Below are 57,671 nucleotides of genomic sequence, written 5' to 3' on the forward strand. Positions count from 1 at the left end.
AAATTAATATATTTTAAATTATATTACATATTTGTATAAAATTAAAGACTACTGACACTTTGTCAGCAGTCTGAAAATACACATAATAATATTATGTGTATTTTTTATGCTATTAAAATTAAAGTAAATAATTATAACGGTATAATGTTTCAAGCAAAGCTTAATTTTTAGTATATAAAAAGGCATATAGACAATAAAAACTATTTAGATGAAAATATAAAGACAGATTTAATTATAATAGATATAGGGATAGCTATAGGAAGAATTAAATATTATTAATTTAAAAAATTCGAAAGATATGGTATAATATTTCCATAAAATGGGATAAATCTTAACGTTTATAAAAATTTTAGAGAGTTAGTATAAGATGGTTATAGGTGAATTATGAATAATAAAAAGGAAGATGTGCATTTAGCTTTAATTGAAAGCTTTAAAAAGTTAATACTTAAACAAAGTTTTGATAAGATAACAATAAAGATGATTACTGATGGTGCAGGTCTTATTAGACCAACTTTTTATAATCACTTTGCAGATAAATATGAGGTTTTAGAGGAAATATGCTATGAAGACTTATTTAAGGGGAGCGAGATGTTAATTGAAAATAGGATGCCTTATGAAGCTATTCAATATATGTTTTCTCGAATAGAAAATAACAAAGAGTTTTACGAGCAAGCTATTAAAGTTACTGGTCAAAATTCATTTGAAGAAATTATAAATAATAATTTAATACATATGTTTAAGGTATTATTAAAGCAATATGATAAGAATAGTAATTCACAAGAAAAATTTTCTGTAGATGATATAGCAGAATATTATTCAAGAGGTTTAACTTTTATAATAAAAAGATGGATAGAAGATGGAATAAATATATCAGCTAAGGATTTAACAAAAAAGTATGAAATTTTGGTAACTAACTCTTTAGATGATATTATCCATAATTTAATAAAATAATTAACCTTTTAATTATTTTATTAAATTCAGTAAGTAAGACAATTTTAATAAAAAGACTTTTTTATTGAAATATATAAAATTAATATACAATTTATATTATTTATATTTGGACGACTACAAAGTCGTCCTTTTGTTTATTTATAAATAACAGTTAAAAAGAATTATATATGTATTATTTTAGTCTATATTCTTATAATTAACTTATAAGGAGGGAAGAGGATGAATGAAATTGTGGGAAATAATTATAGTAGCAATTGGGTTAGCATTAGATGCATTTACTGTAGCAGTATGTAGAGGAGCTACACAAGGAAATTTAAAAAAAAGTAGCAGTATATTTGTTGGTATGATATTTGGTGCAATACAGACATTAATGTTAACGTTAGGAATGTTTATAGCCATATTCCCTATGCTAAAATCAGAAAACTTAAGAATAATATCTTTGAATCAATGGTTTTCAGCACTTATATTAATTTATTTAGGACTTAAATTTTTTAAGAATGCCTTTAAACAAGAGGAGGTATATGAAAGAAGAGAGGAGTTCTTTGGATATAAAACTAGTTTAGCATTAGCATTTGCAACGAGCATAGATGCATTAATTTTAGGAATAAGCCTCGGATTACTCCAAACCAATATAATAAGTACTATATTAATATTATTTATTGTAACTAGCATATTAGTTGCCTTGGGTTTATGGATGGGATACAGAATGGGAGATAAATATAAAAAACAAATAGATATTTGTGGTGGAATTATTTTATTAATTATAGGCATAAAAATAGTATTAAACTATTTTAATATTATATGAAAGGGAGAGTTAGTTATAGTATGTTAAGTGCAAAATATAAAATTCAACAATTTGCTTTAAAACAAGTTTTAGGATATTTAAAGAAGGATCCAGAAAAGAATCTAAAGAAAATAATCTCTTGGCTTAGAAAGTTTGATAGTGATAATTTATATGCAAATCAATATGATATGATAGATGGATTTTTAGATGATCCAGATAATAACTGGACTAAATTAATGACTAGAATAATAAATGAGGTTAATCCTAATATTGTTCAAACTGTATTTACTAACTTTTTATTAAATGCATCAATAAAAGGATGGGGAGAAATTGAAAAAAATAGAGAAAAATATGGTCATGATATTCCATTTACAATTCTAGTTGATCCAACAACCGCTTGTAATAAAAAGTGTATAGGATGTTGGGCAGCTGATTATAATAAGGCATTAAATTTAAGTTATGAGCAATTAGATAAATTATTTACTGAAGGAAAAGAATTAGGAATTTATTTTTACATTATGACTGGTGGAGAACCATTAGTTAGAAAAGCTGATATATTAAAATTAGCTAAAAAACATAATGATTGTGTATTTATGTTCTTTACAAATGGTACACTAATTGATCAAAAATTCTGTGAAGATTTAATAGATGTTGGTAACTTAGTTCCAACAATAAGCGTTGAAGGTTTTGATGATGCAACAGATGGAAGAAGAGGTGAAGGTTCATGGAAGGATATAATGAGAGCTATGGATCTTATGAAATCTAATAGAATACCATTTGGGTTCTCAACATGCTTTACAAATGCAAATTGTGATAGTGTATTATCAGAAGAATTTATTGATTTAATGATAGATAAGGGAGCATATTTCTCTTGGTACTTTACATTTATGCCAATAGGTTGTAAAACTGATACTTCATTAATGGCAAATCCAGATCAAAGAGAAAAATTATATAGAACTATAAGAGCTTGGCGTAATACAAAAGCTATATTTAATATGGATTTCTGGCATGATGCTGAATATGTTGGAGGATGTGTTGCTGGTGGTAGAAGATATTGTCATATAAATGCAAATGGAGATGTAGAGCCTTGTGTATTCTGTCATTATTCAAATGCCAATATTAAAGATGTTTCATTAATTGAAGCATTAGGTCAACCACTATTCTTAGAGTATCAAAAAAATCAACCATTTAATGAAAATCAATTTAGACCATGCCCAATATTAGATAATGCACCTAAGATTGCAGAAATGGTTAAAGCATCAGGAGCTAAATCTACTGAATATGTTGATCCGGAAAATGTAGATGATTTATGTAAGAAAACTATAAATTATGGATTAACCTGGGCTGAAAGGGCTGAACCTTTATGGAAAGAAAACTTAGAAAAGAAAAATAAAAAGAAAGAGGATAATAAAGTTAAAGAAGAAGAGAAAAAGGAATATGTTAAAAATTAATTTTACAGTATTCATTTATTAAAAGTATAAACAAAAAAGGCAAATAGTTATTACTATTTGCCTTTTAAGTCTAATAAAAATACGTTCTACTATTTTAAATACATTAAAGTAAAGTTAATTATTCACCAAGAATTTCATTGATTGCATTTTTATAACCATCAGCTTTTGCACCAAAGATTGCTTGGATTCCGTTACCAACTTCAACAACCCCAGCAGCACCAAGATTCTTTAATTCATCTTTGTTAACTTGAGCTTTATCTTTAACTTCAACTCTTAATCTTGTTATACAAGCATCAACAGATACTATATTTGATTCTCCACCTAAAGCAGCTAATACTAAAGGAGCTTTTTCTGCTATTTCACCTTTTCCAGCAGTTTTTGGAGCAGCTGCTGTAGTATCATTACCTTTACCTTTTTGGTAATCAGCTTTAGTGAATAACTTAGTTTCTTCGTTATCATCTTCTCTACCTGGAGTCTTTAAGTTAAGCTTAGTAATTAAGAAGTAGAATAAGAAGTAGTAAACTACAAAGTATACAATACCAACTAAAATAACTGTTAACCAGTTAGTCTTAACACCAGCTCCTGCAGGAAGTAATCCAAATAGAGCGTAGTCGATAACACCACCAGAGAATGTCATACCTATAAATACGTTGAATATACCCATTAACATATAAGCTAAACCAGCAAATACACAGTGAATTACATATAATAATGGAGCAACGAATAAGAATGTGAATTCTAATGGCTCAGTGATACCAGTTAAGAATGATGTTAATGCAGCTGTTGCTAATAAAGAACCAACAACTTTTCTCTTATTTGGTTTAGCAGCTTTGTACATAGCTAAAGCAGCACCAGGTAAACCGAACATCATTAGAGGGAATTTACCAGCCATAAATCTTGTAGTATTGCTAACTATTTCGCTCATTACTGCGCTAGAAGCACCAACTAAATCAGTCATGCTTGATAATTGAACAAAGTAAGCTGTATTAGCACCAGCAACAGTTTGAACAGATCCATTTACTAGAACATTTGCTTCAACAAATGATCCATACCAGAATGGAGTATAGAATACATGGTGTAATCCAAATGGGATTAACGCTCTTTCAATAAATCCATATAAGAAAGTACCAAAGGCACCAGCATTTTTAACAAATGTAGATAATAAGCTTATACCATCTTGAACAACTGGCCATGCAAATGCAAGTAATGCACCAACTAAAGCCATTGTAAGTGAAGTTATAATTGGAACAAATCTAGATCCTGAGAAGAAACCAATAACTGGTGGGAATTGGATAGTACAGAATCTATTGTGTAATAAAGCAGTAACGATACCAGTTATGATACCACCAAATACAGACATATTTAATGTGAATATACCTAAGTTAGTAGTTACATAAGTTCCATATTGTCCTACTGAATCTGGAGTAAGAACTCCTAATTGAGTAACACCTAAAGCTAAAAGTGTTGAAACAACTTGATTCATTACTATAAAACCGAATACTGAAGCTAGAGCAGCAGTTCCTTTGTCTTTTTTAGCTAAACCAACTGCAACACCAACAGCAAATAATAATGGCAAGTTACCAAATATTATATCACCTATATTTTTCATTACAGTTAAAACAGCTGTAACAAATGGGATGTTAACAAAAGTTATTAAAGGTTGATAAATAGCAGGTGGATTGTTTAATCCAGATATCCCTAGTAATGCACCACCAACACCTAGTAATATACCGGCAATTGGAAGAGCAGCAATTGGAAGCATTATTGCTTTACCGATTCTTTGTAAAAATTGCATCATTTTATAATTCCTCCTAAAATTAAAATAAATAAGAACCTGTTACTTTTCTAATTACTAAAATTAGCAACAAAAAAAGGCCCAAATATCTATAAATTATATAATTATCTCTTTGATATTATTTGAGAGTTAATAATAATTTATACATATTTAAGCCTTGCCTGCATTACCAGTAACACGCTAATTATTAAATTTATGAATTTATAATAGCATACGTTAATTTGGGTGTAAAGGTTTTTTAAAAATAATTTTTAAATTTATTTTTTTTAATTATGGTATATGATAATAAGAATGAAATTTTATAATTGTTAACATTTTAAGAACTATAGAATATAAATGTTGAGATTATTAGATAAATTTTATAGAATAGCTATAAGTTGACTAGAAGCTATTATTTTTTTGAGCAATATTAAATTATATATAAATTTTATAATTTTAATATTAAGTAAAATATATAGATTATATTAAATATTTAGGGGGAAGCCAAATGTCATTTATAGTAGTATATGCAATTTTAATATTAGCAGCATATTGTTCCTTCAAATTAGCTAAAGAAAAAGGACAGAATCATATTATATGGCCAATTTTAACTATACTTTTAGGGCCTAGTATATTTGTAGTGCAATATTTAGCAACTACACTTGGTAAAAAGTCAATAATTCAATAATTAAGGTTGAAATATACAAGTTTTATAGGAGATAATATCATTACTATTTAATGATGTTATCTATTTTTTTTATCATCTATAATAAAAGTTAAATAGTGTTTTGAGGTTAAGATATATTTATAAAGTATAGAAATAATGGGTATATTTAGTAATATAATTAACAAAAGCAAAATTAATAAGATGAAAGTTATCCACAAAATGTGGATAACTTTAAAAAAGTGTTGAAAACTTTTACTAATATATTGACACAATATATTAGGGTACTACAATTATATACAACAATATAGGGGGTATTGTAGAAAAAAAACATAAAATGTTATGTAAATATTTGACTTGAAAAACTTGTCGATAAAGTTATCAACAGAATTAACATATCTGTGGACAAAATCTGTGGATAACATGAAAATATGATGCTTATTTTAATAAAAATTATAAATAAATAAATTTAAACTGTGGATAACTATTCTTAATTAATATTAAAATATAAGAAAAAAGTAATAAAAAATAATAAAATGTAAAATTTTAGGAGGAAATGTTTTGAGGTATAATAAAAATATATTTAAAGCTGAATTTATAAATAGACCTAATAGATTTCATGCAAATGTAAAATTAGGTGAAGAGGAGATAAAAGTACACGTTCCAAATACAGGAAGATGTAAAGAGTTACTTATACCAGGATGTACTGTGTTTTTAAGAGAGGAAAATAACCCGACTAGGAAAACCCCCTATGATTTAATGGCAGTTTATAAGGGTGAAAAATTAATTAGTATAGATTCACACATACCTAATAAGGTTGTAGATGAAGCATTAAAAAACAAAAAAATAAAAGGTCTTGAAAAATATACAAACATATTGAGAGAAAAAACTTTTGGAAAGAGTAGATTTGATTTTAAGATATCTTCAGATAGCGGAGAAGAATATTTTTTAGAAGTTAAAGGAGTTACTTTAGAGGAAAATGGTTATGCACGTTTTCCTGATGCACCAACAGAAAGAGGGGCTAGACATCTATTAGAATTAGTTGAAGCAAAGAAACAGGGATATGGGGCAGGAGCAATATTCTTAATACAACTAAAGGAAGTAAGTAAGTTTTCACCTAATGATGCTGGAGATAAAGAATTTGGAGAAGCACTAAGATATGCAAAAGCAAATGGAGTAGATATATTTGCTTATAATTGTATAGTTACAGAAGAGTCAATAGAAATTAATGAGCCGGTAGAAATAATATTATAGTAAGAAGTTATGAGTTAGCATTTATTAAAAATAACTAACTCATAACTTTTTTAGTTTTCTTCTCTAACAAGGCGTATAGTTAGAATATTATCTATATAAGTAACCTTAGCTTTGTTTATCATCATACCAACAAGGGATAATTCAGAGTCAAACTCACATTCGCCACCAAGGTTCCAATAATATTGTTCAACTTCATGTTGCCTTGGAATACTTAATATAGAATTTAAGTTATCTAATTCTTTTTGAGAAATAGACTCTACTTCACCAGAAATAGTAAAGTATGAAGTGTTTCCATCACTACTTAAATCAATATGAACATTTGAGTTTCCAAGAGTGTGAAAATAAGTTATTAACTCATTAACAATTTTAAGGTTTTTTTCTGTTTTAAATTTCATAATTAAATCTCCTTTTTAAAGGTAGTTATTAATGGAAGGAGTATCATGGCAACTAAACCACCAGCTAAACCATTATTATAAAGATTTAGCCCACCGTGAAGATAGCCTGTATTTGCAACTATATTAACATGCATTAATCCAGCCACAATGCCTATTTTCCAACCAAATTTACCTGATATAGGAGCAAGTGTTGTAGAAAATAATATAGATAAAATTATAGGTGGATAATTTAATCCGTTAACATTAAATATTGCTGCTATAGTAGATCCTATAATTAATGGGATAGTATTTTTGATATTTTTACCAAATGCTCCAAAACCAATTATAGTAAATATACCACAAATAGTAGCACCATTTAAATCACTTCCTATAAATAATACAAATAATGATGACAAAATTCCAAGTATACCCATATTTATATAAGTTGTAGGTCCTGATAGTAAATAAAAATCACTTATAAGTCTACCGGTTTGATTTGTTATAAGCTTTAAATTTTTCTTTGAATTATTGCCCAGCAATAAACCAGATATAATTAAATAAATACAACAGAACAATATTATTAAGAAAAGTAATTTATTACTTCCAGTATGCCATATTAATCTACTATCAAAATTTATTCCAAAACCTCTTAAAATAGACATTAATAAAGTACCAAGCAATCCACTAGCAAATCCAATGTTATATAAGTTATAACCATTATGGGCTTTAACACTATGAGAAGCAATTGGAGGTAAGATAAAGCCTACTAATATTCCAACAGATATACCAAGTAATATAGAGAGAAAAGAATGACTATCGTTTGCAAAACTTAATTGGCTTACTATTGGAGAAAGGCAAGTACCTAATAGGGCAACAAGGGTATAATTAAGAAAAGGTTCTCTTTGGTATTTTGAGAATAAGTATATACCAAATATAATAGGCCAAATATTAAAGATATTTTTACCTAAAAATGAGAAGCCAGTCATAAGCCATAACGCCATTATAGTTGATCCATTTGGTTTTATTCCTATTAATATTAAAAGTAATATTGAAAGTATACTAGTTAATGAAGCATTAACTAAAGCTGCACCAATACCACCTACTTCCATATAATCAGTTATTAAAATATCAGAAGAAAGTACTATTGATTTTAGTCCATAAAATATTTCTTTTGGGCTATCAATAATAAAGGCAAAAATAATTAAACAACTATATAGCCCCAAAAGAATAACATATGGAGAATAAAAGTTTTTTATTTGTTTCATATATACATACACCTCAAATATATATTAACAAAAAAAACACTGAAAATAATGTGATATATATCATTTTTATGAAATATTTTTCAAATATTTTTTCTAAAAGATGATATTAATGGCAGCAATATCATTATAATAAAGTATTTTGTTAATCCATTATTACAAAGGTATAGGATATAATTTTAAATTTTCAATATAAATACCTTATAAGGAAAAAATATTTAAATGTAATTTACAATATTTTTTTTATATGAAAATAATTAGATGATAATATGTTAAAAAAGGTGTATTTAATGTAAAATTTAAATGTATTTAGGGTTAAATTCTTTTAATATTTCGACAAAATAGTATAATAGTACATATAAAAATAATAGGGGTGTTTCAAATGGAAAAAAGAAAACATAAGCAAGTGCCTGAAATCAAAGGACTTTTAAGACGCCATGTAGTTGAAGTGCCACCATGCATAAGAGATTGTTCAGGCATAAAAATATTTGGAAAAAGAATAAAATCGTTATTATTTACAACTGATGTTGCAATAATAAGGAATACAAATGCAGATGCAATTATAGCAGTTTATCCATTTACTCCACAACCGTTGATAACAGCAGCTTTAGTAATGGCTGCAGATGTGCCAGTTTTTTGTGGTGTAGGTGGAGGAATAACTCAAGGTAAAAGAGTAGTGAATTTAGCATTAGATGCAGAATTTAAAGGTGCCATGGGAGTAGTTGTTAATTCTCCAACTTCAAATGAAGTTGTTAGTAGAATTAAGGAAACAATTGATATTCCAATAATAGTTACAGTTGTTTCAATTCATGAGGATATAAAAGCTAGAATAGAAGCAGGAGCAACTATTTTAAATGTTTCTGGTGGAAAAAATACACCTGAAATAGTGGCTAAAATAAGATCTGAGTTTCCAGATTTTCCTGTTATAGCAACAGGAGGCCCAGATGAACAAACTATAAGAAAGACAATAGAAGCAGGGGCAAATGCAATAACTTATACTCCTCCATCAAACGGAGATACAATGAGTAACTTAATGGATAAATATAGACAATTTTAAAAATATTGTTTAATTAGTAAAAATAATGTGGTATTATTATTGTAAAAGACTGCATATAATATATTCTGAGTGAAACATCTTCTTTTTAGAATGAAAAAATAAGTTTTATTATCTAGATTGAAGTTTAGAATTTTATTTAATAGAATACCTATGTTAGAGGTGCTATTTATAAATAGTAATAAATTGTAGCTGGCAAGTGATGATAATTTATGAAAGGTATAATAGCCGAAGGAGTAATTTATGCAAAGGATTATTTCTGGGTATGCATAAAATATATGCATAACTGTCACGTAAGTGGAGGGCTACAAGGTGCGATAATAAGATGAAAATTATTTTTATTATAAGAAATAATAAATTGCATTATAAAGTAAAAACTACCACTATAGGACATCTATAGTGGATTTTTTGTTTGGAGGGTTATACAATGAAGTTATTTGGGGCAATGGAAATTAAAGAAAATGAATTATATATTGGAGGGGTCAGTTCTACTAATTTAGTTAGTGAATTTGGGTCGCCATTATATGTAATGGATGAGGAACTTTTAATAAACACTTGTAAAAGTTATTATAAAAATTTTAAATGTAAAGAAAATAATAATAGAGTGGCTTATGCAGGAAAGGCATTTTTAACAATGGCTATGTGTAAGCTTATAAATGAGCAAGGACTTTACTTGGATGTAGTTTCGGGGGGAGAGTTATATACGGCCTATAAATCAGGATTTCCTTTAGAAAAGGTGTATTTCCATGGAAATAATAAGACTTATGATGAAATTGAATTAGGTGTTAAGTTAGGCGTAGGTAGATTTATAGTAGACAATATTGAAGAAATGACTATATTAAATGAAATAGCAACTAAATATAATAAAAAACAGGATATTTATTTAAGATTAACTCCAGGTATTGAAGCTCATACACATGATTATATTAAAACAGGTCAAATAGATTCAAAATTCGGGTTTGCACCAGTTGGAAATACAATAATGAATGCTGTTAAATACGCATTAGATTATGAAAATTTAAATTTAAAAGGATTGCATTGTCATATAGGTTCGCAGATTTTTGATATAGCACCATTTGAAGATGCAGCAGAAATTATGTTAGGCTTTATAAATGATATTAAGAAAGAAACAGGACATATAATATCAGAGTTAGATCTAGGTGGAGGATTTGGTATACATTATACTAATGAAGATAAACCAAGAGAAACAAGAGAATATTGCGAAGCTATTTTAAATAGGGTAGATAAAGTTTGTGAAAAATTAGGATTAGAAAGACCAATCTTAACTATTGAGCCAGGTAGATCAATAGTAGGAAATGCAGGAACAACACTATATACTATTGGAGCAATAAAAGAAATAGAAGGAGTAAGAACTTATATTTCTGTTGATGGAGGAATGACTGATAATATAAGACCTGCATTATATGGGGCAAAATATGATATGACTATAGCTAATAAAGTTAATTATAAAAAGGATAATATGGTTACAGTTGCTGGTAAGTGTTGCGAATCAGGCGATATATTTGTAAAAGATATAAATCTTCAAGAAACTAAAAGAGGAGATGTGCTTGCCGTGTTTACAACAGGGGCATATGGATTCTCTATGGCAAGCAACTATAATAAAAATCCAAGGGCAGCTGTTGTTTTCGTAAAAGATGGAATAGCTCGTTTAGTATCAAAAAGACAAAGCTACGAGGATCTTTTATCCTTAGAAGTATAATAAAGTGTAATTACAAAAGGATTTATCTAAACAGCTAATCCTTTAAAATATATCGTATATTTTATGAAAAATAAATTATACAAGCAGATATTATAAAAGCACACAGTAAGAATACTTAATCTTACTGTGTGCTTTTGTTTTAAAGACCTCAAGATTAATCGGCAAATTATAGTTTTTAATACTTTTAACTTCATAACTAGAATTTATGATTTAATGATTTTTCTATAAAATACAATTAAAGAAAATAGTTAAATTTTTATTAATTGTATCTTATAGCATTACATATTTATGAATTTTTTAGTATATTTAGATATTATAATATATATCAGAAAATATTAATTTTTTAGAGATTGCAGATATAATATTTTAGATTGTAACTGTTTTGACATATTTGTGGGATATAATTTTTCTAATACTATTACGAATTCAATAAATGTGGTATACTTTAATATAAAGCAAATTGGAAAAGAGGTGAAGGCAGCTTATATCTGCAGTTAAGCATGAAAAATAATATGTTTATTATTGATAGATTAGAAAATAACTCAGTAGTTTTAGAAGATGATTGTGGAAATATTTTAACAATAGATAAAAGCTTAATTGAGGGTGAAATAAAAGAAGGAAATATCGTAATAAAAGAAAGTGGCTTATTTAATGTAGATATAAAAGCAACCATAGATAGAAAAAATAAAATTAATGCTTTAATGAAAGGTATGTGGGAATAGTGAGTAATGGTGAAGAAAACAATATACAAGATGTAGATATGTATAGTGGTTTAATAAATGAAAAAGATGAATTGAATAATGAAATAAATGGCAATAATACTAAGGGAGACAAAAAAACTAAGGTTGAAAAATCAAATTTTTTCTTTGATTGGATTGTACCAATAGTAATAGCCGTAATTTTAGCTACGTTAATAAATAAATACGTTATATTTAAGGTTAAAATACCATCAGAATCAATGGTACCAACTTTAAATGTAGGTGATAGATTATTTGTTACTAGAGTATATAATCCAGAAAAACTTAAACGTGGTGATGTGGTAGTATTCGATTCAGAAGAATTAAATGAAAGAATGATAAAAAGATTAATAGGTTTACCAGGGGATACTGTTATTATTAGAAATGGTGTTGTTCAGGTAAATGGAGAAACTTTACAAGAAGATTATATAGGAACACCAGATAATTATAATGGAGAGTTCCAAGTACCAGAAGGAAAGTATTTCTTCTTAGGAGACAATAGATTTTGGTCTTTAGACTCAAGATATTGGGAAAATCCATATATAGATGGAAGTGACATAACTGGTAAAGCTCAAATAAAGGTTTATCCATTAAAAGATTTTGGAAAAATAGAGTAGGATGAAGTAGAGTAATATAAAATACAAATGATATTAAATTTATATCTATAATATAGGAGAATTTAAAGAATGAATAATAACGAACCTAATAAAAAAAATGGAGAAAAGAAAAAGAATAATAATAATAAATTTTTAATTATTTATGCTATTATTGCTTTCTTATTCTTATACTCATTTTCTACAGCAAAAGAAATGTTAACTACAAAAGAAGTTTCTTATAATGAATTTGTTCAAATGGTAGAAAATAAAGAAATAAAACAAGTTACTGTAGATGGGACTTCTCTTGTTATAACACCTCAAGATACAAGTGAAATGAAAGGTAAAATTTTATATACTGGTATTGCAGATGACCCTGATTTAGTTAAACTTTTAATAGATAATAATGTTGATTATTATCCAGAAATTAAAAGACAACAATCAGTGTTCATGGATTTTATCGTAATAAATGTATTACCACTAGTTTTAATGTTTTTCTTAGTTAGATTTATTTTTGGTAAGATGGCTAAGAAAATGGGTGGTGGCCCAATGGGAATGGGCATGGGAAAAAGTAACGCTAAAGTATATGTGGAAAAAGATATAAAGGTAAGCTTTGAAGATGTTGCAGGTCAAGATGAAGCTAAGGAATCTTTAACTGAAATTATTGATTTCTTACATAATCCAAAGAGATATACAGAAATTGGAGCTAAATTACCAAAAGGGGCACTTTTAGTTGGGCCTCCAGGTACAGGTAAGACTCTTATTGCAAAAGCTGTTGCTGGAGAAGCAAAAGTACCATTTTTATCAGTATCAGGATCAACATTCGTAGAAATGTTTGTTGGTATGGGAGCTGCTAAGGTTAGAGATTTATTTAAAGAAGCAGAAAAAATGGCTCCATGTATCATATTTATAGATGAAATTGATTCTATAGGTAAGAGCAGAGATAACCAAATGCAAAGTAATGATGAAAGAGAACAAACTCTAAATCAGTTATTAACTGAAATGGATGGTTTTGATACATCTAAGGGAATAGTTATTTTAGGTGCTACAAATAGACCTGAAATATTAGATAAAGCACTTTTAAGACCAGGTAGATTTGATAGAAGAGTTATTGTTGATAGACCTGACTTAAGAGGAAGAATTGCTATATTAAATGTTCACGCTAAAGACGTTAAGATGGGTGAGGATGTTAATTTAGAATCAATTGCAAAGGGAACTCCAGGTGCAGTAGGAGCAGACCTTGCTAATATAATAAATGAAGCAGCACTTAGAGCTGTTAGAAGCGGAAGAGATACAGTTATTCAAGAAGATTTAGAAGAAGCTGTAGAAGTAATAATTGCTGGTAAAGAAAAGAAAGATAGAATTCTTTCTAAGAAGGAAAGAGAAATTGTTGCTTTCCACGAAGTTGGTCATGCGCTTGTTGCTGGTCTTTTAGAAGGAACTGATCCAGTTCATAAGATTACTATTGTTCCTAGAACAATGGGAGCATTAGGATATACTATGCAACTTCCAGAAGAAGAAAAATATCTTGTTTCTAAGGAAGAACTTATGAATCAAATTACAGTTATGCTTGGAGGAAGAGCAGCAGAAGAGGAAGTATTTAATATTGTAACTACAGGTGCTTCAAATGATATTGAAAGATCAACTCAAACTGCAAGAAATATGGTTACTATCTATGGTATGACTGATAATTTTGATATGATGGCACTTGAATCAGTTCAAAATAGATACTTAGATGGTAGAGCTGTTAGAAACTGTAGTGAAGAAACTTCAACACTAATAGATAAAGAGGTTTTATCTATAGTAAGAGAATGTCATGAAAGAGCAAGAACTATATTAAGAGAAAATAGAGATTTATTAGATGCTATATCAGCATATCTTTTAGAAAAGGAAACTATATTTGGTGATGATTTCTTAAGATTCATTTATGAAAAGTATCCTGAACTTAAAGAAAAAAGGGAAGCTGAAAAAAGAAGTAGAGATCTTGATTTAAATAAAGACTCTGAAATAGTTGCAGATATGGAAGAAGCTGAAGAAATTATTGAAGCTATAGAAAAAGAAGAAGAAACTATCATTAGAGAATCTTCTTCAGATGAAATATTAGATATGAATAAGAGTGAAACTGAAAGTAAAGAAGAGAAAGATAATTTTAATTTATAATTAGGTTTTAAAATTAATCATATTGGACATGATTTAATATTATGATATAAGATATAACAAGGATTTAAGTTATAGAAAAATAATTAATGGGGCTGTTGCAAAATGCACAGCCCTTATGTCAGTTAGTAGTTAGGAATGATAGTTTAATAGTAATTAAGATATCTATACGATATGTGTAAGTTATAATGTATAATTTTAAATTACTAGATAAAAGCTACTAACTACTAATTATGTAAAGCGGGAGGATATGCTTTTGGAAAAGTTTGAATTTTTACAAGAAGAACAAAATTTAGATCATACATTAAAGGTATTAAATGAAGAGATATTAAATTACATACAAAAAAGAAAAGATGTAGTAGACTACATACTTGAATATAGAAAGAAATTTATTGAAGAATATAGAGATGATGAAGATAAAGTAATGGAATATTTTGACCATGAAAGATATGTCAAAGAAGAAATGTATAGAACTATAGATAAAAAGTTAGCGGAATTTACTAAACTTAAAGAAGTGCCTTACTTTGGAAAAGTTAACTTTGAGGATGATGGATATCAAGAACAAATATATGTTGGTAGATATGGATTAACTAAAGAAGGATCTTTTGAACAAGTAATAGTAGATTGGAGAGCTCCAGTTGCATCATTATTTTATAAGGGAACTTTAGGTGAAAGTAGTTATAAATCTCCAGAAGGAGAAATGCCAGTTGATATATTAGCAAGAAGACAGCTTATAGTTAAAAAAGGTAAACTAGAGGGGTTCTTTGATTCTGATGTTGATGTTAAAGATGATATTCTTCAAATGGTTTTATCATCAAATGCAGGTGAAAAGCTTAAAGATATAGTAATGACTATACAAAAAGAGCAAGATGAAATAATAAGAGAAGAAAGAATGAAGGTTGTAGTTGTTAATGGAGTTGCAGGATCAGGAAAAACTACAATAGCCTTACATAGGGTTGCATATCTTTTATATAACTTTAGAGAACAACTTGGTGATAAGATATTAATATTAGGACCTAATGATATATTTATAGATTATATTGCTGATGTATTACCTACATTAGGTGAAAGTAATGTAAATCAACAAACATTTGCTCATTTTGCAATGAATGAAATAGGATTAAATGAACCAGTAGTAGATTTTACTGCTTATTTAGAGCAAGTTTTAAAGGGAAATCAAGAAATAATTGATGAAATAAGATATAAAGCTGGAGAAGAGTTTATTAAAGTATTAGATGAAAAGTGTGAAGAGCTTGAACAAAATTACTTTAAACTTGAATCTGTTAAATTCTTTGATGAAGAGGTAGTTTCATTAGAAGAAATAAATGAATTATTTGAAAAGCATTATAAATACATGCCTTTATTTAGAAGAAGCCAAAAGGTTAAGAGAGTTCTTATTTCTAAGCTTAAAGATAAAAGAGATGAACTTGTAAGAAACTTAAATGCAGAGGTAAAAGAAAAGTTAGCTAATCTTTCAGAAGAAGAACTATTAATTGAACAAAATAATATAGAATTCCAAAGAAGAATTAGAGTTAGAGAAATAATAAGAGAGCTTATGGAACAAAAGAAGGTTCTTGAAGCTTGGATTGATAATGAAGATATAGTAAGTATTTATAAAAACTTTACTAATACAGAAAATCTATCATACTTAGATTTACCAGCAATTCTTTACTTAATGATTAAGCTTGATGGTAAAAAGACTAAGCAAGAAATTAAACATATTGTAATTGACGAAGCACAAGATTATAGTATGCTTAAATTTATAGTTTTAAAGGAATTAACAGGCTGTAGAAGTTATACTATAGTTGGAGATGCAAATCAAAGATTAATAAAGGTTGAAGAAGAACCTGCAATGCTTAAATTGAAATCTTTATTCGGTGGTTTTGTAAAAAATTATGCTTTAAATAAGAGTTATAGATCAACATTCCAAATCATGGAGTATGCAAGTAAGTTATTAAATGAAAATGCAATAGTTCCATTTGTAAGAAAAGGAACTCATGATGTTGAAGAGATTGATATAAATAATGAAGATGATTTAATTGATACTATATTAGAATCTTTAGAAGAGTATGATGATGAAAAGTATGAAAATATAGCAATTATAACTAAGGATAAAGAAGATCTTAAAAAGATAGCACCAGAGCTTAAAAAGTTTACTAAGCTTTTAGCATTTGATAGAGAAGATATTATTTATAGAGGTGGAAAAGTTATAGTTCCATCATATTATGCTAAGGGATTAGAATTTGATGGAGTTATAATAGTTAACTTTGATGATAATACTGATGATTTAGTTAAATATATAATGGCAACAAGAGCATTACATCAACTAAAAATTATTAATTTTAAGAAATAAGCTTTAGCATAATTTTAATAATATTAAATGATTATTTAAAACTAGAGTTGCATTTAGCTAAAGTGAGAAAAATTCTAGCAATATTATAATTGCTAGAATTTTTATTATTATACAATAAAGCAATACTTAGCAGTAAAAGGATAAATTTAACTATTAAAAATTATATATAATGACTACAAATGTATAGACATTTGTGTTATATTTATAGTAAATGTATACATATCAGATGGATTAGTAGATAATAATTTTATTAAATAATGAACTATTTTATTTATATTTAAGTTTTTTAAAATTTTACTACTATATTAAAAATTTATTTAGAGTTAAATAGATATGATATAAATCAGGTAGATTATTAGGGGAATGAGGTGATTTAAAGATGAAGGAACCGATTTATATAAAAATTGAAAAATATCTAAAGGAGTTAATAGATTCAGGGAAGATAAAACCAGGAGAACTTTTACCTTCTGAAAATCAATTAACTGAAGAATTTAATGTGACTAGAATGACAGTAAGATCGGCTTTTAACAATTTAGTTAAAGAAGGATATATTACAAGAAAAAGGGGTATTGGAAGCATTGTATTAGGAAATAGAATTTCTGATAATATTGGTGCTGTTGAAAGTTATACAAATGAAATGTCTAATAAGGGATATGAAATAACAACTAAGCTTGTTAGTTTTGGAATAATTGAAGCAGATCACTATATAAAAGATAAGCTAGGATTAGAGTTAAGTGAAAACGTGTGGGAAGTTAAAAGAGTAAGATATGCAGAGAAAGAGCCTGTATCTTATATGATAACTTATATGCCAGTAAAAATGTTTCCAAATTTAAAGAGAGATAATTGTAATTCTTTATATAAATATATAAATGAATGTGGATTTAAAATATCTACAGCACAGCGTGTAGTTGAAGCTGTAATTGCTAATGAAGAGTTAATGGAATTACTAGAATTAGAATATGAAGCTCCAATTCTTCATATAGAACAAGTTGGTATTTTAACAACTGGAGAGGCATTTGAATATTCACACACATATCATTATGGATATAAGTTAACATTAAATGCAGTAGCAGAAAATTATTAAAATTTAAAATAAACCAACTACTAATATTAAAGCCAGAAAATGATAATCATCTTTCTGGCTTTTTTACTTGTAAATAATTAAATGTTTAAAGGTAATTAATTTGCATAAGACTAATAAAGATGAGAAAAATGAAAGTAAAAGATTAGTATTAAATACTGATAAAGTGTGTAATTTCTATATATTTAATTAGGTATTTAAATATACATTTTGCTCTATATAATACTGAGAGTTTTAGAGTGAAAAAAGAATTTAATGAAAATGTTTAAATTTTTTTTAAAAAACTACTTGAAATGTCTATACAATTGATATACTTATGTATACATAAGCTAGGAAAACGAATACACAAGTTAAATAAATGTTTGGAGGTATAAATTATGATAAAAATTATGTTAGCTTGCTCAGCAGGTATGTCAACAAGTTTATTAGTTACAAAAATGCAGGATGCTGCAAAAGAAAAAGGAATAGAAGCTGAAATTTGGGCTATTTCAGAAGTGAATTTAGCAAATGAAATTGACAAATGTGATGTTTTATTATTAGGACCACAAGTTAGATATGTACTTAATAAAGCTAAGACTTTAGCAGAACCACACGGAATTTCAGTAGAAGTTATAAACATGATACATTATGGAATATGTGATGGAAAGGCAGTTTTAGATAGAGCATTAGAATTAAAAGCTTAATATTTTAGAATAATTTAATGGGTAGAAATTAAGTTGAGATATTAGAATAATAACTAAGAGTTAAGAAGTGCTTTTATTTTAGAAAGTTTATTAAATGTATAGACATTCTTAACTCTTAGTAAAGCAAAAATGTATAGATTAAAAAATAAATATCAATTAAATGATTATTTAACATAATAGGGGGAAGATACAATGGAAAAGTTTATGGCTTTTATGGATAAATACATCTCTCCATATGCAGCAAAGTTAGGAGCTCAAAGACACTTAGTTGCTGTAAGGGATGCTTTCGTCGCAATGATACCGTTAACAATAATAGGTTCATTAGCAACACTTATAAACAACGCACCAATTAAGGCGCTTAACAGTTTTTTAGCAGAAAATACTTTTGGACAAAAAATTAAAGAATTAAATGGTGATATATGGTTTGGGACACTGGCTATTATGACATTACTTTTAGTAATAGGTGTTTCATACAATCTTGCTAAATCTTATGAAGAAAATGGTCTTCAAGCATCAATGATAGCAACATCAATATTTGTTCTTTTAATTCCACAAGTTGCAAGTATTGCAGTTGAAGGAGCTTCGAACGTTGAAGCTTGGGGACTAATAGGAGTTGCATATTTAGGAACAGGTGCATTGTTTACAGCTATTATAATTGGGATTTTATCAACAGAAGTATTCATAAGATTAGGTAAGGTAAAACAATTAGTAGTTAAAATGACAGAAGGTGTTCCACCAGCAGTTTCAAGATCATTTGCAAAATTACTTCCAGGTATGTTAACAGTAGTTATATTTGCAATAGCCGGTTTATTAATAAGAGTAGTAGCAGATGGACAATTCTTAACAGATTTAATAAACAAATACTTAGGAATTCCATTAAGTAATATAACAGATACATTACCATCAGCTATATTAATAGCATTCTTTATTCATGGATTATGGTTTGTTGGCTTACATGGTGCAAATATTGCATTACCTTTCACAGGGACAATGTTTACTAACTTAGGAGCACAAAATGCAGAAATGATTCAAAATGGGGCTCCATTAGATCAATTACATGTATTAGCAGGGCCATTCTTTGATGCTTTCATATTTATGGGAGGATCAGGAGTAATAATTGGATTATTAATTGCTATAGCAATTGCAGGTAAGAGAAGAAGAGATATGCTTGCATTAGGATTAGCACCATCAATATTCAATATTAGTGAACCAGTAATATTTGGATTACCAATCGTATTAAATCCTATATTCGGAATACCGTTTGTAATAGCACCAATTGTTACAACTATAATATCATATTTATCAATTTCACTTGGATTAGTTCATCCAGTAATAATGGCAAATATGCCTTGGACTACACCTCCAATACTTGGTGGATTCATGGCAACAGGACATTGGTCAGGAGCAGCTTTATGTATAGTTAATATAGCAGTTTCAATATTAATATACTTACCATTCGTAGTTATGGCAGAAAAAATGGATGCTAAAAAAATGGGAATAGATCAAGCAGCTTAATTAACATAAAAAATAAATATAGGAGTTTGGAGTTAATGGAAAAATAGGGTCTACACAAATGTTGACCTTATCCCAAACTCAAAACTCCTAACATTTTATATTTTGTTTTATATTCATTTATAAAGTGAGTAAAAATCAGCATATAAAATGCTATCTTAAATAAGATTATAAAAATAAATACTATTAAAATAAAGGTGAATATATACAGATTAATTAAAGCAATTTTATAAATATAAATGTTAGGATGGTGGAGAATATGAAAAAAGGAATTAAAATAGTTACAATAGGTGGAGGATCAAGTTATACTCCGGAATTAGTAGAAGGTTTCATAAAAAGACATAAGGAATTACCAGTTAGAGAATTATGGTTAGTTGATATAGAAGAAGGTAAACATAAGTTAGAAATCGTAGGAAATCTTGCTAAAAGAATGGTTAAAAAAGCAGGAGTAGACATGGAAATTCATCTAACTTTAGATAGAAGAGAAGCTTTAAAGGATGCAGACTTTGTAACTACTCAATTAAGAGTTGGATTATTAGATGCAAGAATTAAAGATGAAAGAATTCCATTATCACATGGTGTTATAGGACAAGAGACTAATGGAGCAGGTGGATTATTTAAAGCACTTAGAACAGTTCCAGTAGTATTAGACATAATAAAAGATATTGAAGAACTTTGTCCTAATGCTTGGCTTGTAAACTTTACAAATCCAACAGGGGTAATATCAGAAGCTGTATTTAAATACACTAACTTCAGAAGATATATTGGATTATGTAATGTTCCAATTGGAGTTAAAAATGGTATGGCAGACATATTAGGAATTGAAAAAGATAGAGTTGAAATGGACTTTGCAGGTCTTAACCATATGGTTTATGCATTAAATGTAAGAGTAGATGGAAAAGATATAACTAAAGAAGCAATTGAAAAATTTGTTACTTCATCACTAACAATGCAAAATATAAAGGATATTCCACTAAATGCTGATTTTGTTAGAGCATTAGGGGTAATACCATGCCCATATCATAAATATTACTATAAGCATAAAGAAATGTTAGAAGAAGAGTTAGAAGGTTTCAAAGATGGTAAAACTAGAGGAGAAACAGTAAAAGCTTTAGAAGACGATTTATTTGAATTATATAAAGATGAAAACTTAGCAGTTAAACCACCACAATTAGAAAAAAGAGGTGGAGCTTATTATAGTGATGCAGCTTGTAATTTAATTAATTCAATTTATAATGATAAAAAGGATGTACAAGTTGTAAATACATTAAATAATGGAGCTATAAGAGATTTCAGAGAAGATTCAGCAGCAGAAATGAGTTGTGTTATTACTAAAGAAGGACCAAAACCACTAGCAGTAGGGTACTTACCAGTTGCAGTTAGTGGATTAGTTTCTGAAATAAAAGCATTTGAAATATTAGCAGCAAAGGCAGCTGTAGATGGAGATTATAATGCAGCATTACAAGCATTATGTATTAATCCATTAATACCTTCAGATGACTTAGCAAAAACTATTTTAGATGAAATGCTAGAAGCACACAAAGATTATTTACCACAATTTAATAAATAGTTTACAGTTAGTAGTTTAGATTTAAACTACTAACTATAAGTCAAGAAGTATCAATTAATTATCCAAGGGGTGTTAACATGACTAAGTTAATAGTAAATGCAGATGATATTGGGTTAAGTGAAGCTGTTAACTATGGAATATTATCAGCTTATAAAAATGGAATAGTAAGATCAACAACAATAATGGTTGGTATGCCTGCATTTGATCATGCTGTTAGCATATTAAAGGAGAATCCAGGATTGGGTTGTGGTGTACACATGACTTTAAGCTTAAATAAGCCTGTATTAAGTACTCATAAAACAATAGTAGATGAAAATGGAAACTTCTATAGAAGAATTACAAATGAACTTGTAGAAGAAAAATTTGATTTAAATGAAATATATGAAGAATTTTGCGCTCAAATAGATAAGGTAATTGAAAGTGGAATTAAGGTAGATCACCTAGATTCACATCATCATGTTCACACATTATCAAGCTTAAAGCCAGTTATAGAAAGAGTATTAGAAAAATACAAACTACCTATAAGAGGTGGATTTGAAGATAATATTGAATATGATAAGATAATTCCAATGACAGAAAGTTTTTATAGTGGAAATGTAGCTGATGACTATTTTGAAAAGCATATAGAAGAATTAAAGAATTACGATGTAATAGATATTATGTGTCATCCTGCATTTGTAGATGAATATTTAGTAAATTCAACATCATATGCAATGGAAAGAATTAAAGAATATAGTATTTTAACATCTAAAAAGGTTCAGGAATTTTTACTAGAAAATAACTTTGAGATTACTAATTATAGCAATATTTAGGGGGAGATTAATATGAACGAAGAATTAATGGAAATATCATTTGGACTAATAGCAAATGCAGGAGAAGCAAAAGGTTTAGCTTTTGATGCTTTAAGCAAGGCAAAAGAGGGAAAATTTGAAGATGTTAGAGAATTAATAAATAAATCAAGAGAAGAAATGCATAAAGCACATGCTTTCCAAACTCAACTTATAACTAAAGAAGCTTCAGGAGAAAAAATGGAAGTAGGAGTATTATTAATACATGCTCAAGATCATTTAATGAATGCTATGAATTTCCAACAATTAGCTGAAGAATTTATCGAAATTTATGAAAGATTATCAAAATTAGAAAATAAGTAATTTGTAGAGCATAATTTATGAAAATTAAATAATAAAATAAGAGTACTAAGTAAGAGAAATTAATGATACTTAGTGCTCTTTTTTTTATAATATGAAAATAATTCATTAAAAATAGTCGTATATAGTCTATTTTGATATAAATTATAGATATTTAAGTGTTTATATATTGCTAAAAAATGTAATAAAATTGGTGAAAATATAAATAAATTGCTAAAAAATATAAGAATATTGTGTTTTTTGTTGGAATAAGTTTACTGAAATTTATGGTGATGTTAACCTTAAATGGTCGAATATAGAAATCTGATAATTAAATTTGCCTAATAATATCGGATAAAATATAAGATTTAAATGATATAGTTAGGTGAAAATTTAACTATCAAATACTTTTATAGGGGGAATTAAAAAATGAAACTAAAATCTAAAAATCTAAAGTGGTTGTCTAGAATTATGACAGTACTTATGTTATTTACATTAGTACCTAATGTTTTAGTATCTAATGCAAATGCTTTAGAAAATGAAAGAGGTACAAGCAGTGAGTATGAAATATACCCAATACCTCAAAATGTAGAATATGGTGACACTAATTTAAGTTTAGGCACAGAAGTAAACGTTGTAGTTGAAGAAAATATAGATGATGCAACAATTAATAGATTACTAGAAGTGCTATCTATTAAAGGAATTAATCATGAAGTAAGTAATGAAATAAAAGAAGGTAAAACAAACTTTTTAATTGGTATACACAATTCAAATGGAGTTGTAGATAATTATTTCACAGAAAATAATTTAAATGATACTGCTCATTTTGAAAATTTTGATGCTCATATATTATCAGTAAAAGATAATGTAGTTGCAGTTTTAGGTAAAGATACTGATGCTGCTTTCTATGGAATAACTACATTAAAGTTAATATTTAAGCAAGTAGAAGGTAATGAAATCAGAAACTTAGTAATTAAGGATTATTCTGATGGACAATGGAGAGGCTTTATTGAAGGATACTACGGTATTCCATGGAGCAATGAAAATAGAATGAGCTTAATGGAGTTTGGTGGAGACTTTAAGATGAATGCTTATATATTTGCACCAAAGGATGATGAGTATCACAGTCTTAAATGGAGAGATCCATATCCAGCTGAAAAATTAGCTGAAATAGAAGAACTAGTTGAAGTTGGATCTGCAACAAAGAACAAGTTTATATGGACAATCCACCCATTCTTAAAAGATGGAATGGACTTCTCAACAGAAGAAAATTATCAAGCTGAATTAGAAAAGATTATTGCAAAATTTGAACAATTATATAGCATAGGTGTACGTCAATTTGGTGTACTTGCAGATGATGCTGAAGGTGAAGCTGCAAATCAAGTTAAGTTAATGAATGATTTAGAAGCTTGGAGATTAGAAAAAGGTGATGTATATAACTTAATATTTGTTCCTAAGGTATATACAAAGGAATCTGCTGGCGGAGATGTTAATAATGAATACTTAAAGACAATTGGAACAATGCCAGAAACTATTGATATTATGTGGACTGGTGACGTAATCATGGGTTATGTAACTCAAGATACTTTTGAATTCTTTGAAGAAGCTGTAGGCCGTCAAGCATTTATGTGGTTAAACTGGCCAGTTAATGACATTAACAGCAAGAGATTATTAATGGGTAAAGGTGAAATGCTAGATCCAACAGTTACAAACTTTAAAGGAATTGTAACTAACCCAATGCAAGAAGCTCAAGCTTCTAAGACAGCTTTATTTGCAGTTGCTGACTATGGATGGAACAGAGCTGATTTTGATGTTGATAAGAGTTGGGAAGATTCTTTCAAATATATAGAACCAGATGCAGCTGAAGAGTTACACACATTTGCAAAGCATATGAGTGACCCATCTCCAAACTGGCATGGATTAACTTTAGAAGAATCTGAAGAATTAAGTCCAGTAATTGAAGAATTCACAAGAAAGTTATTTGCAAATGAATCAATTTTAGAATATAGCAAAGTTGTTTTAGCTGAATATCAAGAAATATTAGATGCTACTAATAACTTCGCAACAAAATCTCAAAATGAATTATTAAAGAGTGAAATTAAAGGCTGGGTTGATTCTTTAAGAGATGTAGTTGAGTCAACTATGGCATATGTAAATTCAGCAGTTGCTTTTGAATTAGGAAACTATGATGAAGCTATGAGATACTATGTTAAAGGTGAAGAAGAATATACTGCTTCAAGAGCTCATAGAGTTCCAGCAATAAATAATGGACAAACTAGACCAGAACCAGGTACAAAACGTTTAGTACCATTTGCAAAAGATTTATCTAGATTAATCAGTGATAAATTCACTCAATTAATTAATCCAGATGAAACTAAATTAACACTTTTCCCTTACACAAATATGAGACCTAACTTATATTGGGGACATATTCAAAACATAGTAGATGGTGATAATGCTAGATTATCATGTATGTGGGTACGTGGAAGTGCTAGAGAAGGTGATTATGTTGCTGTAGAATTAAGTCAAGTAACAGAAATCAATAATATAATATTTGAGCATGGTGAACCAGGTGCTGGAGATGGATTCAATTATGTTAAATTCCAATACTCTATGGATGGAGAAAATTGGACAGATTTAAATGATCAAGCATATGGTCCAAATCTTCAAAAAATAGTTATAGACAACTTAAATGTAACAGCTAAGTATGTAAGAGCTATACCAACAGGTGAAATTTTAAATAACTGGATATCAGTTAGAGAATTCTCAGTAAATAAAGATGATGCAGATCATATTGTAAGAAATGTTTATACGAATGTTGAAGCATTAGCAGACAATAAAGTAGATATTTTACCATCTAATGCAACACTTGCAGATGTAAATGGTATTACATTAGCTGAAGGTCAATATATTGGTATAAAATTAAATAAAATTAGAGAATTAACAAATATTATTGCTGAAATTACAAACAATGATAAGTTAACATTAGAAACATCAATCAATGGTGTTGAATGGACAACTGTGGAAAATACAACTAATAAAGTAGCAGCACGTTATGTTCGTATTGTTAATAATACAAAAGATGCAGTTACATTTGATGTTACAAGTTTAGCAGTAGAGTACTCAGATACTGATGTTACATTTGATATAAGACCAGCTGCAGAAGCTAAATTTGAACCAACTAACTTAATTGATGGTAAATTAAGCACAGCATTTAAACCACAAGTAAATGCACCTAAGACAGGTAGTCTTGTATACAAAATTTCTGATAACACAGAAATAACTAGCTTTACTATAATACAAGCTCCATCAACTACTTCAGATGCAGTTGTTTCAGTAAGAACTGAAAATGGTTGGGTTGAAATTGGTTCATTAGGAACTATCACAAACTCTTTCGATACATCTAACTTTAAGAATGTATTTGAAATAAAGGTTGCATGGGATGGAGTAGCTCCAACACTTTATGAAATAGGAACTTCAACAATGAAAGATGTTGTAGAAGTTAATAAGGCTGAATTAGAAGAATTAATCGCTAAGGCTGAAGTGCTTAAGGCTGAAGAATATACAACTGAAACATGGTCAGTATTAGAAAATGCATTAAAAGATGCTAAAGCTGTAATGGCTAATGAAGAAGCTACTCAAGAAGAAGTTAATAATGCAGTTGTTAAATTAAATGAAGCTATTGAAGCTTTAGTTAAAAATACAGAAACTCCAGATGAAGATAATAAACCAGGAGACGATAACAATTCAGGTGATGACAATAATTCAGGAGATGACAACAAGCCAAGTGAAGATGTTAAACCAGTACCTCCAACAACTGGTGGAAACAATTCAGGAAATGGATCAACAAATAACAAACCAGGTAAAGGGGAATTACCTAACACTGGAGGACAATCAGCAGCTATAGCACTTACTATTGGTGGAATTATATCAACATTAGGTGCAGTAGGACTGAAAAAAAGAAAGTAACATTGCGATAATATATAATAAGTAACAATGTATAAATAAGAAAATAAAAAGTGATGATACAACATTGTAGAAGTTTATATTCTAAAAATGTGTATCATCATTTTTTATTTGATATTATATTTTTTATATTAATTAAAATAAAAAAAGGAGCAGGGGAATACTCCTTTGTAAAATGGGGGACGAGATATATAATAATATATCTGTTTACAATTATGGTCCATATTGGAATTTTTATTCAAAAATAATAAAAAAATTTATTTTATTAAAATCCACTTTTATATTTGTCTAAAAGTGGAGAATGAGTAATAGTGAAATTTAAAAAATATTGTATAAAAATTTAGAAATACGAATAAAAATAAATTAATGCTTTACTTCATTTGTAGTATAATGTATACTTATAGTATAAAATGAAAAGTAAATATAAAGTGGATAGAGGTTGCGATATTTAATAGTATGTTTACAGAGTTAAGCAGCAAGGAAGTAAACAGAAAGGAAATTTCGCCGAAACATATAACTGAAGCTTTAAGGTTATTATGTTGGGGTTATATAGAATATGTATAACACTGTCACAAAAAGGATTTGTGATGAGCTATTACTATGGACAGAACTTTAATAATAAGTAATTATTAAGGAAAAGGTAAGTACAGTCTTGAGTAATAATCTCAAGGCTTTTTTTATTGAGATGTATGTAAGTAATAAAAATGTCTAACAAATCAAAGCGTGAAGAGCTATCACTAAAGATGAAGAGTTAGAAGTTTAATACTTAGATAGTATGATTAGATTTCCTTGAGTCTTGAGTGATAATGCTCAAGACTTTTATTTTTTAGGAGGAGTTTAAATTATGCAAAACGTTGCAGAAGAAAGAAAAAGAGGATTTTTTAGTAAATTTTCTAATGGTGTAAAAATACCACATACTTTAGTTATTATTTTTGCAATAATAGTACTAGTTGCCATAGCAACATACATAGTTCCAGGGGGAGCTTATGAAAGAGTAGTAACAGAAGTTAATGGTCAAAGTAGAACTGTAGTTTTAAATGGATCATTCCAATATGTTCAAAATGAGTCACAAGGATTATTCCAGGTTATGCAAGCACCAGTACAAGGTATTGAGCAAGCAGCAGAAATTATTGCTTTCTTATTTGTAGTAGGTGGAGCATTTAGTTTAATAACAAGAACAAAAGCTATTGATTCAGCTATAGCTAAGGTTGTATCTGCATTTAAAGGTGCTGAAATATTAATTATTCCTATAGTATTTGTAATGTTCTCATTAGGTGGAGCAACTTTTGGTATGACTGAAGAAGCTATACCGTTTATAACAATATTAGTTCCATTAATGCTAGCACTTGGATTTGATAGTATATTAGCAGTTGGAATTAGTTATTTAGCATGTATCGTAGGGTTTGCATCAGCTATGCTTAACCCATTTACAGTAGGAATTGCACAATCAATTGCTGAAATTCCATTATTCTCAGGGGTTGCATATAGAACTATTATATGGGTTATTACAACAGCAGTAACAATTGCATTCTTAATGATTTATGCAGTTAAGATTAAGAAAAACCCAGAATTTAGTCCAATGTACAAACTAGATAAAGAAAAACATGAAAAATTAGCACAAACTCAAAGTGAAGAAATTAAATTTACAATTCAACATAAAATTATTATAGCTTTAATAGGTGTTTGTTTAGCCGTTGTTATATGGGGAGTATTAACTCAAGGATTCTGGATTCCAGAAATAGCAGCAGTATTCTTAATAACAGGTGTTGTTTCAGGAATAATCGGTGGATTAAAAGCAGATGAAATGGCAAATGCATTTATAGATGGAGCTAAGGATATGATAGGAGCTGCAATGATAATTGGATTTGCAAGAGCTATAGTAATAATAGCTGAAAATGCTCAAATCATAGATACAATATTATATGGTTTATCATCATTTATAGGTAAGTTACCATCATTATTAGCTGCATGTGTTATGTTACCAGTTCAAATGTTTATAAACTTCTTTGTTATTTCAGGTTCAGGACAAGCAGCATTAACTATGCCAATATTAGCACCACTTGGTGATTTACTTGATATATCAAGACAAACAACAGTTTTAATATTCCAATTAGGGGATGGTTTCTCAAATGCTATATTCCCAACATCAGGAGTATTAATGGCTTGTTTAGGAATGGCAGGAATACCATATTCAAAATGGTTTAAATGGATAATGCCATTACAAATCATACTATTTGCATTAGGTATAATATTCATAACTTGCGCTATGCTAATGGGATGGGCATAAAGGAACAAGAATAACCGTTAACGAAAAAATGAAAATATAACTTACAGAAACTGATATGATTTCACTAAGAATTTATATCATTATTTCCAGAAAAACTGCTAAAGTCCTAAAGCACCCTTAACGGTTGCATCGACTTATTAACGCAGTTTTTCTTACAATAATGATTAAATTCTAGAGCTTATCATATATGTTTCTTCCAGTTATGTTTTCATTTTTTCTATGACTACTTCTTGTTTTAAATAAAGAGAACTATAAGCTAATTATTTGTCATTAAAAGATATAAGCTCAAAAGTTAACTATTTGTTGTTAAAAGATATAAGCTCAAAAGTTAACTATTTGTTGTTAAAAGGTATAAATAAAATTATAAGTTAGTTATTTGTTATTAAGGATGATAATGAATTAAAAATAGTTAGTATACCTAATTTAAAGAATTAAGTATTTATTATTTAATAATTGTAAGAAGTAAATAATTTAGGTTGAAATAAATAATAGTATTTTTATATAAGAGAAGTGTAAAGATAAAGATAGATATAGTGGGAGGTCGTTAGAATGAAAGAAAGATTATTTAGTGAAGGTCAATTAATTAAGGAAAGATTAGCTGAAATAAGTGATTATATTTATAGAAATCCTGAGCTTGGAAATGAGGAATATAAGGCAGCGGAAGCTTTAACTTCTTTCTTAAAGGAGCATAATTTTTCAGTTGAAAGTAATATAGCAGGGATGGAAACTGCATTTAAGGCAACTTTTGAAAGTGGAAAACCTGGATTAACAGTAGGATATTTATGTGAGTATGATGCTTTACCTAAAATAGGGCATGGATGTGGCCATAATATGATAGGGGTTATGTCAGCTGGTGCAGGTGTAGTTTTAAGTAAGGTGTTATCAGAAATTGGAGGAAAAGTTATAGTATATGGAACTCCAGCAGAGGAAACTAATGGAGGAAAAGTTATTTTAACTGAAGCTGGTGTATTTGATGAATTAGATGCAGCTATGATAGTTCACCCAGATGGAGAAACAAGAGCTAGTGGATCAAGTAGTGCATTATATCCACTAAGATTTATATACAAAGGAAAAACAGCTCATGCAGCATCATGTCCAGAGAAAGGAATAAATGCACTAAATAGTGTTATTCAATTATTTAATGGTATAGATGCACTTCGTCAACATGTAACTCCAGATGTAAGAATGCATGGAATAATAACAAAAGGTGGCGTTGCAGCTAATATAGTTCCAGATGAGGCAGTTGCAGATTTCTATTTTAGAGCATCTACTAAAGAAAGAGTAACTGAAGTTGTAGAGAAGGTTAAAAAAATTGCAGAAGGTGCAGCTTTGATGACTGGAGCAACACTTGAAATGGAAAGATATGAATTACCTTATGATGATTTAAAAACTAATGAGACATTATCAGAAATGTTTAATGAAAATTTAAGAGCATTAGGAATTACAGATATAAAAGAAGCTAAAACTACAGGTGGTTCAAGTGATATAGGAAATGTAAGTCATGTTGCACCAACTATACATCCATATATAGGTATAACAGATTGCCCAATGGTTGGACATAGTGTTGAAATGGCAAAAGCTACTACAACAAGTAAGGCGCATGATAGATTATTAATAGCTGCACTTGCAATGGCATATACAGGTTATGATATTATTAATAATGGTAAAAGTTTAAGATAATATAATCACATATTATAGATAGAAAGCATTTGGTAAGATTAAGTATTCTTGCTAGATGCTTTTATTATACTCAATTTTAATTAAATGAAGCTTATGCTTTTTGATAAGTAATTAAAAGTATTTAAATAAAATAGTCCTTTCATTTTTGTAAGAGTTAAAGTTAAATAAGAGTTAAAATCAATATAGATAGCATAGATTTTATTAAAGAGAAAATAGGTATTAAGCTTTAGGTTTTACATTTTTAATTTTCTATTAACGAGGTATTTTTAATAAATAGGATAGAAGGGGGATTTTTATGAGGAGAATACTAATATCAATAGCATTAGGAACTTCAATGTTTGCTTTAGTTTCATGTGGTAATAAGGTAGTTAATGAGGCAGATATAAAAAATAAATATCCAATTGATTCTTATCTTAAAAAGGGAGCAACCTTAGATGAATATCTTTTAAATGGAACAGCTGTATTAAAAGATACAAATGGTGAAAAGTTTTTTGCATGTGAGAATAGTAGTTATAAAGTTATATTAAGTGATGATGGAGTTATAGTGCCTTACATTGTTATAAATAATATTCCATATTATTATGATGGCGAAATTAATAAAAAAGAAGCACCTAAGGAATTAAATAAGTCAGGTAAAATAAATACCTTTGGTGGAACTATAGAAGGAATTGAAGAGAGTAATGATGGAGGTTTTAGTTTTATTAATAGCTTAGTTGTTTACAAAGACAAGGATAATAATGATTTAGTATATACACAATATAAAGATGAAGAAGGATATTTAGTTTGGAAAGGTTATAAATTAATGCAATGAGAATAAATATAATTATATATGGAAAAGATTATAAATATATTTAATTTATAATTGAAGAGCCAATAGATATTTAAGCTATTGGCTTTTATTAATTTAGATAATTGCTTTTTATATACACAATATTTAATTAACTTTGAATATGAAAATATCTCAAATATAAAAGTAGGGTAAGTAAAGTTTTATGAATTAAAGGGGTGTTAAAGAATGTCGCATATAGTTGGCAAATCAGCATACAAAAGCTTAGAAGAAAGGTTAAATAGATTCCCACAAGGAGCACCTTCATCAGATACACTTTATAAGATATTAGAAATATTATTTGATAAAAAAGAGGCAGAACTAGTAGCGCAATTGCCTATAAAGCCATTTAGTGCAGAAAAAGCGGCTAAAATATGGGGAATGAAAATAGGTGAAGCTACAAAGGTTTTAGATAAGTTATCAAGCAAAGCAATACTTTTAGATGTTGAGCATGATGGCAAAAGGACTTTTATAATGCCTCCACCAATGGCAGGATTTATTGAATTTAGTATGATGAGAACTAGGGGAGATATAGATCAAAAGCTATTAGCAGAATTATATTATCAATATTTAAATGTTGAAGAGGATTTTATTAAGGAGCTTTTTTATAGTACAGAAACTAAGTTAGGTAGAGTATATGTGCAGGAAGCAGTTTTAAGTAATGATAGTTCTGTAGAGATTTTAGACTATGAAAGAGCATCACATATAATAAAAACAGCAAGTCATATAGGAATTAGTACTTGTTATTGTAGACATAAAATGCATCATGTAGGAAAAGGATGTGATGCACCAATGGATATATGTATGACTTTTAATAATACAGCTGCATCATTAATAAAATATGAACATGCAAGACAAGTAGATGCATCAGAATGTTTAGAGCTTTTAGAAGTTGCTTATGAAAATAACTTAGTACAATGTGGTGAAAATGTAAGAAAGGGTGTAAATTTCATTTGTAATTGCTGTAGTTGTTGCTGTGAAGCTATGGTAGCAGCTAAAAAGTTTGGTGTTATGCATCCTGTAGAAACTACTAATTTTATTGCTGAAGTTAATAAGGATACTTGTGTTAATTGTGAAAAATGTATAAAGAAATGTCCAGTTGGCGCTATAAAAAGTGTAGTTATAAATAAAGGAACACCGATGGAGAAAACTATAGCAGAAGTTGATAAGAATTTATGCTTAGGATGTGGAGTATGTGTTAGAAATTGCTTTAATAATAGCCTTTTATTAAAATCTAGAGGAAAGAGAATAATCACACCTGCAACATCTGTCCATAGAGTTGTACTTATGGCTATTGAAAAAGGTCAGCTTCAAGATTTGATATTTGATAATAGAGCATTATCAAGTCATAGAGCTATGGCTGCAATATTATTATCAATTTTAAAATTATCGCCAGTAAAAAAAGCAATGGCAAGCAAACAAATGAAATCAATATATTTAGATAAATTATTAGATACAAAGTAAATTTAATATTATTATTAAATTAATTTTAAAGAGAATTGTCTTATAATAGATAGTTATTTTAAAAAATGATTTACTTTTGTAATTTTAAGCTATATCTTCAATAAAAAATTGAATTTTAATAAATTGGCCCCAGGGGTGAATCCAATATTTGTATTCACCCCTGGGGTCAATTTATTTGTTATTCATATTTTTCAAGTTTTTTAATAACTTTTTCATAAATATTGTCTGCTACACTAAAGTCCATTGCTTTTATATAATAAGCTTCTAATTCATCATGTAATACATGAGCATTATTTATTAATGAAACAGCCTTATTTACTAGTTCATAGAATAAATCACTATTATATTTAATTTCATCCTTCTTAGTAGAAGATAAATTAGATTTAGTATAATCAAATAAATTATATTCAATTCCTTTATAGTTACCTTGATTTATTTCATTATTAGTAATAATACAAGTTGAAACTTCAGGAATAAAAATATGCTCGATACGTTCAGGAATAAATGGATCATGCATATATTCAATGTAATAACCTTTCTTTTGACCACAAGTAGCTATAAATTTTAGAATATCAGTTTTACCAAGGCCAGGGCCACCAGTTAAAACATATTTTCTCTTAAAGTCTGTTATTAATGTATCTGTATAACTTATAATTCCATCTGGGGTAATAGCTGTAGCAAATAAGTGACGTTCATTTCCATAACCTATTTTTTCACTTTTAAATATATTATTTTTTAAATTTTCAATAAGATTTGAAACTTTATTAGAATCTAAAGATTCATAATTTAAACTACTCCAATCATCATGAATACATTTAGCAGACCCTAAAAATCTATAGGCTCTTTTAAATGATTTTCCTATTTCTTTATTTAGACTTATAATTTCTTTTTTATTTTTAGAAAGTGTTTCAACATTTAGGGCATCACCCATATTAAGAATTTCATCTACTGCCCCAGGGGTAATAGGGTCAACTATGTGTGGAGATGTACCGTCAAGTAGTGCTATGTTTAACTCCTTTATTAAAACTCCATCTAAAGAGTTTGGATCTGAAGAGCAATGATGGTATTCAATTGTATAACCTTTGTTGGCAAAATATGCACCAACTTTCTTCATTAATTGAGACTTACCTGTACCAGGACCACCTTTTATACAAAGTATACGTTTTGCATCATCTTGAGATAATACATATCTATATAGCGAATAAAAGCCTTTTGAGGTATTTCCACCAGGAAATAGGTGTCTCTCTTTTAATGTAGTCATTAAATTCACTCCTAAATTAAATAAGTATTCATAATAGTTTATTCAATAGATATGAAAAAATGGACAAAATTAAGTAAATATTTTATTGCAACTAAAATAATATTATATAAGGAGAATTTAAAATATAAAAAATATATATAATTTATACAAAAAATATGTATAAAAATATATAGAAGGAAAATAGAAAAATAAATTCAGATACATAATATATGTATATATGTGAATAAAATATGTTAATATGCATTGAAAATATAGAATTTTTGAATAAATATTATATTTTTTATAAAAGTTATAAAAAGGTATTGCATAAATATAAAACTGTGGTGTATAATTATGCCATAAGTTAAGGAAAGATTTGTTAAAATAAAGGGGGACTTAAATATGAAGAATGGATTATTAAAGAAGATAATGGCAGGTACATTATTAGGAATAATGACTATGGGGTTTGTAGGTTGTGGTTCATCAGGTAATGACTCTAAAGGTGAAAGTGTGGATTTATTAACAACAATTCAGGAAAAAGGAAAAGTAGTTGTTGGGATGAGTGCAGATTATGCACCATATGAATTCCACTACATAGATGAAAATGGTAAAGATGTTATTGGTGGCTTTGATGTTGATATAGCAAATGAAATAGCTAGTGCATTAGGAGTTGAATTAGTAATTCAAGAAATGGATTTTGATGCTTTAGTATCAGCATTACCAGCTGGAAAAGTAGACCTAGTAATTTCAGGAATGAATCCTACAGAAAAGAGAGCTAAAGTAGTAGATTTCTCAGATGTTTATTATAATTCACAACATGGAATATTAGTAAGAGCAGAAGATAAGGACAAGTTTAAAACTTTTGCTGATTTAGAGGGAGTAAAGGTTGGAGTTCAATTAGGTTCAACTCAAGAGGAAATAGCAAAAACAGAGATTCCTAATGTAGATTTACAACAATTAGCTAATGTTAATAACTTAATTTTAGAATTAAAGGCAGGGAAAGTTGATGCAATAGTTATGGAAAAGCCAGTTGCAGAAATGGCTGTTAAGAGTAATCCAGAATTAGCAGTTGGTATACCATCATATGAAGAGAAAACTGGAGGAAATGCAGTAGGAATTGCTAAGAATAATCCAGAATTATTAGCTAAAGTAAATGAAGTTATCAATGAGTTAAATGAAACAGGAAAAATGGATGAATATATATTAAAGGCTAATGAATTAGCAGCAACAGCTGATATAGTTGGAGAAGATGAAGAGGAATAATTTTAAAATATAAAGTTATTTTTATAAATGGGGCTATAAAAGTAATTATAGATATTTTAAATTATAAAAATAAAATTTAGTTATAGCAGAGTGTACAGAATTTAGGGGGCTATAGTACACTCTGCTAAATAGTAAATTTTATTTAAAAAGAGGGGGATAAGGAAATGAATCTTGATTTTAGTTTTGTGCCGGAGTATATACCTTATTATTTAGAAGGTGTTAAGTATACATTAGTAATTTCATTAATTACAGTAATTTTTGGAGCAATATTTGGTTCTGTATTATTTTTTATGAAAACTTCAAACTTTCATATATGGAGGATTAAGCCTTTAAAAATAATAGCAGTAGTTTATATTGAAATAATTAGAGGGACACCAATGCTATTACAAATCTTAATTATGTATGCTGGATCTAAAATGTTTTTTGGAATAGATTTAAGTCCATTTACATCAGCAATAATAGCTATTGCATTGAATTCAGCGGCATATGTATCAGAAATTGTAAGAGCTGGTATAGAAGCAGTGGACAAGGGGCAAATGGAAGCTGCAAGAAGTTTAGGAATGAGAAAAAGTACAGCAATGGTATTAATAGTAATACCTCAAGCTATAAAGAATATACTACCTGCTATAGGTAATGAATTTGTTGCAATAATTAAAGAATCATCAATGGCATCAATAATAGGTGTTAATGAGTTAATGTTTGCAGCAAAAGTAGTAGTAGGTTCAACATATCGTGGATTAGAACCATATATAGTAGCAGCAGGGTTCTATTTTATTATGACATTTACATTAGGTAGAATAATCTCACTTATAGAAAGGAGGATGAAGAGAAGTGATTCGCGTTAGTAATCTTCATAAAAGTTTTGGAAAAAATGATGTTTTAAAAGGAATAGATGAGCATATAGAAAAAGGAGAGGTTGTAGTTGTTATAGGGCCTTCAGGATCAGGAAAGAGTACATTTTTAAGATGCTTAAATCTTTTAGAAGAGCCAACTTCAGGTGAAATAATTTTTGAAGGAAATAGCCTAATGGAGAAAGGTGTGGATATAAATAAAATAAGAGAAAAGATGGGAATGGTATTTCAACAATTTAATCTTTTTCCACACAAAACTGTTCTTCAAAATCTGACTATAGCACCAATGAAGGTTAAAAAGCTTAGTGCAGAGGATGCTAAGAAAAAAGCAATGTCTTTACTTGATAGAGTTGGATTAGCTAACAAAGCAACAGCTTATCCTTCATCACTTTCAGGTGGTCAAAAGCAAAGAATTGCAATAGCAAGAGCTTTAGCTATGGAACCAGATGTTATGTTATTTGATGAACCAACATCAGCACTAGATCCAGAAATGGTTGGAGAAGTTTTAAGTGTTATGAAGGATCTTGCAAAGGAAGGAATGACAATGGTAGTTGTTACTCATGAAATGGGATTTGCAAGAGAAGTTGGAGATAGAATCTTATTTATGGATAATGGAAACATAGTAGAACAAGGAACTCCAGAGGAAATTTTCAATAATCCTAAAAATCCAAGAACAATAGATTTTTTATCAAAGGTACTTTAGAAATTAATAAGTTAGTAAATTAATAAATGGAAAAATAAAGTCGGCTTAGGCCGACTTTATTTAATTTTATAGAATAATATTTAGAAAAATTATATTAATTAATTAAAATATTATATCAAAATTTGATTTTTTGATTCTTTAAAGCTTTTATAGTGTATTTTAACCTAATGTGTTCTCATATAATAGATTAATAGTACAAGTAATAGCAGATGGAGGAGTTATGGCCAGAAACTTTAGATATGATTTTCTCAAGCTAGAATTTGCACCAATATATGAAGATATAAAAGCTTTAGAAGAAAAGAAGGTTTTCAAAGAGATAAATGAAGGTATAGAAATATTAATAGATGATATTATTTATTTTATTTATAAAAAAAATAGAGTTTTATATGATGAAAATCTTAATTATTTAAAGAGGTTAGAGGTATTAAAAGAAATAAATATATTACCTAATAATATTTTTAATAAGATTACACTTTTGGTTGAAGAAATGAAAGATGAATCAAAGTTTCAAGGCACTGAAGAAGAAAAAGAGAAATTCTTTGATAGCAAAAGAGCTGATTTATATGAAATAATAGCTTGGTTTGTTACAAATTGTGGTGAAGAAAATTATTATTTAATAGCTAAAAATTTAAATGAGGATGAACTAAGAATATTTATAAAATATTTACCAGAATATAAAGCAACTACAGTATTAAAAAAGAAAATTGATTCTAAATCTATTGAGGAAGACGATGAGGAAAAGGAAAAGCAAGTAGCTAAATTAGTAGAGGCCGGAGAAAATTATTATTTGGGGCGTGGTGTTAGTAAAAGTAGCAAGAAGGCTTATGAATGTTTTTTAAATGCTGCTAAGTTTAAAAATGAATATGCTGAAAGCTACTTAGGACTTTTTTATGAAAAGGGCATAGCGGTAAATAGAAATTATGAAATTGCTTTTCAATGGTACTATAAAGCAGCTATTAAAGGAAATGCTTTTGCTCAATATGCATTAGGAATGTTATATTTTGAGGGAAATGGTGTAATCAAAGATTATTATAAAGCTTTTCTATGGTTCCAAAAAAGTGCTGAAAATGATTATGTAGAAGCATTTTATCAACTAGGTAGATGTTATTATTCTGGCTTTGGGTGTGAGGAATCAAAGGATAAAGCTTTTAAATGGTATCAAAAAGCAGCAGAAGAGAATTTTTCAGCAGCTCAATATGCATTATCACTTATGTATAAAAACGGAGAAGGTTGCGATACTAATATGATTAGCGCATATTATTGGATTGAAAAATCAGCTGAAAATGGATACGAAGATGCTTATTATATTATTGGTAAATCATACTTAGAAGGAATATATGTAGATGTAGATTATAAAAAGGCATTTTATTACTTAAATAAAGGATATGAAGCTTTAGATACAAGCTGTATAGAAGCCTTAGGTGATATGTATTTAAAAGGATGCATGGGAAAGAAAGATGTATATAAGGCATTAGAATTCTATAATATAGCAATAGATTATGGAGAAAAGGGACTGTTTTTTAAAGTAGGTAAAATATATGAAGAGGAAGGATTAATTAATCAAGCTGTAAAGTACTATGAGGAAGGACATAATGAAGGAAATTTAAAATGTACTCAAAGGCTTGGAATAATGTACTACAATGGTGAAGGTTTAGAGAGAAATTTGGACAAGGCAATAGAATATATGCAAATTGCAGTTCAAAAAAAAGAACCACATGCTATGTATGTTTTAGCTGTTGCATATTTAAGAACAAATAAATTTGGGGAAAAGACAACTGAAATATCAAAAGAATTATTAAAGAGAGCTTTTGAATTAAAATCACCGTATGCAGCAGAAAGTCTAGCTTCTCTAATGATTAATGAGCTTAAAGAGGGAAAAGAAATTAATAATGATGAGCTTATTAAATATATTAGATTTGGAGTAGAAAATGGATTAGAAAATTCAATATTTCAATATGGATATATTTATGAAAAAGGAATAGGCGTACCTCAAGATTTAGAAACAGCATATTATTACTACAATATTGCAGCAGAAAAAAACTCTATAAATGCAATAGTTAAAATTGCCGATTGGTATAAAAAAGGTATTTATTTTAAATGCAATATAGATTTAGCAATAAGGTGGTATGAAAAAGCAGCTGATATGGGAGATTTAGACGCAACAGAAAGCTTAATTGAAATTTATGAAAAGGGATTTGGCAATAGGCAAAGTGATTTAAAGGCTATATTTTATGTTTTTAAATTATGTGATTTAGATGTGCTTAAAGGAAAAGAAAAGCTTGCATATTATTGCTTTAAAGGAATAGGCATTGAGGAAAATGAGGAAAAAGGAAATGAGCTTATAAATGAAATAGAGGATATAGATAAAGGAAGTGCTGATTATTTAAGAGGTAAATTGGCACAAGAAAACTTTATTAAAATGTCTCAAGATGAAATAATAAAATTATATGAAGATGGCATAGAGCATGGAAATTTAAGATGCTATGGAGAGTTAGCTGTTTATTTATATAATAATAATTTATATGATAATGAGAAGTATGCAGATAAATTTGCTCTTGCAATGCAGGGAAAAGACTTAGGATCATATAAATGCTCATATATCTTTTTAAAACAAAAATTAAAAGAAGTACAAACCTCTAGCATAGTAACTATTGAAGAATTAATGATAGTTAAGAAAATAAAGCTTTTAATAAATAAAGGGGTATATGAGGGGATAGAAGATTTAATAACATGGTACAAGACAAGGAAGGTAGAGGATAAGATAGGGTATCATGAACTTATGCAAAAAGCTTATTATTATAAAATCTATAATTAGCAGTAAGAATTTAAAAATAGTCCTATGATATCTTTGAAATTATATTTTTTAAATATGAATTGTTGAAAAGTATGTATAAAAAGCTTTATAGAGTTTAATAATAAGATATCTCTAAATATCTAATTCCAAAAATATAGCTTGTATTTTATGAAAAATAAATTATAAGCAGACATGATAAAAGCACATCATAAGATTAAATGTTCTTATGGTGTGTTTTTGTTTTGAATATCTCAATATAATTTTTAAATTATATTGAGACATCTTATTTTTCATTAATTTAGCTACTAAATTAAAAGCAGTAACTATATTAGTGATTATGATCAAGAGCTAAGTCTAATGTTATTACACAGTTACAATTAGGTAGTTTAGATTTAATATCCTTTTCTATATTATTTGATATTATTTCAGAGTATGAAGTATCCTTTAAAGACTCTGGATCAACAACTAAATCAAATATAAGATTTTTATTATCATCATTTCCAACAACTCTGAAGTCATGGAAAGATTTAATTTCAGGATATTTCTTTATTACAGATTCAAGTAATTTTCTTGCTTCAATAATTTCAGGAGTATCAACACAAATTGGATCCATATGAATTACAAGATATATGTTTAATTGCTTTGAAATTTCTCTTTCTGCAGTATCAATAATATGATGAATTTCCATTATATCAATAGTACTAGGAATTTCAGCATGAATTGAAGCCATTATTCTACCTGGACCATAGTTATGAATGATTAAGTCATGAAAAACTGTAATATTATCATAAGACATAACCATTTCAGTGATGCTATTAACTAAAGCTGGATCAGGTGGTTCTCCAAGTAATGGACTAAGTGTTTCCTTAATTAAGCTATATCCAGAGTAAACGATAGCTAATGCAACGATAATACCTATATAACCATCAAGTGGAAGTGAAGTAAATTTTGATAATAAAAATGAAATAACAACTGTTGTTGAAGTAAAAACGTCACCCATAGCATCAGTTGCAGTTGCTTTTAGAGCTGAAGAATTAATTTTAAATCCAATAGTTTTGTTAAATTTTGAAAGCCATACCTTAAAGAAAATAGAAACTAATAATAATATAAAAGGTATAATTTCAAAGGCAACTGGAGAAGGATTAATAATTCTTTCAAATGATGTTTTAACAAATTGTAATCCAACAAGCATAACCATAAAAGAAACTATCATTGCTGTTATATATTCAATACGACCATGACCAAATGGATGCTCAGCATCAGCAGGCTTATTTGCCATTTTAAAACCAACTATAGTAATTATAGAAGAGGCAGCATCAGATAAATTGTTAAATGCATCAGCCATAATTGCTACAGAACCTGAAAGTAATCCTACAGAAAGCTTAATTACAAATAATAGTGTATTAGTCAAGATTCCAATTATTCCAGCTAGATTGGCATAGGATTCTCTAACTTTAATATTTGAAACATCTTCACTATTTTTAATAAACTTTTTTACTAAAAAATTAGATAACATATAATTACTCCTAATATTAAAATTTATAGATATAAATAGTTATTACCGTTAATTGCATTTTATATCCTTTATAATATGCTAAAATACACCAAAACAAAAGTCAATATTATAACTATGGTCATTATAAAAAGTTTATGTTATTATATTTTGAAATTATTGTAATTTAATTAAGGATATATATTATTTTCTTTAGCACACAATTTAGTTGAAAAGTTGAGAATTATAGGAAAATGGGGTATATTAGTAATATACGTAATGTAAAGGAGTTAGAGAGTATGGAAAAGACGCTAGCATTAGAATTAGTAGACTTTTTATATGATAGCCCAAGTGCTTGTCATGGAGTAAAAGCTACACAAAAGATATTAGATGAAAATGGATTTGTTGAAATAAAAGAAACTGAAAAATGGAACTTAGAAGCAAAAGGTAAGTATTATGTTGTAAAAAATGATTCTGCTTTAATTGCTTTTGAAGTTGGTACTGGAGATATTGAAGAAACTGGTCTTAGACTTATAGGAGCACATACTGATGTACCTGGGTTTAGAATTAAACCAAATCCACAAATGATTTCAGAAGGTAAATATGTTAAATTAAACACTGAAGTTTATGGTGGTCCAATACTTCATACTTGGTATGATAGACCTTTATCAATAGCTGGTAAGGTATCATTAAAGGGAGCATCACCATTAAAGCCAGAAACTAGATTAGTTAATATAAATAAACCATTATTAATAATACCAAGCTTAGCTATACATATGAATAGAGAAGTAAATGAAGGATACAAAATAAACAGACAAGTAGATACACTTCCTTTATTAGGTCTTATTAATGATAAGTTAGAAAAAGAAGATTATTTAATGAAAATTCTTTGTGAAGAACTTAATGTTAATAAAGAAGATATATTAAACTTTGAACTTGGATTATATGAATATGAAAAAGGTTCATTAATAGGAATGAATGAAGAACTTATTTCTTCAGGAAGATTTGATGATTTATGGATGGTTTATGCAGGAATTAAGGCTTTAGTAGATAGCAGAGAAAATGCTGCGACTAAAGTTATGATTTGTGTTGATAATGAAGAAATTGGAAGCTTAACTGCTGAAGGTGCAAACTCTACATTATTAAATAATATATTAGAAAGAATTGCTTTAGGATTAGGCAAGGATAGAGAAGGATACTATAGAGCACTTGCTAATTCTATAATGATATCAGCAGACTTAGCTCATGCAGTTCATCCAAACTTAGGTGATAAGCATGATCCAACAAATAGACCAGTACTTGAAGGTGGTCCAGTATTAAAGATAGCTGCATCAGGAAGTTATAGCACAGATAGCTTTAATGGAGCAGTATTTGCTGGTGTTTGTGAAGCAGCAGGAGTTCCATTCCAAAAGTTTGTTAATAGATCAGACGTTAGAGGAGGGACTACAATAGGTCCTGTAACAGCAGCTAATTTAACAATACCAGTTATTGATATGGGAGCACCAGTTTTAGGAATGCACTCAATAAGAGAATTAGCATCTGTTAAAGATAACTACTATACAGTTAAAGCATTTACAGAGTTTTTTAGTCTATAATTTAATTAATTAAAACTAATATAAAATTAATTAGCAGATAAATTACTCTATATATAGATTTAATAATTTATTTAATTTTAAAAATTAAATAAATAATAAAAATGATGATATAAACTTTAAGAAGTTAATATTATTAAAGGGTGTTACTTAGTGAACTACTTAATAATATAAATTCCTATAGTTATATCATCATTTTATTTATAACATTAATTTAAGGTGATGAGAGAACAGTAAATTAATGTTTTAATATATTAAAATGCTTTTATAAAAAGCAATTAATATCATGTAGATATTACAAATAAATAGATTAGTAAAATAAAATTTCTATTTTAAGAACCTGATGTATCAGAAGAGTTTATTTCTTGGGGTTCACCGACAATACCATCTTTATATGTGAAAGTATACCTTTCCGTATCTAAAATATTTTTACAATGAGTTATAGTAAAATCATCAGGTAATTTAGAAATTGCTTTTTCTGGTATTAGGTCTGATGCTTTATCAATTACTTGAGCTACGGTAGGGTCGGTTGGAAGACCTGTATTTTTAAAACTTATAGATTCATAGGCAGTAACTATAGTTTTTGCTTCATTTAAAATTTTAGCTTTTTTAGCTTCTGTTATATATCCACCTATCTTAGGTGTAAGGGCTGTTGATAAAATACCTATTATAGCTAAGACTGCTACAAGTTCAATAAGGGTAAAACCACCTTTTTTCTTTTTGTTATTTTTAAAATTTTTCTTTGAAATAATCAATATTATTTCCTCCTATATATAATATTTTGTAATAATAGGGGAAAGTAAATAGATTTTTATTGAATTATATTTATGAATCAATTAAGTTTAAAAATATAGTGCAGTCTAAGTTTATTTATAGTAAGAAACTATTATTACATTACCAATTATTGACTTTAAATTAAAAGTTTATTCAGTTAAAAATAAGTTTTTTTATTTAGTGCATAAAATTTAGATAATAGGATAAAACATTAATAAGAGGTGGTAAATAATAATTTTAAATTTAGAAAATAGTGAAGGAAATATAATATGATCATTATATAGTAAAGACAATGTAATATAATTATTATATTTTATAAGAATTATTTTTTAGTTTAAAATATTAGCTATCTCTAGGGAGTTTTGGATTACAACATTTAAAAATGATTTGTTGATTTATGGCATTGTAGATTAACTCATTTTTAATAAGATTATATATTAAATTAGTAAAGCTTTATAAAGTGAAATGATGGTTCAAGTCTGTATTTAACTTTTTAAGCAACTTAAAAATTTAAACATAACTGCGGATATTTCAAGTTTAAACATACTGCATATTTAAATGGCATATTATTTTGCCAGAAACACTAAAGTTATGTAATGTACACTTGATAACAAGTCATTGGAGTGTAAAGGACTAATTAATTTATATATAATTGATTTAGGTTTATAGCTTTAATGAGAGAGAATCGTTAAAAGGTAAAATCTTTGGTTGATCCAAAACTCTTTTATTATTTTAATTAAAGATATTAATATAGTTTAAATAATAAGTTTTTAAAATAAGAGCTTTCATATTATGAAATATGAATATAAGTAATAAGCATAAAAGTCAATCAGTAGTAGTATTAATACTCCTACTGGTTGACTTTTTTATTAAAAAATAATTCCATATTCATAAGCATAAATAATTGCTTTTGTTCTATCATTAACATTAATTTTTATGAAAATATTACTGATATGTTTTTTCACAGTATTTTCACTGATATTAAGATTTTTAGCAATTTCCAAATTACTTAAACCTTTAGAAAGTTGAGACAGTATTTCAATCTCTCTTTTAGTTAAGTTATTTTTATTGGAATTTTGACCAGTGAGAGTAAGTGCAGTTTCAGATTCAATAAGTTTATAAAAAAATTCCCTATCATAGAATTTGAATCCAGTAGAAATTTTATGAATGGCATAGGTTATATCTTCTTGAGTAAAAGTACCAAGGATATAACCATCAATATTTAAATTTGATAGTTTAAGAAATATATCCTTACTTTCATTAAAATCAATAATTAATAATTTAAGATTGGGTTTAAAAGCTTTAACAGATAAAATTTTATCGAGAAATTCCCAATTTTCTTCTAATAAAACAGTAATCAAAATTACATTCCCATTTGATATATCATTTTTGCATGTAGATATATATTTCAAAAAATCATCAATTAAAAAAAATGAAGTTATATTTTTATACTTTTCTTTCAAGATTGATTTTATTCCGTAGTGAATCAATGGATATTTACATAATATAGAAATTTTCAAAAGAAACACCTCTAATCCAATTACATAATTTAACAATTTAATTATACACTAGTTCTATGTAAAAGTATACAAAGGTTTTAGAATAGAGAAGTATTCTATAAAAATTAAATATAAATTTATGCTGTCAAGTAGATATAGTTTGAAACTTGTAGTGTAGCGTAATGAGTTAAGAAGCTATATATAAAATTAGTAGTACTACTTAGTATTAATTATAAATAAGTAGATAGTAGTATACTTAAAAAATTATAGAAGATGTTTAGTGAGGTGAAATATAAGAAAAATATACGAATATGTAGAAAAGATTTTAATTTAGACAATATATACAAATAATTTTATATAACAAAATGCATATTTAAAACTGAAGTTATTAGAATATTTCAGAATAATAGTATAAATATAAGAATAGTATAATTATGGATAAACGTAAAATTATTGAAACATATTGGATAACAAAATTTAAAAGAATAAGTAATCATTAATGAGCAATACATAATTAGTATTATTGTAAAAGTAGTACATAGGTAATACTTTATTATGAATAAAAATATACTTTATAATATATTAATTTTTTATTAAAAGGAATTTATACATAGCAATTATCATAGGGGGGAAATAATGCTTGGTATATCTATATTGAATTTGGATAAGAAGAAAAAAAATATACTATTAATTATTATTGATATATCAATAATAGTAATGTCTTACTATATTTGCAGTTTATTTTATTATGGTATGGATGAAAATATTAAAAATGAGCTAGTAGCAATAATAATAGCAATATTAGTATATGTATTATCTTTAAAGATTTTTAAAATGTATAACTGTATTTGGATTAATGCAGGAGCATATGAATTTACAGAATCAATAATGGCATCTATAAGCGGATTTATTATAACTTCAGTTATTATAGGAATTCTACCAATAATAAAGGTGCCAATAATAGTTAATATTATATCAGCAATATTAATAATGATAGGAACAACAGGGATAAGGTTATCTTTAAGAATAATAACTAGAGCTGTAACTTATTTTTCAGCAGATAGAGTTGCAGGAAAATATAATGTTTTAATAATTGGAGCTGGCTATTGTGCAGCAGCAATAATAAGAGAAATAAGAAAAGAAGAAAGTAGTAAATTTAATATTATAGGAATTATAGATGATGATATATCTAAAAAAAATAATTATTTAAATGGTGTAAAGATATTAGGCACACGAGAAGATATAGAGGAAATAGTAGATAGAGAAAATATAGATCAAATACTATTTGCAATTGTAAAAATAGATTCAAAAGAAAAAGCAAAAATATTAGATATATGTACTAATACTAAAGCAAAGGTTAAGGTTATTCCTGGATACCATCAGATATTAGAAGATGGAACCTTAATTAATAAAATGAGAGATATAGATTTAAAGGACTTAATTGGAAGAGAAGAAGTTGAGTTAGATAAATGTGGAATAGAAAGTTATATAAAAGATAAGGTTATTTTAGTAACTGGTGGGGGAGGGTCTATAGGCTCAGAGCTATGTAGACAAATTGCAAAGTTCAATCCAAAATTACTTTTAATATTAGATATATATGAAAATAATGCGTATGATTTACAAAATGAATTAAATTACACTGATCCACAATTAAGAAAAAAAGTTATTATTGCATCAGTAAGAGATAAACAAAGAATAAACCAAATAATAAGTAAGTATAAGCCCAATATAATTTTTCATGCAGCGGCCCATAAGCATGTACCGTTAATGGAGGATAATCCAACAGAAGCAATAAAAAACAACGTACTTGGTACATTAAATATGGCTCAACTTGCAAGTGAATATAAGGTTGATAAGTTTGTATTAATATCCACAGATAAAGCAGTTAATCCAACAAATGTAATGGGTGCTAGTAAGAGACTTTGTGAAATGATAGTTCAAGCTATTAATAATGAAAAAGATAATGAAACTGAATTTGTTGCAGTTAGGTTTGGAAATGTACTTGGAAGTAATGGCTCAGTGATTCCACTATTTAAAAAGCAAATAAAAAATGGTGGACCTATAACGCTAACTCATAAAGATATAACAAGATATTTTATGCTTATACCAGAAGCGGCACAGCTAGTACTTCAAGCTGGTGCATATGCAAAAGGTGGAGAGGTTTTTGTACTTGATATGGGAAGTCCAGTAAAAATATATGATTTAGCAGAAAATCTAATAAAACTTTCAGGATATACTCCAAATAAGGATATAAAAATTGAAATAACAGGATTAAGGCCAGGAGAAAAATTATATGAAGAATTACTAATGAACAATGATAATTTAACAAAAACAGCTCATGAAAAAATATTTATAGATAGACCTGAAAGTAAATCTTTAAATAAATTACTTTTAGAAATAGAAGAACTTGTTTCTATTTCTAAGATTGGCAATAAGAATATGCTAATTGATAAATTAAAAGAAATTGTGCCAACATATAGTTCACCTGAAATATATAATAACAAAAAAATATTAGAGGAAGTATCAGTTACTGCAAAAGATAGGTAGAAATAAATGAATAACTTAGAGGAGATGAAGTTAATGGAGAAAAAATCATTATATAAAGAAAATAAGAGGATATATTTAGCATCTCCTCATATGGGGGGATTAGAAAAAAAATTTATTAATGAGGCATTTGAAAGTAATTGGATTGCACCACTTGGACCTAATGTTGATAGTTTTGAAAATGAGATACGTGATTATGTTGGAGTAAAAGCTGCCGTAGCATTATCATCAGGAACAGCAGCTATACATTTAGCATTAAAGTTAATAGGCATTAATAAAGGAGATTTAGTATTTTGCTCGTCATTAACATTTGCAGCAAGTTGCAATCCAATAATTTATGAAGGCGGACAACCAGTATTTATAGATTCTGAAATAGAGAGTTTAAATATGTCGCCTAAGGCATTAAAAAAAGCATTTGAGTTTTATGAAAAAACAGGACAAAGACCAAAAGCAGTTATTGTAGTGCATTTATATGGACAAAGTACTGATATGGATAAAATTAAAGAAATATGTGATTTCTATAATACTCCAATAATTGAGGATGCAGCAGAAAGCTTGGGAGCAACGTATAAAGGTGTTATGACAGGGACTATTGGAAAATATGGTATCTATTCATTTAATGGAAATAAGATAATAACTACTTCAGGAGGTGGAATGCTTGTTTCAAATGATGAAGAAGGTATAAGAAAGGCTAGATTTTTGGCAACTCAAGCTAGAGAAAATCAACGATATTATGAACATGTAGAGTTGGGATACAACTATAGAATGAGTAATATTTGTGCAGGAATCGGAAGAGGACAAATTAGAGTTTTAGAAGATAGAATAGCTAAAAAGAAATATATATATGAGAAATATAGAGAAGCATTTAAAGATATTAGTGATATTGAAATGGTTCCAATATGTAATTATGGAGAGCCAAACTATTGGCTAAGCGTAATTTTGTTAGGGAAAAGTTCTAAAGTTAAACCTATAGACATAATATTAAGACTAGAAGAGCGAAATATAGAATCAAGGTATATATGGAAGCCAATGAATTTACAACCATATTATAAGGAGTGTAAATTCTTTAAGGAAAGGGATAAAGAAATTAGTATTTCAGAGGATATATTTAATAGAGGGGTATGTCTTCCATCAGATACTAATATGAATGATGAGGAAATAGCAAAAGTTATTGAAAATATTAAAGAGTTATTTATAAGAAATAATTAGGTGAGGAGGTGAATTCATATTTGAAGGAACTTAAGACTCCATATTTTATTATATATAAGGAAAAGTTAAAAAAAAATATTGATGACTTTAATAATGCATTAAGTGACACTTGGGGAAATTATATTATTGGATATTCGTATAAGACCAATTCTTTGCCTTGGGTTTTAAATTTCATGAAAGAGAATGGTTGCTTTGCAGAAGTAGTATCAGATGATGAGTATAATTTAGCAGTAGCATTAGGAAACAATGAAAAGAGGATAATATTTAATGGTCCTAATAAGGGGAGAGAAATATTTCATAGAGCAATAATGAATAAAGGTATCATTAATATTGATAGCTGGAGAGAAATAAATTGGTTAAGAGAAGAAGCGAGAAGTACTGATGTAATTAATATAGGGATAAGGGTTAATTTTAATTTAGAAGAATGTTGCCCTAATGAAAGTGCGATGGGAAGTGAAGTTGGGAGATTTGGCTTTAGTTTTGAAAATGGGGAGTTAAGTAAAGCTATATCAGACATAGAAGATATCTCAAGAGTTAAGATTGTAGGAATTCATTTGCATTGTAGCACTAAAACTAGAAGTTTAAAGGTTTATGAAGAAATAGCTAAGAAGGCCTGTGTTATTGCAAAGCTAATTAACAATCCTTTGGATTATGTTGATATAGGTGGTGGATTTTTCGGGGGGATGCCTGAGAAACCATCATACTATGAATATATGAAAGTTATAACTGATGAATTATCAAAACATTTTAATAGGAATACTACTAAGTTAATAGTTGAGCCAGGAGCATCTTTGATAGCATCACCTATAAGTTTTGTATGTGAAGTTGTTGATGTAAAAAATGTTTTAGATAAAAGGATAGTAAATATTAATGGGAGTAGAAGTAATATAGATCCTCTCATGAGAAAGAAGTTTTATGAGTATGAGCTGATAACTAATATGGATAAAATTGATGATGAACAAATAATTTGTGGTTATACATGTATGGAAAATGATAGGATTATGAAATTAACTAATGAAAAGGAATTAACAATTGGAGATAAGATAATTTTTAATAAGGTTGGCTCATATACTTTATGCTTATCACCATTATTTATAGAGTATTTTCCAGCAGTATATGTAAGGGAGAATAATAAATATAAGTGTGTTCGTGAAAGATGGGGAGTAAATGAATATATAAATAAGTGTTTTATATAGTAAGGAGGTGTAGAAATTTTGAATTTATTATTTCTGAGTTCAGGAAGAAGATATAAGTTACTGGAATATTTTACTAAAGAATTTGAGGGATTTGGAAAGATAATAGCAGTTGATTATGATAGATTAGCTCCAAGTTTATATGTTGCAGATAATTATTATAATGTTCCTAAGATAGATGATGAAAGATATATAGATATCATAAAGGATATATGTAAAAGGGAGAATATTAAAGGTATTATTTCTTTAATTGATCCAGAGTTAAGTATATTAGCAAGGCATATAGATGATTTTAAAGAAATGGGAGTAACATGCTTTTTATCAAACTATGAATCAATTGAGATATGTTTTAATAAATATAAAATGTACAAATTTTTAACAGATAATAATTTTAAATGTGCAAAAACTTATATTGATTTTGAAGAGTTTAAAAATGATTATACTTTAAGGAAAATAAATTTTCCTGTAATTGTAAAGCCGATTTGTGGAAGTGCGAGTATAGGTATAAATAAAGTATATACATTAGAGGAAGTAGAGTTTTTACTTGGTAAGTTTCCTAATCTTATTATACAAGATTATTTAGATGGAATTGAAATTGGGGTAGATGCTTATGTTGATATGATTTCTAAGGAGACGGTTTCTATTTTTGCAAAAGAGAAAATTAGATTGAGGTCTGGGGAAACTGATAAATCAAAATCATATAAATCAGATAAATTATTTAATCTAGTTATAGAATTAATATCTGATTTAAAACTGGTTGGTCCTATAGATATAGATATGTTTAAAATTGGTAATGAGTATTATATTTCAGAGATTAATCCGAGATTTGGAGGTGGATATCCACATGCATATGAATGTGGGGAAGATTTTACTAAATTAATAAGAAACAACTTATCAGGGGTAGAAAACAAGAAAAATATAGGCACTTATAAAGATGAAATTTATGCAATTAAGTATGATGATATATTAATTAAATATGTATAGTGGTTAAAAACCTTTAGATAAATATAAGTAGTATAAGGAGAAGTGAATGGATAAAGAGTTTATTCAATTGAGAGAATTTTTATATTTATTAAAGAAAAAGTGGGCTCTAATTGTTTTTATTATAGCTATTTGTTTAATTTCTACTATAGCAATTACCAAGTATGTAATTAAGCCTGTATATGAGTCAAAAACCAAAGTTTTTGTTGGAAAAGAAATAAATAATGAATCTACTTATGATCAATGGGAAATACAAATGTATCAACAGCTTATGCAAACATACGTGGAATTAGCAAGTACAAATAACTTAATTGAGAGTGCATTAGAAAGTATTAATTTAGATAAAGATGTAGAAGATGTATTAGAAAATTTGAGTGTTGTACAAAAAGAAAATACACAAATTCTTGAAATAAGCTATAAATCTATAGATAGCAAAGAAAGTTTTGATGTTGTTAATGCAATAACTAATGAATTTATAAAGGTTTCTAGAGATATTATACCCAATGTAAATATAGAGATTATTGATGATGCTCAAATAGCAAAAGAACCATTAACAAATAATTTATTAAGAAATTTAGTTGTTGCTTTTATAGGAGGCTGTGTTTTAAGTGTTTCTTTAGTATTATTAATGGATTTTTTTAATAATACATTTAATAGTAAAGAAGATGTTGAGAGAAATTTAGGATTACCTATAATTGGTGTTATACCTAGGTATAATGATGATTAGAAAAGAGGTATATATATGGTGAAAAAAAACAAAGATATTTTAGTAACAGAAGCGTATAGAGTTTTAATGAGCAATATTGAATATTCATCTTATGATAAGCCTATTAAGGTAATTGTTGTAACTAGTTCACAATCTGGTGAAGGTAAAACTACTATTGCAAAAAATCTTGCATTAACAATGGCTGAATCAAGTAAAAAAGTTGTATTAGTAGACTGTGATATGAGAAGACCCAATATTCATAAAAAGTTTAAGATATCAAATAGTACAGGATTATCTGAGATATTAACAGGACAATCTAATAAAATTAAAGATAATTATAATATTAATGAAAACATAGATATTATAACTAGTGGAAAAACACCTCCTAATCCAGTGGAGATGATTAGCTCTAAGAAAATGGATGATTTTATAGAGTTACTAAGAGAAAGTTATGACTATGTAATACTGGATGCACCTCCAATAATGGCAGTTGCAGATGCGCAAATATTAGCAGTTAAAGCAGATGGGGTTGTATTTGTAGTTAGAGAATCAAAGAGTAAAAAAACATTTGCTAATGAAGCTAAAAACATATTAGAAAAAAAGAAGTGCAATATATTAGGTGTTGTTTTTAACTCTGTAACTGAAAATACCCATGCTCATTATGGAGATGATAAATATTTAGAACGAAGAAATCATTAGAGGATGCGTATAGATAAAGAATATATTTAGGAAAAGTTAAGTATAAATTAGAAAAAATTAATACATTAGATTTTTAATAAAGGAAATTAGTTACTATTATTGGTTTGTAGGAGTAAGTTATTTGCTAGAAATTAAAAAAGTAATATTAAATTTATCCGATAGTAAGGAGATATATGAAGAGAATATTATACGTTACGACAATAAGCGAAACGATAAATGCATTCTTAGTACCTCATATTGAATATCTATTAGATAATAATTATGAAGTAGAATGTGCGTGTAATATAGGATTAAATTTAGATAAACGACTATTAGATAAAAATTTAGTGATACATGATATTCCTTTTAGTAGAAGTCCGTTATCAACTAGCAATATAGGAGCTTATAAGAAGATAAAAGAGGTAATAAAAAATGGACAATATGATTATGTTCATGTCCATACCCCTATAGCAGCCTTTATTACTAGGCTTGCAACAAGAAATATGAATATAAGTATCATATATACAGCTCATGGCTTCCATTTTTATAAGGGGGCTCCAATGTTAAATTGGATTGTATATTATAATTTAGAAAAGATAGCTGCAAGATGGACAGACTGCATAATAACTATGAATGAAGAGGACTTTATATTAGCAAAAGAAAAATTTAAATACAAAAATAATAAGATTTTTAAAATAAATGGAATAGGGTTGGATTTAAATAAGTATAGCAATAATTCAAATGATCTAAGAGAATTTAAAAAATCTTTAGGATTAAAAGATGAGGATTTTGTTATTACTATAATTGCAGAACTAATAAAAAGAAAAAATCATCTACAAATAATAGATACTATGAAACTATTATATAAAGAATATCCTAATATTAAGGTTTTATTTGTTGGAAAAGGAGTACTTAAGGATAATTATAAAAAGTATATAGAAGATAATAATCTTAGTGAGAGTATTAAGTTATTAGGGTTTAGAAATGATGTAAGTGAAATAATAAATATTTCTAATATAATTGCATTATTTTCTTTGCAAGAAGGTTTACCAAGAAATCTAATGGAAGCAATGGCCATTGGAAAATCTATAATATGTACTAATATTAGGGGAAACAATGATTTAGTAAAAGATAATATTAATGGGCTACTTGTACCAATAAACGATATACAAGCAACCAAAGAAGCAATTTTAAAAATTTATAATGATGATAAATTAGCAGAAAAGTTTAGTAATAATAATATCAATGATATAAAAAAATATGACATAAAAGAAGTATTGAATGAAATGAATTTAATATATAAAGACATAGGACTAAAGGAGAATATATGAATCCATTAGTAAGTGTAGTAATGTCAGTTTATAACAGTGAGAAATATTTAAAGTCATCTATAGAAAGTATTTTATGTCAGGATTATTCTAATTTTGAATTTATTATTATTAATGATGGATCTACGGATTCAAGTCTTAAAATATTGAACGAATATAAGGAAAAAGATAAAAGAATAATTATTTTAGATAATATTAAAAATAAAGGACTTATTTATTCATTAAATAAGGGAATAGAAAATTCTAAGGGAAAGTATATTGCAAGAATGGATTCAGATGATTTTTCAAGAAAAACAAGATTAAGTGAACAAGTTAAATTCATGGAGAAAAATACTGAAATTGCGATGTGTGGAACTGCAGCTACTTTTTTTTTAGATAAAGTAGGATTTATAAGAAAAAATGTCTATTGTATAGAAAATTATGAAGAAATAAAAGCAGCAAGTATATTTGATTGTTCATTTGTACATCCATCTGTAATTATGAGGAGTAGTATATTAAAAGAAAATAACTTTAGATATAATGAAAATTTTAAATATGCAGAGGATTTTGGATTATGGGCAGAAATAATGCCAAAGTATAAGGTTAGTAACATTAACAAACCTTTAGTTAAATATAGGATAGTAAAAAATAGTATCACAAGAAAAGCCAATAAAGATATGAAACAGAGAGAAGAGGTATTTAAAGCTATTTTTAACGATTACTTAAATAATTTAAATGTAAAAGTATCTAAAGAAGAGCTGGATTTACACTTTGAAATATCAATGATTCAAAACTTAAAAACATTTAAGTTTGATTTGAAACCAAAAGAAGAATATTTAAATAAGCTTAGGACAAGCAGTGAAAGTGAAGAAATTAATAAAGTATGTATCTGGCAATATTTAAAAGCTTGTATTTACCAAGGAAAATATGGAGATTTTAGAAAAAGCTCTTTTTATGATGATTCACCTATAAGTAGATTTCAATTTTATAAAAAGAAGTTAATAGAGCGACTTAAAAGAATTATTAAAATTGCATATATGTAAAAAAAATATAAAAAGGTGAGAAAATGCAAGATAAGAAAGTAAGAATATTGGTTGATGGGATGTGTCCAGGAAAAGGTGGAGTTCAGCAATATTTAATGAATTTATATAGAAATATTGATGAATCGAAGATACAGTTAGATTTTATTGTATGTGGTAATGAATGTGAATATGAAGATGAAATTAGAGAGCTTGGAGGAGAGATATATTATATAACTCCAAGAAAAGAGAATGTTTTTAAAAATATAAAGGGATACTATGATATTTTAAGGAGAAAGAATACCTATGATATTGTATATTACAATTTAAGTTGCTTGTATTATAATATTCCGTTTTTAATGTCTTTAATAAGTGATATTAAGATAAAAATTGTTCATAGTCATAATTCAGATAGCGGAGATATGTCTAAATTATATTATATACTTCATTGTTTAAATAGAAGAGTTATAAATAAAAAGGCAACATATTTTTTTATGTGCTCTAAATTAGCCGGAGAATGGCTATTTGGCAAAAAAATAATTGAAGAAGGCAAGGTTAGATTAGTACCAAATGCTATTGATACTAGCAGATTTAAATATGATGAAGAAAAATCAATAGATCTAAAAAGAAAATATAATTTACAAAATAAATTTGTTATAGGACATATAGGAAGATTTGACTATCAAAAAAATCATAATTTTATTATAGATATTTTTAATGATGTAGTTAAAATAAAACCAAACTCTACTCTAATGTTAATTGGGGAAGGTAAATTAAAAAATACAATTATTGATAAAGTTAAAAAATTAGGATTAGAAGAAAAGGTTATTTTTTTAGGAAATAGAGATGATATTCCTGATTTATTGAATATTATGGATTTATTTATTTTTCCATCTAATTATGAAGGTTTAGGAATAGTATTAATTGAGGCACAGGCTACAGGATTAAAATGCATAGTCTCAGATGCTGTACCAAAAGAAGCTTGTGTAACAGATAATTTAAAATATTTATCCTTAGAAAAATCATCTAGGGAGTGGGCAAATGAAGTGGTTAGTTTTAAAAGGGAGTATATAAGGACGGATAGAAGTGAACAGATAAAATTAAATGGATTTGAGATTGTTGATATGGCCCATAAATTTGAGGAGTTCATTTTTAAAATTACTAAGAATGGAGAGTAAGTATGGTTTATGAAGTAATGATATTATCAATAATATTAATAGGGATATATATATATATAATATTTAAAAATAAAGCAACGGCTGATAATATTTTTTTAACAATATCATTTCTCATATTATTTATAGTTTCTGGATTTAGAAAAAATGTAGGTGTAGATTTTAGAAATTATGAAGCTATATTTAGACAACATACCAACAATAATTTTTTTGATTATTCTTACGTAGATAAAGATTATGGATATGCATTACTAAATAAAATAATTGCTCTTTTTACTAACAATACTCAGTGGGTATTTATAGTAGTTAGCTTTATAACTATTATATTATTTATAATTTTTATAAAGAGATATTCAACAAATATGCTTTTGAGTGTTTATTTATTAATAACATTTAATTTTTATTTTGATGCTATGAATATTCAAAGACAGTTTATTGCTATTGCAATATGCACATTATCCATAAAGTATATAATAAATGAAGACTTTAAAAGATTTTGTCTAGTTATTCTGTTTGCTATTCTTATCCATAAGTCGGCTCTTATATTTTTCCCAATGTATTTCATATCTAAAATTAATTTAAATGTAAAAAAAATATGTATATATATAGTATTAGGATGCGCGGGATCATTATTAATTAATAAAATAATATATTTTATGAGAAATAAATTTTATTCAGATTATGATAGTGTAGCCTGGGGAATGCAAGGATTAGGGATAGGATTAATAATTATTATTCCAGTATTTATATTTATTATTGCATTTATGATGAAAGATAAATTAATAGAAGAAAATCCAGAAAACAATGTATTTTTAAATCTTCTTTTTTGTGCATGCGTATGTTTTCTTTTATCAACAATTATATCAAATTTTACAAGAATAGCTGAATATTTTTATATTGTCGTAATTATTTTTATTCCAAGAATGATATCGGTGATAAAGGATTATAGAATACGATACAACATATACTTACTAGTTATGTTTATATCATTTGTATGGTTTTATAAAACAACTTTGCAAGGAAATATGAACGGAGTCTTGCCATATAAAATTGGTTTTTAATAAATAGGTATGGGGGAGATAGAGTGAAGGATGATTTAGTTAGTGTAATAATATTATCATATAATCAACTAGATATTTTAAATGAAACTATAGATTCTATATTGGAGCAAGATTATCATAATATAGAAATTATTATAAGTGATGATGGAACTAAGGAATTTAAAAATGACTATTATTATGAATATATAAATAAAAGAAAGAAAAACAATATTAAAAATGTAATTATAAATAGTAATAATAAAAATCTAGGGGTAGTTAAAAATTAT

The 57,671-nt window shown here is 27.5% G+C and carries 45 protein-coding genes and 2 riboswitches (1 of these 47 running past the window's edge); of the genes, 38 read left to right on the forward strand and 7 right to left on the reverse strand.

Annotated elements, in window-relative coordinates; translation table 11 throughout:
• The first annotated feature begins 384 nt into the window (after nt 1–384).
• From LPC13_RS03470 to LPC13_RS03480, 3 genes are all read left to right on the forward strand, one after another.
• The gene (locus tag LPC13_RS03470) at nt 385–951 is read left to right on the forward strand and encodes a TetR/AcrR family transcriptional regulator C-terminal domain-containing protein (RefSeq protein ID WP_005210571.1); all 567 of its coding nucleotides are present in this window, start codon (nt 385–387) and stop codon (nt 949–951) included.
• A gap of 223 nt (nt 952–1,174) precedes the next feature.
• Nucleotides 1,175–1,756 carry a manganese efflux pump MntP gene (locus LPC13_RS03475; RefSeq protein WP_005210570.1) on the forward strand — a complete coding sequence of 194 codons (582 nt, stop codon included), beginning with the start codon at nt 1,175–1,177 and terminating at the stop codon, nt 1,754–1,756.
• A gap of 20 nt (nt 1,757–1,776) precedes the next feature.
• Entirely contained in the window at nt 1,777–3,186 is a 1,410-nt protein-coding gene (locus LPC13_RS03480) for a radical SAM protein (protein WP_051040648.1), read from the forward strand.
• Between the two features lie 118 nt (nt 3,187–3,304).
• Here LPC13_RS03480 and LPC13_RS03485 read toward each other — a convergent pair whose 3' ends face one another.
• Nucleotides 3,305–4,984, reverse strand: coding sequence for a PTS transporter subunit EIIC (locus LPC13_RS03485; protein WP_234088593.1), 1,680 nt, complete (start codon nt 4,982–4,984; stop codon nt 3,305–3,307).
• Nucleotides 4,985–5,468: 484 nt separating this feature from the next.
• On the opposite strand from LPC13_RS03485, the gene LPC13_RS03490 reads away from it, so the two are divergent.
• Together LPC13_RS03490 and sfsA are read left to right on the forward strand one after the other, a co-directional pair.
• On the forward strand, nt 5,469–5,648 hold the full coding sequence (locus tag LPC13_RS03490; RefSeq protein ID WP_005210566.1) for a hypothetical protein: 180 nt from the start codon (nt 5,469–5,471) through the stop codon (nt 5,646–5,648).
• 537 nt (nt 5,649–6,185) lie between these two features.
• On the forward strand, nt 6,186–6,878 hold the full coding sequence (gene sfsA, locus LPC13_RS03495) for a DNA/RNA nuclease SfsA (RefSeq protein ID WP_005210564.1): 693 nt from the start codon (nt 6,186–6,188) through the stop codon (nt 6,876–6,878).
• A 50-nt stretch (nt 6,879–6,928) separates the two neighbouring features.
• Here sfsA and LPC13_RS03500 read toward each other — a convergent pair whose 3' ends face one another.
• Complete coding sequence (locus LPC13_RS03500; protein WP_005210563.1) at nt 6,929–7,273, reverse strand: hypothetical protein; 345 nt, start codon at nt 7,271–7,273, stop codon at nt 6,929–6,931.
• 2 nt (nt 7,274–7,275) lie between these two features.
• Nucleotides 7,276–8,517, reverse strand: coding sequence for a DUF1576 domain-containing protein (locus LPC13_RS03505; RefSeq protein ID WP_005210561.1), 1,242 nt, complete (start codon nt 8,515–8,517; stop codon nt 7,276–7,278).
• Nucleotides 8,518–8,896: 379 nt separating this feature from the next.
• Between LPC13_RS03505 and LPC13_RS03510 the strand changes: the two genes are divergently transcribed.
• The 17 genes from LPC13_RS03510 to LPC13_RS03590 all read left to right on the forward strand — a co-directional run bounded on the left by LPC13_RS03510 (nt 8,897) and on the right by LPC13_RS03590 (nt 33,324).
• Nucleotides 8,897–9,571: a beta/alpha barrel domain-containing protein gene (locus LPC13_RS03510; protein WP_005210558.1), complete on the forward strand. Its 675-nt coding sequence runs from the start codon at nt 8,897–8,899 to the stop codon at nt 9,569–9,571.
• 146 nt (nt 9,572–9,717) lie between these two features.
• A riboswitch (Lysine riboswitch) is annotated at nt 9,718–9,884 on the forward strand.
• Between the two features lie 111 nt (nt 9,885–9,995).
• Nucleotides 9,996–11,288 carry a diaminopimelate decarboxylase gene (gene lysA, locus LPC13_RS03515; RefSeq protein ID WP_005210557.1) on the forward strand — a complete coding sequence of 431 codons (1,293 nt, stop codon included), beginning with the start codon at nt 9,996–9,998 and terminating at the stop codon, nt 11,286–11,288.
• A 500-nt stretch (nt 11,289–11,788) separates the two neighbouring features.
• Nucleotides 11,789–12,010, forward strand: a complete 222-nt coding sequence (locus LPC13_RS03520; protein ID WP_005210556.1) for a DUF3006 domain-containing protein — start codon at nt 11,789–11,791, stop codon at nt 12,008–12,010.
• A complete protein-coding gene (gene lepB / locus LPC13_RS03525) occupies nt 12,010–12,642 on the forward strand; it encodes a signal peptidase I (RefSeq protein ID WP_005210555.1) in 633 nt (210 codons plus the stop codon). Before LPC13_RS03520 ends, lepB begins: the two co-directional genes overlap by 1 nt.
• Nucleotides 12,643–12,711: 69 nt before the next feature.
• A complete protein-coding gene (gene ftsH, locus LPC13_RS03530) occupies nt 12,712–14,778 on the forward strand; it encodes an ATP-dependent zinc metalloprotease FtsH (RefSeq protein ID WP_005210554.1) in 2,067 nt (688 codons plus the stop codon).
• Nucleotides 14,779–15,025: 247 nt separating this feature from the next.
• Nucleotides 15,026–17,128 carry a HelD family protein gene (locus tag LPC13_RS03535; protein ID WP_234088594.1) on the forward strand — a complete coding sequence of 701 codons (2,103 nt, stop codon included), beginning with the start codon at nt 15,026–15,028 and terminating at the stop codon, nt 17,126–17,128.
• Nucleotides 17,129–17,507: 379 nt separating this feature from the next.
• Entirely contained in the window at nt 17,508–18,212 is a 705-nt protein-coding gene (locus LPC13_RS03540; protein WP_005210552.1) for a GntR family transcriptional regulator, read from the forward strand.
• 374 nt (nt 18,213–18,586) lie between these two features.
• Nucleotides 18,587–18,892 carry a PTS sugar transporter subunit IIB gene (locus LPC13_RS03545; RefSeq protein WP_005210551.1) on the forward strand — a complete coding sequence of 102 codons (306 nt, stop codon included), beginning with the start codon at nt 18,587–18,589 and terminating at the stop codon, nt 18,890–18,892.
• Nucleotides 18,893–19,084: 192 nt separating this feature from the next.
• Nucleotides 19,085–20,407, forward strand: a complete 1,323-nt coding sequence (locus LPC13_RS03550; protein ID WP_005210550.1) for a PTS sugar transporter subunit IIC — start codon at nt 19,085–19,087, stop codon at nt 20,405–20,407.
• Between the two features lie 256 nt (nt 20,408–20,663).
• The gene (locus LPC13_RS03555) at nt 20,664–21,974 is read left to right on the forward strand and encodes a 6-phospho-beta-glucosidase (protein WP_040418528.1); all 1,311 of its coding nucleotides are present in this window, start codon (nt 20,664–20,666) and stop codon (nt 21,972–21,974) included.
• A 77-nt stretch (nt 21,975–22,051) separates the two neighbouring features.
• On the forward strand, nt 22,052–22,786 hold the full coding sequence (chbG, locus tag LPC13_RS03560; RefSeq protein ID WP_234088595.1) for a chitin disaccharide deacetylase: 735 nt from the start codon (nt 22,052–22,054) through the stop codon (nt 22,784–22,786).
• Nucleotides 22,787–22,798: 12 nt separating this feature from the next.
• Nucleotides 22,799–23,125 (forward strand): PTS lactose/cellobiose transporter subunit IIA, encoded by a 327-nt coding sequence (locus tag LPC13_RS03565; protein ID WP_005210547.1) that lies wholly within the window; start codon nt 22,799–22,801, stop codon nt 23,123–23,125.
• A gap of 405 nt (nt 23,126–23,530) precedes the next feature.
• Nucleotides 23,531–27,070 carry a beta-N-acetylglucosaminidase domain-containing protein gene (locus tag LPC13_RS03570; protein ID WP_005210546.1) on the forward strand — a complete coding sequence of 1,180 codons (3,540 nt, stop codon included), beginning with the start codon at nt 23,531–23,533 and terminating at the stop codon, nt 27,068–27,070.
• A gap of 422 nt (nt 27,071–27,492) precedes the next feature.
• A riboswitch (Lysine riboswitch) is annotated at nt 27,493–27,670 on the forward strand.
• A gap of 241 nt (nt 27,671–27,911) precedes the next feature.
• Nucleotides 27,912–29,354: a YfcC family protein gene (locus tag LPC13_RS03575; protein ID WP_195244554.1), complete on the forward strand. Its 1,443-nt coding sequence runs from the start codon at nt 27,912–27,914 to the stop codon at nt 29,352–29,354.
• Nucleotides 29,355–29,903: 549 nt separating this feature from the next.
• Nucleotides 29,904–31,034, forward strand: coding sequence for a M20 family metallopeptidase (locus tag LPC13_RS03580; protein WP_005210542.1), 1,131 nt, complete (start codon nt 29,904–29,906; stop codon nt 31,032–31,034).
• Nucleotides 31,035–31,329: 295 nt separating this feature from the next.
• The gene (locus LPC13_RS03585; protein WP_005210540.1) at nt 31,330–31,845 is read left to right on the forward strand and encodes a hypothetical protein; all 516 of its coding nucleotides are present in this window, start codon (nt 31,330–31,332) and stop codon (nt 31,843–31,845) included.
• Between the two features lie 204 nt (nt 31,846–32,049).
• The gene (locus LPC13_RS03590) at nt 32,050–33,324 is read left to right on the forward strand and encodes a 4Fe-4S dicluster domain-containing protein (protein ID WP_234088596.1); all 1,275 of its coding nucleotides are present in this window, start codon (nt 32,050–32,052) and stop codon (nt 33,322–33,324) included.
• Between the two features lie 178 nt (nt 33,325–33,502).
• Here LPC13_RS03590 and LPC13_RS03595 read toward each other — a convergent pair whose 3' ends face one another.
• Nucleotides 33,503–34,585, reverse strand: a complete 1,083-nt coding sequence (locus tag LPC13_RS03595; RefSeq protein ID WP_195244550.1) for a PRK06851 family protein — start codon at nt 34,583–34,585, stop codon at nt 33,503–33,505.
• Nucleotides 34,586–34,966: 381 nt separating this feature from the next.
• On the opposite strand from LPC13_RS03595, the gene LPC13_RS03600 reads away from it, so the two are divergent.
• From LPC13_RS03600 to LPC13_RS03615, 4 genes are all read left to right on the forward strand, one after another.
• A complete protein-coding gene (locus tag LPC13_RS03600; RefSeq protein ID WP_005210533.1) occupies nt 34,967–35,827 on the forward strand; it encodes a transporter substrate-binding domain-containing protein in 861 nt (286 codons plus the stop codon).
• A 164-nt stretch (nt 35,828–35,991) separates the two neighbouring features.
• Complete coding sequence (locus tag LPC13_RS03605) at nt 35,992–36,672, forward strand: amino acid ABC transporter permease (RefSeq protein ID WP_005210529.1); 681 nt, start codon at nt 35,992–35,994, stop codon at nt 36,670–36,672.
• Nucleotides 36,659–37,381 (forward strand): amino acid ABC transporter ATP-binding protein, encoded by a 723-nt coding sequence (locus tag LPC13_RS03610; RefSeq protein ID WP_195244548.1) that lies wholly within the window; start codon nt 36,659–36,661, stop codon nt 37,379–37,381. The genes LPC13_RS03605 and LPC13_RS03610 overlap by 14 nt, the downstream gene beginning before the upstream one ends.
• Nucleotides 37,382–37,601: 220 nt before the next feature.
• Nucleotides 37,602–40,196: a tetratricopeptide repeat protein gene (locus tag LPC13_RS03615; protein ID WP_195244547.1), complete on the forward strand. Its 2,595-nt coding sequence runs from the start codon at nt 37,602–37,604 to the stop codon at nt 40,194–40,196.
• 307 nt (nt 40,197–40,503) lie between these two features.
• Here LPC13_RS03615 and LPC13_RS03620 read toward each other — a convergent pair whose 3' ends face one another.
• On the reverse strand, nt 40,504–41,691 hold the full coding sequence (locus LPC13_RS03620) for a cation diffusion facilitator family transporter (protein ID WP_234088597.1): 1,188 nt from the start codon (nt 41,689–41,691) through the stop codon (nt 40,504–40,506).
• A gap of 275 nt (nt 41,692–41,966) precedes the next feature.
• On the opposite strand from LPC13_RS03620, the gene LPC13_RS03625 reads away from it, so the two are divergent.
• Entirely contained in the window at nt 41,967–43,262 is a 1,296-nt protein-coding gene (locus LPC13_RS03625) for a M18 family aminopeptidase (protein ID WP_195244546.1), read from the forward strand.
• 329 nt (nt 43,263–43,591) lie between these two features.
• On the opposite strand, the gene LPC13_RS03630 is transcribed toward LPC13_RS03625, so the two are convergent.
• Nucleotides 43,592–44,014: a type II secretion system protein gene (locus LPC13_RS03630; protein WP_005210512.1), complete on the reverse strand. Its 423-nt coding sequence runs from the start codon at nt 44,012–44,014 to the stop codon at nt 43,592–43,594.
• A gap of 888 nt (nt 44,015–44,902) precedes the next feature.
• Nucleotides 44,903–45,553 (reverse strand): response regulator transcription factor, encoded by a 651-nt coding sequence (locus LPC13_RS03635; RefSeq protein WP_040418526.1) that lies wholly within the window; start codon nt 45,551–45,553, stop codon nt 44,903–44,905.
• Between the two features lie 615 nt (nt 45,554–46,168).
• On the opposite strand from LPC13_RS03635, the gene LPC13_RS03640 reads away from it, so the two are divergent.
• From LPC13_RS03640 to LPC13_RS03690, 11 genes are all read left to right on the forward strand, one after another.
• A complete protein-coding gene (locus LPC13_RS03640; protein WP_005210508.1) occupies nt 46,169–48,079 on the forward strand; it encodes a polysaccharide biosynthesis protein in 1,911 nt (636 codons plus the stop codon).
• A 6-nt stretch (nt 48,080–48,085) separates the two neighbouring features.
• Complete coding sequence (locus tag LPC13_RS03645) at nt 48,086–49,285, forward strand: DegT/DnrJ/EryC1/StrS family aminotransferase (protein WP_320414741.1); 1,200 nt, start codon at nt 48,086–48,088, stop codon at nt 49,283–49,285.
• Nucleotides 49,286–49,305: 20 nt separating this feature from the next.
• A complete protein-coding gene (locus LPC13_RS03650; protein WP_207635630.1) occupies nt 49,306–50,481 on the forward strand; it encodes a type III PLP-dependent enzyme domain-containing protein in 1,176 nt (391 codons plus the stop codon).
• Nucleotides 50,482–50,499: 18 nt separating this feature from the next.
• Nucleotides 50,500–51,462 carry an ATP-grasp domain-containing protein gene (locus tag LPC13_RS03655; RefSeq protein ID WP_005210502.1) on the forward strand — a complete coding sequence of 321 codons (963 nt, stop codon included), beginning with the start codon at nt 50,500–50,502 and terminating at the stop codon, nt 51,460–51,462.
• A 46-nt stretch (nt 51,463–51,508) separates the two neighbouring features.
• On the forward strand, nt 51,509–52,186 hold the full coding sequence (locus tag LPC13_RS03660; RefSeq protein ID WP_005210501.1) for a YveK family protein: 678 nt from the start codon (nt 51,509–51,511) through the stop codon (nt 52,184–52,186).
• A gap of 15 nt (nt 52,187–52,201) precedes the next feature.
• Nucleotides 52,202–52,864: a CpsD/CapB family tyrosine-protein kinase gene (locus tag LPC13_RS03665; protein ID WP_195244544.1), complete on the forward strand. Its 663-nt coding sequence runs from the start codon at nt 52,202–52,204 to the stop codon at nt 52,862–52,864.
• Between the two features lie 173 nt (nt 52,865–53,037).
• A complete protein-coding gene (locus LPC13_RS03670) occupies nt 53,038–54,174 on the forward strand; it encodes a glycosyltransferase family 4 protein (RefSeq protein ID WP_195244543.1) in 1,137 nt (378 codons plus the stop codon).
• Entirely contained in the window at nt 54,171–55,193 is a 1,023-nt protein-coding gene (locus LPC13_RS03675; RefSeq protein WP_005210492.1) for a glycosyltransferase family 2 protein, read from the forward strand. The genes LPC13_RS03670 and LPC13_RS03675 overlap by 4 nt, the downstream gene beginning before the upstream one ends.
• Before the next feature lie 23 nt (nt 55,194–55,216).
• A complete protein-coding gene (locus LPC13_RS03680; RefSeq protein WP_005210490.1) occupies nt 55,217–56,347 on the forward strand; it encodes a glycosyltransferase family 1 protein in 1,131 nt (376 codons plus the stop codon).
• Between the two features lie 2 nt (nt 56,348–56,349).
• Nucleotides 56,350–57,405, forward strand: coding sequence for an EpsG family protein (locus tag LPC13_RS03685; protein WP_005210488.1), 1,056 nt, complete (start codon nt 56,350–56,352; stop codon nt 57,403–57,405).
• Between the two features lie 23 nt (nt 57,406–57,428).
• Nucleotides 57,429–57,671, forward strand: the start of a protein-coding gene (locus LPC13_RS03690; protein WP_005210485.1) for a glycosyltransferase. Its footprint extends 675 nt past the window's final position; the window shows 243 of its 918 coding nt (coding positions 1–243); its start codon is at nt 57,429–57,431; its stop codon lies off the right edge, out of view.

It is taken from the genome of Clostridium celatum, assembly GCF_021412605.1.
In the GTDB taxonomy this organism is placed as follows: Bacteria; Bacillota; Clostridia; order Clostridiales; family Clostridiaceae; genus Clostridium; species Clostridium celatum.

What these genes read in the sequence shown, in the direction of transcription:
- LPC13_RS03470 (WP_005210571.1), top strand. Translation starts at nt 385, where the DNA reads ATGAATAATAAAAAGGAAGATGTGCATTTAGCTTTAATTGAAAGCTTT.
- LPC13_RS03475 (WP_005210570.1), top strand. Translation starts at nt 1,175, where the DNA reads ATGAAATTGTGGGAAATAATTATAGTAGCAATTGGGTTAGCATTAGAT.
- LPC13_RS03480 (WP_051040648.1), top strand. Translation starts at nt 1,777, where the DNA reads ATGTTAAGTGCAAAATATAAAATTCAACAATTTGCTTTAAAACAAGTT.
- LPC13_RS03485 (WP_234088593.1), bottom strand. Translation starts at nt 4,984, where the DNA reads ATGATGCAATTTTTACAAAGAATCGGTAAAGCAATAATGCTTCCAATT.
- LPC13_RS03490 (WP_005210566.1), top strand. Translation starts at nt 5,469, where the DNA reads ATGTCATTTATAGTAGTATATGCAATTTTAATATTAGCAGCATATTGT.
- LPC13_RS03500 (WP_005210563.1), bottom strand. Translation starts at nt 7,273, where the DNA reads ATGAAATTTAAAACAGAAAAAAACCTTAAAATTGTTAATGAGTTAATA.
- LPC13_RS03505 (WP_005210561.1), bottom strand. Translation starts at nt 8,517, where the DNA reads ATGAAACAAATAAAAAACTTTTATTCTCCATATGTTATTCTTTTGGGG.
- LPC13_RS03510 (WP_005210558.1), top strand. Translation starts at nt 8,897, where the DNA reads ATGGAAAAAAGAAAACATAAGCAAGTGCCTGAAATCAAAGGACTTTTA.
- lysA (WP_005210557.1), top strand. Translation starts at nt 9,996, where the DNA reads ATGAAGTTATTTGGGGCAATGGAAATTAAAGAAAATGAATTATATATT.
- LPC13_RS03520 (WP_005210556.1), top strand. Translation starts at nt 11,789, where the DNA reads ATGAAAAATAATATGTTTATTATTGATAGATTAGAAAATAACTCAGTA.
- ftsH (WP_005210554.1), top strand. Translation starts at nt 12,712, where the DNA reads ATGAATAATAACGAACCTAATAAAAAAAATGGAGAAAAGAAAAAGAAT.
- LPC13_RS03535 (WP_234088594.1), top strand. Translation starts at nt 15,026, where the DNA reads ATGCTTTTGGAAAAGTTTGAATTTTTACAAGAAGAACAAAATTTAGAT.
- LPC13_RS03540 (WP_005210552.1), top strand. Translation starts at nt 17,508, where the DNA reads ATGAAGGAACCGATTTATATAAAAATTGAAAAATATCTAAAGGAGTTA.
- LPC13_RS03545 (WP_005210551.1), top strand. Translation starts at nt 18,587, where the DNA reads ATGATAAAAATTATGTTAGCTTGCTCAGCAGGTATGTCAACAAGTTTA.
- LPC13_RS03550 (WP_005210550.1), top strand. Translation starts at nt 19,085, where the DNA reads ATGGAAAAGTTTATGGCTTTTATGGATAAATACATCTCTCCATATGCA.
- LPC13_RS03555 (WP_040418528.1), top strand. Translation starts at nt 20,664, where the DNA reads ATGAAAAAAGGAATTAAAATAGTTACAATAGGTGGAGGATCAAGTTAT.
- chbG (WP_234088595.1), top strand. Translation starts at nt 22,052, where the DNA reads ATGACTAAGTTAATAGTAAATGCAGATGATATTGGGTTAAGTGAAGCT.
- LPC13_RS03565 (WP_005210547.1), top strand. Translation starts at nt 22,799, where the DNA reads ATGAACGAAGAATTAATGGAAATATCATTTGGACTAATAGCAAATGCA.
- LPC13_RS03570 (WP_005210546.1), top strand. Translation starts at nt 23,531, where the DNA reads ATGAAACTAAAATCTAAAAATCTAAAGTGGTTGTCTAGAATTATGACA.
- LPC13_RS03575 (WP_195244554.1), top strand. Translation starts at nt 27,912, where the DNA reads ATGCAAAACGTTGCAGAAGAAAGAAAAAGAGGATTTTTTAGTAAATTT.
- LPC13_RS03580 (WP_005210542.1), top strand. Translation starts at nt 29,904, where the DNA reads ATGAAAGAAAGATTATTTAGTGAAGGTCAATTAATTAAGGAAAGATTA.
- LPC13_RS03585 (WP_005210540.1), top strand. Translation starts at nt 31,330, where the DNA reads ATGAGGAGAATACTAATATCAATAGCATTAGGAACTTCAATGTTTGCT.
- LPC13_RS03590 (WP_234088596.1), top strand. Translation starts at nt 32,050, where the DNA reads ATGTCGCATATAGTTGGCAAATCAGCATACAAAAGCTTAGAAGAAAGG.
- LPC13_RS03595 (WP_195244550.1), bottom strand. Translation starts at nt 34,585, where the DNA reads ATGACTACATTAAAAGAGAGACACCTATTTCCTGGTGGAAATACCTCA.
- LPC13_RS03600 (WP_005210533.1), top strand. Translation starts at nt 34,967, where the DNA reads ATGAAGAATGGATTATTAAAGAAGATAATGGCAGGTACATTATTAGGA.
- LPC13_RS03605 (WP_005210529.1), top strand. Translation starts at nt 35,992, where the DNA reads ATGAATCTTGATTTTAGTTTTGTGCCGGAGTATATACCTTATTATTTA.
- LPC13_RS03615 (WP_195244547.1), top strand. Translation starts at nt 37,602, where the DNA reads ATGGCCAGAAACTTTAGATATGATTTTCTCAAGCTAGAATTTGCACCA.
- LPC13_RS03620 (WP_234088597.1), bottom strand. Translation starts at nt 41,691, where the DNA reads ATGTTATCTAATTTTTTAGTAAAAAAGTTTATTAAAAATAGTGAAGAT.
- LPC13_RS03625 (WP_195244546.1), top strand. Translation starts at nt 41,967, where the DNA reads ATGGAAAAGACGCTAGCATTAGAATTAGTAGACTTTTTATATGATAGC.
- LPC13_RS03640 (WP_005210508.1), top strand. Translation starts at nt 46,169, where the DNA reads ATGCTTGGTATATCTATATTGAATTTGGATAAGAAGAAAAAAAATATA.
- LPC13_RS03645 (WP_320414741.1), top strand. Translation starts at nt 48,086, where the DNA reads ATGAATAACTTAGAGGAGATGAAGTTAATGGAGAAAAAATCATTATAT.
- LPC13_RS03660 (WP_005210501.1), top strand. Translation starts at nt 51,509, where the DNA reads ATGGATAAAGAGTTTATTCAATTGAGAGAATTTTTATATTTATTAAAG.
- LPC13_RS03665 (WP_195244544.1), top strand. Translation starts at nt 52,202, where the DNA reads ATGGTGAAAAAAAACAAAGATATTTTAGTAACAGAAGCGTATAGAGTT.
- LPC13_RS03670 (WP_195244543.1), top strand. Translation starts at nt 53,038, where the DNA reads ATGAAGAGAATATTATACGTTACGACAATAAGCGAAACGATAAATGCA.
- LPC13_RS03675 (WP_005210492.1), top strand. Translation starts at nt 54,171, where the DNA reads ATGAATCCATTAGTAAGTGTAGTAATGTCAGTTTATAACAGTGAGAAA.
- LPC13_RS03680 (WP_005210490.1), top strand. Translation starts at nt 55,217, where the DNA reads ATGCAAGATAAGAAAGTAAGAATATTGGTTGATGGGATGTGTCCAGGA.
- LPC13_RS03685 (WP_005210488.1), top strand. Translation starts at nt 56,350, where the DNA reads ATGGTTTATGAAGTAATGATATTATCAATAATATTAATAGGGATATAT.